Raw genomic sequence first — 57,324 nt, 5'->3', positions numbered from 1 at the left:
GTCGCGTCCATCCGGGCGAGAAAATCGCCGAGTTCCCGGTCGAGAGCAAGCAGTTGCAGACACATCTCTTGTCCACCGGTGCCATAGCTGTGGCCGACATAATCGGTGGCGGACAGGCCGATCGAGAGAACATCCGTGGCGGCTCCGCGTCCCAGCGCGAACTCCTGTGCGAGGGCGGCGGATGCGGCCAGCACGGCTCCGTCAAATTGCGGATGAGCGCGCGCGAAGCGGGCATCACCGGCCGCCCGGGACAGGGTGCCGGCGCCCACCGTCAAGGTCGGCGAGACCTGATAGGCGCGCGACTTTGCGGCGCAAAGCGGCGGCGGGGTCAGCGGGGGCTGGGCCGTCGCAAGCGTTTGGGCGAACACGGTGTTGAGTGCGGCAATCGATCGGGATGCCGCCTGCACGGGCAGGTCCGACGTCCACGCCTTGCCGTTCCAGTACCAGCGTCCGTCGACTGCACGGCCGCTCATCATCACGGCTGCCCGGTCCTTGCCGGCGATCGCGTAATTGCGGCTTGCGCGATTGGCTTGCTTCAACCGGTCGCCGAGGGTGGAAACGCGCAGGTGTTCCGGGCTGACGGTGTAGTTGGTGAAGGTCGAACCCGGAACGCGCTCGTCCTCGGCGCAGTAGATATTCTTGTCGGCGCGAGCGGCCCCCTGGTCGATCCAGCTATTGGCCACGATGCCGGTCGCAGCCGGGTGGCGGCCGGTCAGCAGGGTCGAATGGCCGGGGCAAGTCTCCGTCGCGGCGTGGCTTTGGTAGCCGTTGACGAACACGGTGCCTTCGCGAGCCAGCCGGGCGAAGCCGCCGCGAAAATGCGGCCGGTAAGCTTCGAACAGCTCGGACGACAGCTGGTCGACGGAAATGGCGACGATCAGCCTGGGCGAATTGGGCGATTGGGCTGCAGCGGGGCTCGCGATGAGCGCGGCGGCGAGAATCACGGGAGTACGCATTGCAGGAGCCTCATTGTGCCCCCACGACGGCGGGGGCCCAGACCGCTGCGATAGCAGCGCTTGCGCGCTGGTCTAGGCTCCCGCCCTTGTCGGGGCGCGATTACCCAAGCTTTGCGCGCAATCGTTCGTTGACCACGCCCGGGTTGGCCTTGCCGGCCATCGCCTTCATCGTCTGCCCGACGAAAAAACCAAAAAGCGCCTGCTTGCCGGCCTTGTACTGCTCGACCTTGTCGGCATTGGCGGCGAGGATCTTGTCGATCTCCGCATCGATCGCGCCGGTGTCGCTAGTCTGCTTGAGGCCACGGGATTCGACGATGTCGCCAGCGTTGCCGCCTTCCTCCAGCATGATCTCGAAGACCTGCTTGGCAATGGTCCCGCTGATCGTGCCGTCGGCAACCAGCTTCAGCAAGTCGGCCGCCTGGGCGGGGGTAACGGGCGAGTGTTCGATACTCTCACCGCGTCGATTCAGCGCTCCGAACAGCTCCGCCACGACCCAGTTGGCCGCGCGCACCGGTTCGGCTCCGGAGTCGAGAAGCTGATCGAACCAGCGGGCGGTTTCGACCTCGGCGGTCAGGACGCTGGCGTTGTAGGCAGTGATTCCCAGCGCTTCGAACCGTTTGCGCTTGGGGTCAGGCAATTCGGGCAGCGATGCGCGGCATTCCTCCAGGAACGCATCGTCCAGCTCCAACGGCAGCAGGTCCGGATCGGGGAAGTAGCGATAATCGTGCGCGTCTTCCTTGGACCGAAGCGTCCGCGTCTCGCCCTTGTCGGGGTCCCACAGCCGCGTTTCCTGGACGACCGTGCCGCCCTCCTCCAGCACCTCGATCTGCCGGCGGGCCTCATGCTCGATCACCGCCTGGACGAAGCGAACCGAGTTGACGTTCTTGGTTTCCGTGCGGGTGCCGAACGGGTCGCCCGGTTTGCGGACGGAAACGTTGACGTCGGCCCGCATCGAGCCTTCCTCCATGTTGCCGTCGCAGCTGCCGACATAACGGAGAATGGAGCGCAACTTCTTGACATAAGCTCCTGCTTCCGCGGGCGAACGCATGTCGGGCCGCGAGACGATTTCCATCAGCGCGACGCCAGAGCGGTTGAGGTCGACGTAGCTCATCGTCGGGTGCTGATCGTGCATCAGCTTGCCCGCGTCCTGCTCGACATGGATGCGCTCGATGCCGATCTGCTTGGCGCTGTCCTCGTCCTTTTCGTCGGTGAGGACGGTGATCACGCCCTCGCCCACCAGCGGGTGGTAGAGCTGGCTGATCTGATAGCCCTGCGGCAGGTCGGCGTAGAAATAATTCTTGCGGTCGAATCGCGACCATTTGTTGATCTGCGCCTCCAGCGCCATGCCGGTGCGCACCGCCTGACGGATGCACTCGCGGTTGGGCACCGGAAGCATGCCCGGCATGGCCGCGTCGACCAGGCTGACCTGCGTATTCGGCTCCGCCCCGAACGCGGTCGCCGCGCCTGAGAAAAGCTTGGCGTTTGAGGTGACCTGAGCGTGGACCTCGAGGCCGATCACGACCTCCCACTCGCCGGTTTCGCCTTTGATGCGATAGGGTGCCTTCGCGTCAGCCATTACCACCACTTCTCCGGCCGCGCGGTGAATCCGGCGCGTTCCTCGATTGCCAGCCCGGCGTTAAGCACGCCCTGCTCGTCCAGCTCGTTCCCAATGAGGTGCAGCCCCAAGGGCAGCCCCTGCGAGTCCAGCCCGCCCGGCACGCTCATCGCTGGCAAGCCCGCCAGGCTCGCCGGCACTGCGAACACGTCGTTCAGGTACATCGCCAGCGGGTCGCTCATCTTCTCGCCGATGCCGAAGGCGGCGCTGGGCGCGGTGGGGGTCAGGATGAGGTCGCACTGCTCGAAAGCGCGGGCGAAATCCTGCTTGATGAGCGCGCGCACCCGCTGCGCCTTGTTGAAATAAGCATCGTAGAAGCCGGCGGAGAGCACATAGGTGCCGATCATGATCCGGCGCTTGACCTCCGCGCCGAAGCCCGCGGCGCGGGTCGCCGCGTACATGCCCTCGAGCCCGCCGTCGCCAGCCTCGCGCATGCCGTAGCGGACGCCATCATAGCGGGCGAGGTTGGAGGAGGCCTCCGCCGGGGCGATGATGTAGTAGGTCGGCAGCGCATACTTCGTGTGCGGCAGGCTGATCCGGACCGGCTCGGCGCCCGCGTCGCGCAGCCATTCGATGCCCTTATCCCACAGCGCATTAATCTCTTCCGGCACGCCGTCGATCCGATATTCGGTCGGAATTCCGACGCGCTTGCCCTTGAGATCGCTCGACAATCCCGCTTCCCACTGCGGTACGGGCAGGTCGAGCGAGGTCGAGTCCTTCGGGTCGAAGCCGCACATCGCTTCCAGCATGATCGTGCAATCGCGGACCGTGCGCGCCATCGGCCCGGCCTGATCGAGCGATGAGGCGAACGCCACGATCCCCCAACGCGAACAGCGGCCGTAGGTCGGCTTGATCCCAGAGATGCCGGTGAAGGCGGCGGGCTGGCGGATCGAACCACCGGTGTCGGTGCCCGTGACGCCCGGCGCGATCCCGGCCGCGACCGCCGCCGCCGAACCGCCCGAGCTTCCGCCGGGAGTCAGCGCCGCATTGCCGCCGTCGTTGCGCTTCCACGGCGAGAGCACCGGCCCATAGGCGCTGGTCTCGTTGGACGAGCCCATCGCGAATTCGTCCATGTTAAGCTTGCCGAGCATGCCCGCGCCCGCTTCGCGCAGCTTGGCGCTGACCGTGCTTTCGTAAGGCGGCTTGAATCCGCCAAGGATCTTGCTCCCCGAGGTCGTATCGACGCCCACGGTCGCGAACAAATCCTTGATCCCGAGCGGGATTCCGGAAAGCGGCTTCAAGTCACCGGACTGACGCGCCTGGTCAGCTGCCTCCGCGCAGGCAATCGCATCGTTGGGCGTTTCCGCCGTGTAAGCGTTCAGCGCCCGCGCGCCGGCAACGGCGGCGTTGAACTGTTCGGCAATCTCACGGGCGGAGAAGTCACCGGCGCGGAATCCGTCGCGCAGCTCGGCGATGGTCTTGGAAGTCAGGTCCGCCACTATTCGATCACCTTCGGCACCGCGAAGAAGCCATGCTGCGCGTCAGGGGCGTTGGCGAGCACCTCGTCGCGCACGTCGCCATCGTTGACGACGTCGTCGCGCAGGCGGAGCTTCTGATCGATCACCGCAGTCAACGGCTCGACGCCGTCGGTGTCGACCTCGCCGAGCTGTTCGACCCAGCCAAGGATATTGTTCAATTCGGGCACCATCGCCGCGACCTCGGCATCGCTCATCTTGAGGCGGGCGAGCTTGGCGATGTGCCGCACGGTGGCGGTATCAACGGACATAAGCTTGTTGTGTTCTCCGGGTCGAGGCCGATCCGGAGCGGCACTAGCGGCGGGTCCGCGAAGCGGCAAGCACCGCCAGGCGAATGGAATGGAAGGGCCGCTCCTCGTTTAACGGAGCGACCCTTCAATCACTCACCGGTCGTCGCGGTCACGGCGATCGCGGCGGTTTTCCCGGCGCAGTTCCCGGCGATCCTGCCGGCGCTCGACCCGATACTCGCGGCGATCCTGTCGACGGTCGGCGCGGTATTGTTCGCGCGTGACGGTGCCGTCGCGGACGGCCCGGCGGTCATCGCGCCGCTCGACCCGATAGGCGCGGCGGTCCTGCCGCCGATCGCGCCGGAAATCCTGCCAATTCTCGCGGATTTCACGATTGCCGATCTGTGCGCGGCGGGTCTGCCAGTAACGGCGCTGCGCGTCGGTCCAACGATGGGGCCGGCGATACTGATCGTACACATAATAGCCGGTGCCGGGGTAATAGTAGCCGTTGTTCCAGCCGTAATAGGAAGGCTGATAGCCGTACCCATAATATTGCGACCCGTAGCCGTAATAGGGCGAGCCATAGCCGTAGCCGCTACCGTAATAAGGGCTTCCGTAGCCGACCGAAACGCCGCCATAACCATAAGGGCTGTACGTGGCGCAGCCGGCAAGGCCGATCGATCCGATGATCGCCACTGCGGCGAGCCTCAAGCGGGGTGTGAACATGGCGGTTACTCCGAACAAAAACCAGCCGCCCCCGCAGCTTACGTCTCACTCACCGGTTGAACGCGCCGTGAACGCTTGCGTTGCGTCGATCGATCGGGCCTACGCTTGCTGATGACCCCAGACGCCCCCGCGCCGATGGACAGGCTGAAGCAGTTGGAGCCCGCTGCCGACGCAGTCGAGGTTCTGGCCTTTTACGACTCCCTCCCGCCAGTCCAAGTCGAGGAATTGATCGGTGCATGGCGCGGGGCGGAGATCGCGACGGGACATTCCTTCGATGGATTGCTGGGACCGTCCGGCTGGCACGGGAAGAGCTTCCGCTCGCCCGACGACGTTGACCCGCTGCTGTTCCGGTCAGCAAGTGGGAAGCTGTTCGCGGGCGATCCGGCCCGAATGCCGCTGGAGCTGCTCCGGCGCTTTCCGCGACTTGCAAGGCTTCCTTTGGGCGGGCGGCTATTCCGCTTTGCGGCCCCGGTCCTCCTGCGGACGCGCCGACCGAAGGCGCGGCTGCGGATGACGCACTATCGGGGGGTGAGCAGCGCGACGATGATCTACGATGCGTTGCCGATCAACGACGTGTTCCGCAAGGTCGACTCGGACACTATGTTGGGTGCGATGGACATTCGCGGGGAGGCCAAGCCCTTCTTCTTCGTCCTCCGCCGGGAGCATTGCCGCCCCTGACGCGGCCGGGTTGCGGATGCCAGCCCCCTACCCTACCTCGCGCCGCCTATGTGCGCCCGTCGCTTCCTCCTCGTAATCTTCGCGCTGACCCTGCTGACGGTGGGCGGCGCGTTCGCCATTTATCAATTCGGGAGCGACGTGCTGAAAAGCCAGACCATTCCGCAAGGCGAGTTCGAAGCGCCGCCTCCGCAAAGCGGACCGGATTACGCACTTGATGCGACGTGGCTCGCTAAACCGGGCGTCGCCAATCCAAGCGATTGGACTCCGGAAGAGGAACCGAGATCGCTCGAGACCCTCGCCGCGCATGTCTTCTACATCCATCCAACCACCTATTTGAAACGGGATCGCTGGAATGCCCTGCTGGACGATCCGGAAAGCCAGGATCGCGCTGCCCTGTTCGTCCGCAGCCAGGCGAGTGCGTTCAATCACCTGGCAGAAATTTGGGCTCCAAAGTACAGGCAGGCGGCGTTCGGCGCCTTTCTCGACGACAGCGCCAATGCCCGAGGCGCTCTTGACCTCGCTTATTCGGATGTCGTGCGCGCATTCGACCGTTTTCTCGCTTCAATCCCACAAGGAGAGCCAATCATCCTCGCGGGGCACAGCCAGGGTGCCCTCCACCTGACCCGATTGCTGCGCGAAAAGGTAGCGGGCACGCCGGTCGCGCGCCGCGTTGCCGCGGCCTATGTCGTCGGTTGGCCGGTATCCGTCGCCAGCGACGTGCCGCTGATGGGGCTGCCCGCCTGCGAGCGACAAGACCAGGCGAACTGCATCCTGTCTTGGCAAAGCTTTGGCGAGCCGGCCAATACCGACCTCATCACCGACGTCTATGACGGGTCGGAAGGCTTCAACGGCCAGCCCCGCCGCCGTGAAGACATGTTGTGCGTCAACCCGGTCACCGGCACACGCAACGGTGCTTCCCCAGCGGGCGCAAGCCGCGGCACGTTGGTGCCCGAGACCGCCGAACTCGTCAGCGCGACGCTTCAACCGGGGCTGATTGCCGCCAGCTGCACCAACGGATTCCTGCTGATCGACGGCGACGTGCCCAACATGGGTCCCTACGTGCTGCCGGGTAACAACTACCACGTGTACGACTATGCGCTCTTCTGGGGCGACATTCGGGCGGATGCGGACCGCAGGGTGGCGGCGTGGCGGCGCTGATCACCGCTTCCGCCGCCGAGTTCGTTCAAGCGCTGGAGGGCGCTGGGAAGCTGGTCGGGCTCGACGTCGGCACCAGGACCATCGGTCTTGCCACCTGTGACGCCGGCTGGAGCTTCGCCGGCCCCGCGGAAACGATCAGGCGGACCAAATTCACGCAGGACCTGGCGGCCCTTCGCAGCTTCATCGGGGCGCAGGGGATTGTCGGGCTGGTGATCGGGCTGCCCCTCAACATGGATGGCAGCGATTCCCCGCGCACCCAGTCGGTCCGCGCCTTCGCCCGCAACTGCGCGCCGCTCGATCTGCCGATCCTGTTGTGGGACGAGCGCTGGTCGACCCAAGCGGTGGAGCGGGCGATGATCTCTGCCGATGTTAGTCGCGCCAAACGGGCCGATGCCGTGGACAAGCTGGCGGCCGCGCACATCCTGCAAGGCGCCATCGACGCTCTGGTCAACCTGCCGGCCGACCGCTAGCAGCCGAAGGCGTGGACCTTCTTTCCGTCGACTCCCTCACCGACGAGCAGATCAGGCTGCTGCTCGACCATGCCGACAAACATGTTCGCGACCCGCGGGCCGATGCCCGGCGCCATGCCGGCCGGGTGGTGTTCAACGTGTTCTACGAGAACAGCACGCGCACCGCGATGAGCTTCGCGACCGCCGCAGCCCGGCTTGGGGCGCAGGCACTGTCGCTGTCGGTCGAGCACAGCAGCGTGAGAAAGGGGGAAACGCTGGAGGACACGGCGCGCACGCTCAATGCCATGCGGCCCGATGCCCTGGTGCTGCGCCATCGCGAAGAGGGCGCGGTCGCCCGGGTCGCGGAATTATTCGATGCGCCGGTGGTGAACGCGGGCGACGGCACCAATGAACATCCGACCCAGGCCCTGCTCGATGCACTGACATTGCGGCAGCACTTCGGTTCGCTGGAGGGCCTCACCATCGCGATCTGCGGTGACGTGCGGCACAGCCGCGTGGCGCGCTCCAACGCCCGGTTGCTGCCAAGGCTCGGAGCAACCGTGCGCCTCTGCGGCCCGCCTTCCCTGCTGCCCGAGGACGAGAGCATCGGCACGATCGAGGACGCGCTAACGGGCGCCGACGCGGTGATGACGCTGAGGGTTCAGCGGGAACGGCTGGACGAGGACCTGGGTGACGCGCCGGGCGAGTATCTGGCTCGCTACGGCCTGACGCCCGACCGCCTCGCCCTGGCGGCGCCCAACGCCGTGGTGCTTCACCCGGGGCCGATGAACCGCGGCGTCGAGATCGCCGACGAAATTGCCGACGGTCCCCGATCGCTGATTCTTCACCAGGTGGCGAACGGGGTTGCCGTTCGCGTCGCAGTCCTCGACCTGCTGATGAGTGGTTAGCGGGACGCCAGCTTGATGGCCGTGTCGCCCGCCATGTTGCGGACGAAACAGGCCGCGCCCGACGCCTTCAGCTGTCCGCACATCCGCCGCGCTTCGCCATCGGACGCAAAGCCCTTCAACGAAAGGCGGTAGACGTTGCCGATGGGTGCGTGGAAGCGAGCGGTGGCCGGCGTGTAGCGGCCGACCGCCGAGTGACGCTTGGCGATCTTGGCCCAGCCGGCTTGAAGCGCTTGGGGCGAATTGTAGGCACCAAGCTGGACGACGACCTTGCTCTTCCCGAAGCGCGCGGCGGCGGACCGGCGCAGTTCCGAAACCTTCGGCAACTTGCCGGAGGCCCGCACCGGCTCGGCACGGAGCGCTTCGAGCGTTTGGGTGACGTCGGCGAGTGGCGCCTGCGGTGCCGGCAGCGTCACGGTCGCGCTGACGGAGGGCTCCGCGACGGGCGCCGCGAACGCCGGATCGTTCATGACGGTCTGCGCCACCGGCTGCTCGACGGGAGCCACGTACGCGACCTCCTGTCGGGGAGCGGCCTCGGCTGGCGGCATGGCCGCCATCTGCGGGGCGCCGGAAGCGTTCAGCGCCAGACGCACCGGCTTGCCCGGATCGCTTGCCGCTGGGGTCACCCCGATAAGCGAGGCGATCTGTGTGGCGGGCTGGCCGACCTTGGCCATCTCCATCCAGCCGGCGATGCGGGCGTCGAGTTGGTCCGCCGGCACATCCTGGCCGGCGACCACCCGCGCCATGTCCCAATCGCCGGCAAGGGCATGGGCAAGCGCAAGGTTCTGGCGGGTGCGGCTGTCCGCACCGGGGCGCCGGGCAGCTTCGTCGAGCAACGCTACGGCGTTCCCCGGCTGGCCGGCAAGCGCCATGGCGAGACCAACGTCAGCGCTTTCGGCCGAGCCGCGCAGCTGATCGAGCAGCGCCAGCGCCGCGTCATTCTTGCCCTGAGCGATCTGGGCCAGCACCAGCTTGAGGGCGATGCCGGTATCGGCGGGTTGCAGCGTCAGCACGTCGCCGTAGGCAGCCTCGGCCGACGCAAAGCGACCGGCGGCAAGATAGGCGTTCGCAAGAATGGTCCGGACGGTAACGTCGCCGGGAGTCTTCTCCACCGCTCGCTCGGCCAGCGGGATCGCCCCGAGCGCGTCGCCTGAAGCGAGGGTGAGGTGGGCGCGGGTGGCAAGGCCGATCTCCGAAGCGTTGATCGAAGATGCCTGGCTCATCCGGACGCCGGGAGTTGCGCAGCCGGCAATCATGCCTGCGATCGCCAGGGCGGAGACGCTTGAAGTCGCTCGCAGCATGGTCATGACATTATCCTTTTCGACTGACGCGCTCGGCGGGGGCTCGCTCGGCCATGGCCTCCAGCTCGGGCATGGAGGCGAGTAGGTCGTCCAGCGCTTGCGTGACCAGCTGCTGGGCAGACTTTCCGGTCACCGCGCACGCCAGGCGCAGTTTGAGATGCCGCGACGGATCCAGGCGCAGCGTGAAAGCCGCCTTGCCCTTTGTCATCGGCTCGGAACGGACGCTCGGCTTGCGGGCCGTACGGACGACAGGCTCCGCCACCGATACCGGTGCAGGCGCAGCGTCGGCGACCGGCGCGAACTTCGGCTCCACCTCGTGGGGCGCCGCGGCAAACGGCACCAGCGGTGCATAGGCGTCGACAGACAAGGCCGGAGGCACGGCCTCGCCCACGTCGTCCTCGTCGCGCTCGTCCTCGTCCCGCTCGTCTTCGAACGCGGGGATCACGGACGATAGCTCGAGGGCCTCGTCCTCCTCGCTCGCGGCGATGGGCGATGCGGCGGTGGTCAGCGACGCGAAGGTCACGGACGAAGCTTCCTCGGCCTCCTCCTCCTCGTAGCCCTCGCTGTCTGCGTCCCCGTCATAGGAGGTGAAGCGCTGTTCGATCTCCGCCTGCTGGTCGTGCACGGGCGAGATCGGGGTCAGGCCGGCGAGCGGGCTGCGCGAAACGTGCGGCTGGTCGCCTTCGATCGGGACCAGCGCCGGACGGGGCGAATCATACCCCATGTCGTTCCAGCCGAGGTCATCGAGACCACTACCGGCCCCGCCCCCGTTGAAACCTTGCGGCCGCATCGCCGGACGCGCAGTTCCCTTGCGGGCGAGCAGACCGGAGGAAAGGGACGCAAATGCCTTGGGTTCGCTCTTCACTGGGGAAATACCTCCCGATTCCTCAGCCGGCCACACGGCGACCGAAGCCACCGACCGGGCGCGGCGCCGCGGCGGCCGAACCCATGCCCGGCGCGGTGGCCGGGGCAGCGAACACGGTCCGGCGGAAGTTCTTTTCCAGCCGGTCGTTGATATAGTCCCACAGCTCGACGACTTCGCGGGCCGAGCGGCCGTTGGGATCGACCTCCATCACGGTTCGGCCGTCGATCATCGATGCTGCGAAATCGGTGCGGTGATGCACGGTGACCGGCGCCACCGTTCCATGCTGCGACAGCGCGACGGCGGCTTCGGACGTGATCTTGGCCTTGGGCGTTGCGGCATTGACCACGAAGATCAGCGGTTTGCCGGCACGGTCGCACAAATCCACGGTCGCGCCGACGGCGCGCAGATCGTGCGGGCTCGGCCGGGTCGGGATGACGATCAGTTCGGCCACCGCAATGACGCTCTGGATCGCCATGGTAATCGCGGGCGGGGTGTCGATCACCGCCAGGCGGAAACCCTGCTGCCGCAGCACCTCCAGATCCGAGGCGAGCCGAGCGACGGTGGTCTGCGCAAAGGCCGGCATGTCGGCTTCCCGTTCGTTCCACCAGTCGGCAAGCGACCCCTGCGGATCGATGTCGATAAGGCAGACCGGCCCCTGTCCCGCCAGTTGCGCTTGCACCGCCAGATGGCCCGAGAGCGTGGTCTTGCCCGAGCCCCCCTTCTGCGATGCCATAGCCAGAACCCGCATGCGTATCCCCTCGCCCAATTGGCTGTGTTGCAGTGGGGATGCGGCCTGCTCACCTAAAATCTGGTTAACATCGAAGGAGGCTTGTCGAAGGCGGCAAGAAGGAAGAAGAATAAGCAACGGGGTTGTGGGTGAGCATGATGATTGTTGCAGCACTGATGCTAGCGATCGCGCCGGTCCAGGCAGCGGGCGAGCAGCAGTTTCGCGAAGCCCAGTCGATTCGAACCTGGCAACCTGCCCGGGCCCGTGACCTTTACGAAAAGGCAGCCCGGCAAGGGCATGCCGGAGCGCAGACCCGCCTTGGCCTGATGCTGTTCCAGGACGGCAAGCGGGCGGAAGGCCTGCGCTGGCTCAAGGCTGCGGCCGAACAGGGTGAGCCACGCGGAATGTTGTCGTGGGGCACCGCGATGTTCAACGGCGATGGCGCACCAACCAACCGGGTCTCTGGTTATGCGCTGGTCGCCTATGCGGCGAAGTATCTGCCGGAAGCGGAAAGCACGCGGTCGGAGATGGAATTGGTGATGACGGCTGCCGAGCTGGCTGCCGCCGCCCGGGTCCTCGAGCCAGGCAAGGACAAGGCGGAACCCACGCTTGCGGACGCGTCACCGGCGGCCGGAAAAGGTTCGATCGGAAAGAAGCCGGGACGGCGGAAGGCTGCAGCGGCCAGGGCTCGAGCGACTCCCCCGGCGCCGACACCTCGTTCCGTCGTGGCGGTGGCTCAGCGGCCGGCCATCCCGCCGCCTTTTGCCGCTTCCCCCTCATCAGGCGGCGGCTGGCGCCTTCAGCTCGGCGCTTTTCGAGTGACCGGAGCGGCGCAAAAATTGTTTGCGAGAGTGTCCCCTCGCCTGCCTGGCAAGCAGGCCTCCTACCCCCGGCTGGGAACAATGACCGGCCTGATGGTCGGGCCCTATGCCAGTCGGGCGGAGGCGCAGGCTGCCTGCCGATCCCTCGGCCGCGCCCAGCCCTGCATCCCGGTCAAAGGCTAGGCTGCCCACTCCCGCTTCGGGATGCCCTGCGCCCACAGCAGGGCAGTGAGGTCATTATGATCGATCTGTGCGTCGGCCACGTCGCGCAGTTTCGGCTTCCCCCTGAACGCGACGCCCAGCCCGGCGGCCTCGATCATCGGGGCGTCATTGGCTCCGTCGCCGACCGCCACCACTGCGGCTTCTGGCAGCCCAAGCTCCGCCCGCAGTTCGAGCAGGGCCTGGCACTTGGCCGCGGCGTCGACGATCGCGCCGGTCACCCGCCCTGTCAGGTGACCGTGCATGCTATCGAGATAATTCGCCCGCACCTCCGCAAACCCCAACTCCGCCGCCATCGGATCGGCGAAGTCGTGAAAACCGCCGGTGACCAGCAGCGTCCCGGCCCCACGCGCGCGCATGGTCTGAACCAGCGTCCGGGCGCCGGGGTTCGGGCGAATGCGGTCTTCGCGGCAGCGGTCGATGCAACCGACGCCAAGGCCATTCAGCGTGGCGACGCGCTGATGGAGCGCTTCGGCAAAATCGATTTCGCCCCGCATCGCGGCCTCCGTCACGGCGGCGATCTCTTCCTTCATGCCGGCATAATCGGCGAGTTCGTCGATGCACTCCTGCCCGATCATGGTCGAATCCATGTCGGCGACCAGCAACCGCTTTTCCCGGTCGGCCGCGGGTTGCACAACGACATCGACGGCACCGATCTTTCCTTCCAGCAGGCGGCGAACCGTCGGACCTTGGCCGGCGTCGGCCTGGATCTCGATATCGGCGGCGTCGCCCTCGTCGATCCAGCTCCATTCATGCGCCTTGAACCGCGCATCCTCCAATAGCGATGCCGCCTGGTGAATGGTGTCCCGGTCGAGCTTTCCGGCTGCTATCAACGTCGCAATGAGCAAGTCGCGTCCTCCTGTTGCCGTCATTGCCGGTCCTACCGCGTCGGGCAAGTCGGCGCTCGCCATTCGCCTGGCGGAAAGGGCGAACGGCACAATCATCAACGCGGATAGTGCCCAAGTGTATTCCGACCTGTGCATCGTCAGCGCGCGGCCCTCGGAAGAGGAGATGACCAAGGTGCCGCACCGGCTGTTCGGCGGCTGGGACGCGGGGGTCGCCTGTTCCGCGGCCGATTGGGCCGCAGCCGCGCGGCAAGAGGTTGCCCGGGTCCATGACGAGGGACGCCTGCCGATGCTCGTCGGCGGCACCGGACTTTATCTTCGCACCCTGTTGGACGGCATTGCTCCGGTCCCGCCGATCGACCCGGACGTGCGGGGCCGCGTCAGGGACAATGGGGTCGATCAAAATCATCGGCAGCTGCATGAGGTCGATCCTGAAGCCGCGGCCCGGCTTCACCCTTCGGACACGACCCGGGTCGCTCGCGCCCTTGAGGTTGCATTGTCCACGGGTCGAACTCTTCGCGAGTGGCAGCAGGAGCGGGCTGGCGGGATCGGCGCCACGGTCGAGCTTCGAGCCCTGATTCTTCTGCCGCCGCGCGCGTGGCTTTACGAGCGATGCGACCGGCGCTTCGCCGCCATGCTGGCCGACGGCGCGATCCCGGAAGTGCGGGCATTGCTCGGTCGTGGCCTCGACCCCGACCTGCCGGCGATGCGGGCGATTGGGGTACGAGAGATTGCCAGCTTCATCCGCGGCGAGACCGACCGGGAGGGCGCCCGGATCGCGGGCGCGCAGTCCACGCGGAACTATGCCAAGCGGCAATATACCTGGTTCTCGCACCAGCCTCCTGCTGACTGGCATCGTTTCACCGAACCTCTCGAAAACGAAGCGACGATGGACCGGGCGCTGGCACTGCTCGGCCTCGCGGGGTAGCGGGGCAGGATGATTAGGGACGAGGTCATCGATCCTCAGCCGCTGCACGGCAAGACCGTCGCGATTCTCGGCTTTGGCAATCAGGGGCGGGCGCAGGCGCTTAACCTGCGCGACAGCGGCGTCGAAGTGCGGGTCGGGCTTCGATCCGGCTCGCCGCGTGCCGAGGAAGCGCGGGCGGAAGGGCTCAAGGTTGCGACCCCCGATGTTGCCGCGGCCGGTGCGGACCTCATCATGCTGCTCGCCCCCGACGAGCATCTCGCCGCGCTGTACGATGCCGTTGCCCAGTCACTCCGAAAGGGAGCAACGATCGGATTCAGTCATGGCCTTGCCATTCATTTCGGGCTGATTGCTCCCCGGCCCGACCTGGACGTCATCATGGTCGCGCCGAAGGGTCCAGGGACGGCGCTTCGCTCGCTCTATACGGAAGGCCAGGGCATGGTCGCGCTTGCCGCCGTCGCACAGGACGCCTCGGGGCGGGGTTGGCCGCTTGCGCTCGCCTATGCGCAGGCGCTGGGTTGCGGGCGCGCCGGAGTGATCCGCTCGACCTTCGAGGAGGAGTGCGTCGCGGACCTCTTCAACGAGCACGCGGTGGTATGGGGCGCGGTCCCGGCCACCCTGGAGGCGGGATTCGATACGCTGGTCGCGGCGGGAATTCAGCCGGAAGTGGCCTATCTGGAATGCGTATCCGAGTTGAAGCTGCTCGCGCAGCTGGTTGAGCAGCGCGGTCTCGCGGGCACGGCCGAAGCGATCAGCAATACCGCGGAGCTTGGTGCACTGCTTGGCGGACCCCGCATCGTCGACGAGCGTTCGCGGGCCGAAATGAAGACGGTGCTTGCAGAGATCAGCGCGGGCCGGTTCGCCGAGGCACTCGCCGAGGAAGCGGATGGCGATTATCCGCAGCTGCGTGCCGCGCGGCAGCGGGCGCGAAAGTCGGCGGTCGAACTCGCCCGCCTGCGATTGCAGCCAGACAGCTAGCCGACGACTTCTTTCTGCGGATAACGGTCGCCCACACTGGCGCGCTCAATGAATGCTCGCTGCAGCTTGCGGTGCGCCTCGGCAGCCTGAGGGTCGGCGGCGCTTTCGGCGCGCTCCTGCTCCTCGGCCGCTCGGCGAGCGAAATAGATGCGGCTTTCCTCTTGCATGGCCGCCTCCCTTTGGCGTTGCGTCGGACCGAGCCTTACCACGCTCGAAGCCAAAAATAAAAAAAGGCGCCCCGGCCAAGGCCGGAGCGCCCTTCATTAAATCGATCTCGAACGCGGCTGCTTAGAAGCGAGTGCCTAGGGTCGCGACCAGCTGGTGGCGGCTGACATCGTTCTCATAGTCCGAATAGCGATACTCGCCGCCAAGGTAGGCGTTGCCCGTTAGCCCGAACTGAGCGCCGGCGCCAAGCCGGTAGCCGTCAAGATTGGTCGAATCGTTGACGCCGGCCACTTCGCCCTTGAGGCGCAGGTTGGTGTAACCTGCCTTGGCGTAGAGGTTCGCGTTGGGGGACACTGCAAAGCTTACGCGGCCACCGGCGTAAAGATCACGGCCTGCCTTCAGCTCGGTACCGAACCCAAGATCTTCCTTCGCGGTCGACTTGGTGGCTTCGACATCCGCACCCAGGGACACCGTGTTGTTCAGGGGTACATCGTAGCCGGCCCCGATGCCGTACACCACGCCGCTGTCCTTGATGCTGTCGTTCACGCCGAGATCGTTCAGGTCCACCTTGACCTTATCGTAACCGGCAACGACTTCGACGCGGCCGCCCGCGGGGGCGCCGGCAACGGCCTGCGCAGCGGCAGGCGTCGCGGCCAGGGCGGCGGCAGACACGGCAGTAAAAGCAATAATCTTCTTCACAACAACACTCCTGATAACTCACTAATAACGAGAACCCCCGTTCTCGTGTCCGGCATCAATTAGATACCGGAAGCATGAGTTAAAGTGTCGTTGGACTGAAAGGTTGCGGTTCGACGCCCTAAATGCGGCGAACTGTTTGAAGGACTGCCTTTTCTGTCGATCTGTTCATCAACAGGTCGGAATTATGGCGCACATTAGGCAGCTCTGCTGTGAATTTGGGCGAAGCTGATCAATTGCGCCTTCAGCGACGGGTCGTCGATTGCGGAGGTTAGACGCTCGACTTGCGGCAGAAGCGCCTGCGGCTCTTCCTCATAGCCCATGGCCCACGCCGGGAAGCTCGGCCGATCGATGTGCCGCCGCGCCAGTTCGACCAGCGCGAAATGGCGGTCGTCGGCGCGGATGCGTTCGTAGGTGGTTTGCAGCGCAGCCTGCGGCCCTTCCAGGACCTGCAGGAAGCGGCGACCGCCGACCAGCAACAGTCCGCTCAACCGGTCGCGCGCATTATTCCGGCGCGACACTTCCAGGATCTGGCGAACCATGCCGGGATCGGGGAACTCCGCCCGCGACGTACTAATGTAGATGATCTGTTCCACAAGCAACTCCAACCTCGCGATTGCCGGCGGACTGTTATCGTAGGGGAGTTAACGGATAGTTGCCGCCCTATCGCCGGCCGAACAGCTTCTCGATGTCGCCGTGGGCCAGCTTCACCCAGGTGGGGCGGCCATGATTGCATTGGCCGGAATGCGCCGTGACCTCCATCTCGCGCAGGAGGGCGTTCATCTCTGCAACCGATAAGATTCGGCCGGCGCGGACGCTGTGGTGGCAGGCGAAGGTTGCAGCAACATGGTCAAGACGCTCCTTCAGCGCATGCGCGCCGCCCAGTTCCGCAATCTCGGCCGCAAGGTCGCGCAACAGGGCCGCGACGTCGAACCGGCCGAGCACCGCCGGCGTTGCGCGAACGATCATTGCCGAGGGTCCGAACCGTTCCAGTTCGAGTCCAAAGGATCCAAGCTCCGCGGCCGCTTCGTCCAGCCGGTCGCAATCCGGTTCATCGAGTTCAACGACCTCAGGCAGCAAAAGCACCTGCCTCCCCACCCCCCCGGTGGCGGCGCCGGCTTTAATGCGCTCCAGCACCAGCCGCTCGTGCGCAGCATGCTGATCGACGAGGACGAGCCCATCGTGCGCTTCGGCAACGATGTAGGTGGCGGCGACCTGACCCCGGGCAACGCCGAGCGGATGGGAAGGTGGAGACCCGGTCGCGACCTCGGCGCGGGCCGCCGGCGCATGATCGAACAGCGCGCGATTTTCCTGAAGGAGTCCACCCTCAGCGGGAGATTGCGCTGGCCAAGCCGGCAGAGGAAACACAGGACCATCGAGTCTGCCACCGATCGGCTCGGCCTGCCACTGCGCTGGAGCCGCGGCCTGCATCCTCGCGGCGCTGCGATGACCCGCTTCGTCGAGCGCCTGCCGCAGCCCCCCGACGATCAATCCACGCACCGCCTGCGGATCTCGGAAGCGGACTTCGGTTTTGGCGGGGTGCACGTTCACGTCGATGTCGTCGGACGCGACGTGGAGAAAGAGCGCCACGATCGGGTGGCGGTCGCGGGCCAACAGGTCATGATAGGCTGCGCGCAACGAGCCGACCAGGAGCCGGTCCTTTACCGGGCGCCCGTTCACGAACAGATACTGGTGATCCGCCGCCCCCCGGTTGAAGGTCGGCAGGCTGATGACGCCGCCGAGCTGCAGCCCGTGCCGCTGCAGGTCGACCGGCAGTCCGCTTCGTTCCAGTTCCGGGTCAAGCAGCGCCGCCACCCGCGCCGGCAATGGAGACGGCTGCACGGACAGGACCCGGCGCCCATCGTGCTCCAGGCTGAATTGCACCTGAGGGGACGCCATGGCCAGCCGCCGAACAGCGTCCAGGCATGCGGCATATTCCGCCCTTGGGGATCGAAGGAACTTGCGGCGGGCGGGCACCTTGTCGAATAGTCCCTCGACGCGGACCCGGGTACCGGGGGGCAAAGCGGCTGGCCCGTCCCCCATGCGGACGCCATGATCGACCTCGATCCGCCAGCCGTCGGCACCCGCAGGACGGCTTTCCAGGACGAAGCGGGCGACACTCGCGATAGAGGGCAAAGCCTCGCCACGGAAGCCGAAACTCGTGACGTCCTCGATCCGTTCGTCCGGCAGTTTCGACGTGGCGTGCCGTTCCAGCGCCAGCGCCATCTGGTCCGGCGCCATGCCGTGGCCGTCGTCGGTCACCTCGACGAGGTCAAGCCCGCCCGCCATCAGCCGCACACCAACCGTGCGCGCACCGGCATCCAGCGCGTTTTCAACAAGCTCCTTGAGCGCGCTGGCCGGACGCTCGACCACCTCGCCGGCGGCGATTCGATCAACGAGGTGAGATGGAAGCCTTCTTATTGACACGCGGGGTGGTCTAGCCCAATCGAAGCGCAGCAGCGAAGCGCTGATTTTCCCTCTGATTCAACAGCGATTTGCCGCTTGGCGGTAACCATTATCTGAAAGCAAGGGCGGGCATGTTCTGGACGCGGTGGTTCAAGTGGATGTCGCACGACATGGCGATCGATCTCGGGACGGCGAATACGCTCGTCTATGTGCGGGGCCGGGGCATTGTGCTGAATGAGCCGTCGGTGGTCGCGATCGAGACGATCAACGGCGTGAAGAAGGTCAAGGCCGTCGGCGACGACGCCAAGCTGATGATGGGCAAGACGCCCGACCAGATCGAGGCCATCCGCCCCCTGCGGGACGGTGTGATCGCCGACATCGACGTCGCCGAGCAGATGATCAAGCACTTCATTCATAAGGTGCACGGCGGGAAGATGCGCGCATGGCGCTTCCCGGAAATCGTGATCTGCGTTCCGTCGGGCTCGACCTCGGTCGAACGCCGCGCGATTCGCGACGCGGCGTCCAACGCCGGCGCGAGCCAGGTGTATCTAATCGAGGAGCCGATGGCCGCGGCGATCGGGGCCGACATGCCGGTGACCGAGCCGATCGGATCAATGGTTGTCGATATCGGCGGCGGCACGACGGAAGTCGCGGTGCTGTCGCTTCGCGGCCTGGCCTATACGACCTCCGTGCGGGTCGGCGGCGACAAGATGGACGAGGCGATCTCGTCCTACGTCCGCCGTAACCACAATTTGCTGATCGGCGAGGCTACGGCCGAGCGGATCAAGCAGGAAGTCGGCATCGCCAAGCCGCCGGTCGACGGCATCGGCAAGACGGTCCACATCAAGGGCCGCGACCTGGTCAACGGCGTTCCCAAGGAAATCTCGATCAACCAGGGCCAGATCGCCGAAGCGCTGTCCGAGCCGGTCGGCACCATCGTCGAGGGGGTCCGCATCGCACTAGAGAACACCGCTCCGGAACTGGCCGCCGATATCTGCGACCAGGGGATCGTCCTGACCGGCGGAGGCGCGCTGCTGCAGGGGCTGGACGAGGTGCTGCGCGATGAAACCGGTCTCCCGGTGACCGTGGCCGAGGATCCGCTGACCTGCGTGGCGCTTGGCACCGGCCGTGCGCTGGAGGAAGAGCAGTTCCGCGGCGTCCTCCAGACCGCGTAAGAGAGGGCTGAGGTGGCGCCGCCAACCGGTGCGCGCCCGGGCTGGTCGCGACGGGCGCAATATGGCCTGTTCTTCGGTTTCCTGGCGACGATCGCCGGGCTGCTGATTGGTCTGTTCCTGCTTGGCCTGTCACTGCTCGCTCCGCAGGCCTATGCGGGAGTGCGCGGGGCCGCGCTCGACACCACCGCGCCGATCACCGGCGCGCTCAGGGAGGCCACGACCACCGTCGGGGGATTGTTCAGCGGGGCCGGCAATTACTGGGATGCGGCCCGCCAGAACTCCCAACTGAAGGAAGAACGGGCGCGCTTGCAGCGCCAGATCGTCCAGGCCCGGGCCATCCTGAACGAAAACCGCCAGTTGAAGGCGGCCCTGCAGCTGCGGGAACGAACGCCGACCGCCGTCGCCACCGGACGGATCGTCGGCTCTTCGTTCGAGAGCCAGCGGCGCTTTGCAGTCATCTCCGCGGGTCGCGGGGACGGCGTCCAGGTCGGCATGCCGGTCCGGGCGGCCGATGGCCTGGTCGGACGGGTGGTGGACGCGGGCGCGACCGCCAGCAGGGTGTTGTTGATCTCGGACCGGGCCAACATCGTTCCCGCCCGCATCTTGCGCGGCGGGCAGGCCGTGATTTCCACCGGCCGCGGCGATGGAACGATCGATCTTCGCCCGCTGGAGGTTGGCCGCAACCCGTTCCGCCGGGGCGACATCGTGGTTACGTCCGGCACCGGCGGGTTGTATTCCCCCGGAGTGCCGGTGGCGCGGGTCGTGCGGCTGGACGACGACGGCGCCATTGCGCTTCCCCTGGCCGATCCTGCCAACGTCAGCTTCGCACTGGTGGAGCATCCCTATGAGGAAACGGCGCTCGCCGCCCCGGATGAGGCGGACGAACGCTGATGGTGCGTTCCGCGCTCGGCCGAGGTCCGGCCTTGACCAAGGGCCCGAAGCGGCTGGCCCGCTTTACCCCCGCGGCTTCGGTCGTGGCCGCCTCCGCGCTTTCGCTGCTGCCGATCGTTGCCAGCGTCGGATGGGGCCCGGATTTCGGGCTTCTGCTGCTTCTTGCGTGGCGGCTGCTGCGGGGCGATGCCATTCCGAGCTGGTGGGCCGCCCCTCTCGGCCTGGTCAACGACCTCATCACCGGATCGCCGATCGGCCTGTCCGTGGTGATCTGGAGCGGCGCGGTGCTGGCGCTGGACCTGCTCGACCGACGCACGATGTGGCGGGACTATTGGGTCGAATGGGCGCTGGCCGCGACGCTCCTGTTCCTGAATGACGTGATCCGCTGGCGGGTCGACGCCTTGATGGGTGCGCCGTTGCCCTTTGCCGTGATCTGGCCGCCGCTGGTCATTGCGATCTTCACCTTCCCGCTGGCCGCATGGGCCGCCTCCACGATTGATCGCTGGAGGCTGGGCCGATGAACAAGCCGCAGCGTTTCACCAGCGTCCACCAGTCGTTGACCTTTTCCCGCCGAATGCTGGTCGTAGGCGGGGCGCAGGTGGCGGTCGGCGCGGCGCTGATCGGGCGTCTTGGCTGGCTGGCGGTCAAGGAGAACGAAAAATATAATCTGCTGTCCGAGGACAATCGCGTTCAGCTGATCATCGTACCGCCGCGCCGCGGGTGGATCGTGGATCGCTTCGGCAAGCCGATCGCCATCAATCGGTCGGACTTCCGGGTCGACCTGATTCCGGAGCGAATGGAGAACATGGAGGAGGAGCTGGCGACGCTGACCCAGCTGCTCCAGCTCGGTCCCGACCAGGTCGACCGTATCCGCCGCGACATCAAGGATTCGCGAGGCTTCAAGCCGGTGCAGGTGGCCGAGAATGTCCCGTACGAGCGCTATGCCGCAGTCACGGTTCGACTGCCCGAATTGCCGGGTGTCGAGCCGGCGCGTGGTTTCACCCGCTTCTACCCGGCCGGCGCGGCCGTTGGGCAATTGATCGGTTATGTCGGCGCGGCGAGCGCAGCCGAATATGAGAAGGAAAAAAATCCCCTGCTCGTCACGCCGGGGTTCAAGATCGGCAAGGAAGGGCTCGAGGAAGTGCTCGAGCAGCGGCTGCGGGGCGAACCAGGCGGTCAACGCGTGGAGGTTACTGCTCGCGGCAAGCTGGTCCAGGAACTGACGCCGAAGCCCGACCGGTCTGGCGGAACGGTCCAGTTGTCGATCGATGCCGGCCTGCAGGAATATGCCGCGCGCCGGTTAGGCGAGGAATCGGGCAGCTGCACGATCCTTGACTGCCAGACCGGCGATATTCTCTGCATGGCGTCCATGCCGTCATATGATCCGAACAGCTTCTCCGATGGGATCGGCCGGACGGAATGGAAGGTACTGTCCGAAGACCCGCGCAAGCCGCTGCTCAACAAAACCGTCAATGCTCTCTATCCGCCGGGGTCGACCCTGAAGCCGATGGCGAGCCTGGCGCTGCAAGCGCACGGCGTGGATCCCAAGGAGCGGGTGTTCTGTGGTGGGGGCTATCAGCTCGGCAATCGCTTCTTCCGGTGCCTGGGCCGCCACGGTTCGGTCGACATGCACCGGGCGATCGCCAAAAGCTGCAACACCTACTTCTATGCGATGGCCAATCGCATCGGCTACGACAAGATCGCGCCGATGGCTCGCCTGCTGGGATTGGGTGAGAAATACGATCTGCCGCTGGTCAGCCAGAATTACGGCACCATTCCAGACAGTGAATGGAAGCGGCGCCGATTTGAAAGGAACCGCCGGCTGGTCGAGCGACCCGACTGGACCCGATCCGATACGCTCAACGCCGTGATCGGCCAGGGGTTCGTGATCGTGAACCCGCTGCAACTCGCAGTGTCGACCGCGCGTATCGCCAGCGGCCGGATGGACCGCCCCGCCCTCCTCGGAGTTCACAAGGAGCCCGCGCCGATGCTGAACATACCGGCGAAACATCTGGAAACTACGCGCGGCGGCATGTGGGAGGTGGTCAACGGCGACGGGACGGCCGGCGCGTCCAAGCTCAACATTCCGGGCATCGAAATGGCCGGCAAGACCGGGACCGCGCAGGTTCGCCGGTTATCGGCCAGCGCCAGCCGCGGTCAGGGCGGCGACTGGCAATATCGCGACCACGGGCTGTTCGTGTTCTTCGCGCCGTTCGACAAGCCTCGCTATGCGGGATCGGTGGTGATCGAGCATGGCCTGGGCGGGGCCAGGGCTGCAGCTCCCGTCGCCAAGGACGTCCTGACCTACCTGTTCGATCGGCAGGCGGCGATGAAGCGCCTAGCGGAGCTGGAGGCGGGCTGGGGCGGAACACTGGCCGAGCGCATGGCGCGCCGGGCCAACGCCATCGAAAATGCGGCCGCAGCCGCGCAAGGCACGACATGATCTCTTCAGCCATCATACCCCAGCCCCTCGCCCGACTGCCTTGGCGGCTGATTTTCCTGATCGGCGGGATCGGGCTGTTCGGATTGGTGAACCTTTATTCGGCCGCAGGTGGGTCGCTGCAGCCATGGGCCATGCGGCAAGGAATGGCGTTCGTCGTCTTTCTGGCGCTGGCGGTGGCAATTTCGGGCGTCCGCGAGGCTACGATCAAGCAACTGACGGTGCCGGCCTATATCGCCATCGTCGTCATGCTGGTGCTGGTCGACCTGCTGGGCTTCGTCGGCAAGGGGGCGCAGCGCTGGCTGGATCTCGGCTTCATCCGCCTCCAGCCATCCGAGTTCATGAAGCCGGCGATCGGGCTGATGCTGGCGCGCTTTTACGAACTGCTCCCCGCAGGCGATATTCGCAGGTTCCGCGCCGTGTGGCCGGCCGCGCTGCTGATCGCGATCCCGGCTGGATTGGTTATTCTGCAACCGGACCTCGGCACCGGGCTGATGGTGACATTCGCCGGGGTGACCGTGATGTTCCTGGCCGGCGTCCAGCTGCGCTGGTTTCTGGTCCCCGGCGGGTTGCTGGCCGCTGCCATCCCCGTCATCTATCACTTCCTGCACGGCTATCAGCGCAAGCGGATCGACACGTTCCTCGATCCGGCCAACGACCCGCTCGGCTCAGGCTATCATATTACTCAGAGCAAGATCGCGATCGGATCGGGCGGGCTGTCGGGCAAGGGCTTTCTGCAGGGCAGCCAAAGCCATCTTCAGTATCTGCCCGAGGGCCACACCGACTTCGCTTTTGCGACCTTGGCCGAAGAATGGGGAATGCTCGGCGGCACTCTGGTCATCCTCGCCTATCTGCTGGTGCTGCGGTGGGGAATGCGGGTTGCAGCGAATGCGCCCACCCGCTTCGGGCAATTGTCCTGCGCGGGCCTGACCGCGGTGCTCTTCTCCTATTTTGCGATCAATCTGCTGATGGTCATGGGGCTGGCGCCGGTGGTGGGCATCCCGCTGCCGCTGATCAGCTATGGTGGCTCGGCGGTGCTCACGACCATGATTTGTCTGGGCCTGTTGATGAGTTTCGAGCGGCAGCAGCGGACGCGTTCGACCCTGTCCTAAGGGCGGTTGCAAAGGTTGCCCGGCCCCGCTAGATGCTCGCCCGCGCCACCCGCTCCCCGAGCGGCTCGCGCACTTGCCTCCCCGGCATGGACGCATAGCTCAGTTGGTAGAGCAGCTGACTCTTAATCAGCGGGTCCTAGGTTCGAGCCCTAGTGCGTCCACCATTCTTTTCACGCATTCGTCAGTTTCATTGAACCGTGCCGCGGAGGGCCGCGACGCCGGCAGCGAGGTCCGCGTGGCGGAACGGCTTCGACAGGTGCGGAAAGCCGGGCGTCAGGCTGCCCGCTTCTGCGTAGCCCGAGACGACGAGCACCGGCAGCAACGGCAGGCTGCGGCGAAGCTTAACGGCGAGGTCCGTGCCGGAAAGGCCGGGCATCAATTGGTCGGTGACGAGTAGATCGGGGCGCAATCCGTCGCCTACGAGACGCAAAGCTTCCTCCGCATCTTCTGCTTCGACGACCCGATAGCCCATGTCCGCCAGCATCGATGCCGTCGACGAGCGGACGAGCGCTTCGTCATCGACCAAGAGCGCCGTGCCATTGCCCTGACCTCCGTGGGAACGCGTCGCCGTTGTGCGGTCCGTGGCCTTGCCTTCACTGACAGGAAGCAGGAGGTCGATCCGGGTGCCCTTACCGGGAGCGCTGTCGATGTGCAGCGCGCCACCAAGTTGGGCGGCAAGACCGTGCACCATCGAAAGGCCCAGACCAGTGCCCTTGCCGACCCCTTTGGTCGAGAAGAACGGCTCGATCGCCCGGGCGCGAGTTTCTTCATCCATGCCTGTGCCCGTGTCGCTGACGGACAATGCGATGTGGCGCTGCGACAAAGCTTTGCCGCCCGGCAGATTGCCTTCTCGGCTTTCGACCCGGATCGTCAGCGTGCCGCCATCGGGCATTGCGTCGCGGGCATTCACGCTGAGATTTAACAGTGCCATTTCGAGCTGGTTGCTGTCGGCGTGTGCCGGCGGCAGGCCAGGGTCGACGTCGATCTCGACCCGGATACGCGGACCAGAGGTGCTGGCCACCAGCTCGCTCATCTCCGTGACCACGCTGCCCACGTCGACCGCCGTCGCCTGAAGCGGCTGCCTTCTCGCAAAGGCCAGGAGCCGCTGGACCAGCGTTTTGGCTCGTTCGGCAGACTGCAATGCGCCGTCCACCAGCCGTCTGGTGCGGTCGTCGCCGATTTCCTTGCGCTGGAGCAAGTCCAGGCTTCCGATGATCGGCGTCAGAAGATTGTTGAAGTCGTGCGCCACCCCACCGGTCAGCTGACCCATGGCTTCCAGTTTCTGGCTCTGGCGCAAGGCTTCCTGCGCGGCCTCGCGCTCCGCAACCACGCGCTCGACTTCCCGCTCAAGCGATCCGGCGAGACGCTTTTCGCGATCGATGTCGAGACTGGCGACGACGCCGCCGATCAGCGCTCCATCGGCATCGCGGATGGACGATGCGACATAACGGACCCACCGCCTCGTGCCGTCCCCGCGCACCACCTCAGCCTCAAGCTCCGGCCGCTGCTCAGAGTCGAACAACGCCCGGGCGAGCGGATATTCATGTCCTTGGACCTGCCGACCGTCGGCGTGGAATGCGACGTAATCGTTGGCATAATCCGTGACCCCGTCGCTGTGGATGACGTCGTGACCAAGGATTTCGCGCACGACCTCGTTGCCACCAGTGACCTGGCCGGTCGCATCGGCAAACACCAGCCCGACCGGCATCGCTTCGATCAAGGCGCGCAGTCGGGCTTCGCTCGCCCGCAGCGCGGATTCGGCGTTCATTCGATCGTCTATGTCCGTGCAGGTACCCATCCAGCGGACGACTTCGCCGGCAGCACTGCGAACCGGCAGGGCTCGCCCAAGCACCCAGCGATACTGCCCGCTGCGATGTCGCAGCCGATATTCGATCTCATACGGTGTACCGGTGGAGAGGCTTTCCTGCCAACGTGTCCGCGCGCGCGCCTGGTCGTCCGGATGGAATACGCCGTTCCATCCATCGCCGTCCGTCGAGCCTTCGGGCACGCCAGTGAATTCGTACCAGCGGTCGTTGTAGAAATCGTGCTGGCCATCGGGGAGGGTGGACCAGACCATTTGCGGAATGGCGTTGAGCCGGGTCCGGAAGTCCCTTTCGCTTTGCCGAAGGGTCTCCTCCTTGCCGACCTGATCGGTGATGTCGGTGAATAGAATCGCAACATTGCGATCGGCAGGGTCGCCGATACGAAAGGCGTGGACTTCGAACCATCGCCCCAACGGTACTGCCTGTTGCGTGAAGCGAACCGCTTCGCCCGTTCTCGCGACATGAGCGTAGCGGTCGAACCAAGCGTCCTCGAGCCCCGGAACGGCTTCACGCACGGAGCGGTGCAGGACATCTGGAGCGAGGCCGGACTGCTCGGTAAAAGCAGGGTTAAGTTCGACGAAGCGGTAATCCGTGGGTTTGCCGTTCTCCAGCGTGACCTGGATTACGCAAAACCCCTGCTCCATCGACTCGAACAGTGCTCGATACCGCTCCTCGCTACGGCGGATCAGGTCCTCGCTGTCGCGAACGGCGCGCTCGGCGATCAGTTGGTCGGTGACATCCGTGTTCGTACCTAGCCAGTGCGTGACCTGGCCGTCGGCATTGCGGATCGGATTGGCCCGACTGAGGAATTGCCGGTACTCGCCGCTGGCGCTCCGCAGTGGGAAGGTGTCTTCCCATGGTTCGCCCGACTCGATCGCTGCGGCGAAGCGTGCCGCGACCCGATCGACATGATCGGGATGATGCACGGCCTTCCAGCCCCAGCCCTTCATCTGGTCAAGATCGGTCCCGGTGTAATCGTACCACCGCCGATTGTACCAGAATATGGCCCCGTCGCCGTCCGCGAGCCAAGCCAGCTGGGGAATGTCGTCGGCGAGCGTTCGCCAGACATCAGACCGTCCCTCGTCGAGCAATGAACCGCCAACCACATTCATCGCCAACAAACTCGCTCATGGCCAAAACGGTTGAAAGCTATGGCGGAGGGCTCTGTGCCCGCCAAGAGGGCAACTTTGCGGGCTATTGCTTTGCCACCCGTGGATGGTAGCGATCGGCAACTGTTCCGGCACGGGAGCCCGCATGAGCCTGCCAGCTATATTCGATCGATTGCGCCTGCCGGTGATTGGTGCGCCCCTGTTCATCGTGTCCCATCCGGCACTGGTCATCGCCCAGTGCAAGGCGGGGGTGGTCGGCAGCTTCCCGGCGCTCAATGCTCGCCCACAGGCGCAACTGGACGAGTGGCTGCATGAGATCACGGAGGCCCTTGCCGCGCATGACCGCGCCCATCCGGATGCGCCGGCAGCGCCCTTTGCCGTCAACCAGATCGTGCATCGGTCGAACACCCGCTTTGATGAAGACATGGCCACCTGCGCGAAATGGAAGGTGCCGATCGTCATCACTTCGCTGGGCGCGCGCGAAGAGCTCAACCATGCGGTGCACGGATGGGGCGGGATCACGCTGCACGACATCATCGACGACCGCTATGCCCGCAAGGCAATCGAGAAAGGCGCGGACGGATTGATTGCGGTGGCGGCCGGCGCGGGCGGCCATGCCGGACGATGGTCACCCTTCGCGCTGATCCAGGAAATCCGGAAATGGTTCCAGGGCCCGCTCGCGCTGTCCGGATCGATCGCGACCGGTGGAGCGGTGCTTGCGGCACAGGCGATGGGTGCCGACTTCGCCTACATCGGGTCTCCGTTCATCGCCACCGATGAAGCGCGAGCCGAGGAGAGCTATAAGCAAGGCATTGTCGAGGCTGGAGCAGCGGACATCGTCTATTCCAACCTCTTCACGGGGATTCACGGGAACTACCTTCGCTCATCCATCGTCAACGCCGGCCTCGACCCTGAAAACCTGCCAGAGGCGGGTCCCGAGGCAATGAATTTCTCCAGTGCAACGGGGGCCAAGGCCTGGCGCGATATCTGGGGCTCCGGTCAGGGTGTTGGCGCGGTTGATCGCATTCAGCCGGCCGGCGATCTGATCGCGCGACTGTCCGACGAGTACCGCGCGGCCAAAGCGCGGATCTGCATTTAGGCAATCGAGGCGAACGACTTCCGCCAATTGTCCGGCCAGGGCACCGGGCGGCGGGCATTTCTCGATACGGCGACATGAACGAACTCGCCTGCCGCCGCCGGTTCGTCCGCGTCGAGCGCGAAGACCCCAATATGATATCGAACGCTGGACGTGCCGACGTGTTGCACCTTTAGGCCGACTTCCACGGCTCCGGGAAAGCTCAAGGGGGAGAAATAAGCACACCGCGTCTCGACAACGAGCGCAATGGGATCGCCTGTGCCGATGTCGAGCAGTCCCTGATCCACCAGCCAAGAGTTCACTGCACTGTCAAACCATTGATAGTAGAAGGTATTATTGACATGCCCGTAGGCGTCGTTGTCTGCCCACCGGAGGCTGATCCGCTGCCATACGGGAAAGTCCGTTCGTGACGGTCGTGCTTCCCGGCTCACCAGGCGGCCTCGTACAGGCGTTGGGCATCGGCTTCGCGGATTTCCACCGGATTGTTTACCAGCAGCCGCTGTTGCTTCATCGCTTCCCGCGCCAGCAGCGGCGCCTCTTCAAAGGCGATACCATGATCCCGGAGACGCGGGCTGACGCCGCTGGCGACAACGAGCCGGTCCAACTCCTCAATCAGCATCGCCGCCTTCGCCTGGCTGCCAAGTGATTGGAACTGCGGAGCGACAATTTCCGCCAACTCGGCGTAGTCGCCTCGCGCTGCCTCGGCATTGAAGGCGAGTACGTGGCGCAGCATCAAGGCGTTGCTCAGCCCATGCGGCAGATGGTGGATCCCCCCCAGAGGATAGGCGAGCGCATGAACGCCCGCGACCGGGGCATTGGCGAAGGCGAGCCCGGCGAGATGAGCCCCCAGCAGCATTGCCGCGCGCGCCTCCAGGTTGGACGGCTCCTCACAAGCGACGAGGAGATTAGCGGCGAGCAATCGCAGCGCTTCTCGCGCATAACAATCGGAGATCGGGTTCTTCGCCTTGGCCGACGTATAGGCCTCAATGGCGTGAACCATGGCGTCGATACCCGTGGCGGCCGTCAGGCCCCGCGGCATGCCGAGCGTGAGGCCGGGGTCCAGAAGCGCGACATCGGCGATCAGCGGGGGCGAATTGACGCCACGCTTTTCCGACCCCTCCACCGTGATTACCGCGACGGGGGTCGCTTCCGACCCGGTGCCCGCGGTCGTCGGGACGAGTGCCAAGGGCAGCCGGCTTCCCCTTGCAAGCGCCACGCCCCAGATCGCGTCGAGATCGTCGTTCGAGCCGAGAAGGTATGCGGCAAGCTTGGCGACGTCCATCGGGCTGCCGCCGCCAAAGCCGATCACCGACGCTACGCCAGCGGACCGCCCCGCTTCCACCGCGTCCAGCAGCGTGGCGCGGGACGGGTCCGCCTCGACCCGATCGAACAATGTCACGGAGCGGCCGGAACTCTCAAGTGCGTCGATGCAGGCGGAAGCAAGACCGAGCGACAACACGCCTTCGTCGGTGACGAACAGCACGCCACCAGGCGGGAGATACTCACAAAATTCGCCGTAGCGGCCTTCGCCACACAGCAACGTCGGGCCGGGTCTAAAGATGAAGTCGCGCATGGTCCCCCATGCTAGGCGCTCACTCGTTCCTCGGCCAGAGCAGGTCCCGCTCCAGGCGACCCATCAGGGCGCGGGCTGGACTGGGGACCGGCGTTTCTTCAAGTCCCTCGTCGTCGAGCCGTTGCACGCGAGCATAAAGGTCGCTGCTGGCATTGACGAGGCGCTGGGCGGCAGCCGGCAATTGCTCGACCACCGCCGGATCGCTGTCCGTTGCATGCCCGAGCCGCCGCTCCGGCCGGCGGTGGCTATTGGGCTGAATTTCTCCGGACTCAACGGCGCGCTGGGTCAGCAGCCAAGCCACGATATGCATGATCCGCGTGGTCACTTTCAGCGACTCGCAAGCGAAGCCGACGCGGACGAACGGATCCAGGGTGCCGCGTTCTTCGCGGCCAACATCATCGAAATAGGTGCGTGCCTCGTCGGCCAGCAGCATGGCCTCCGTATAAAGGCTTTCGATCAGGTGCGGAGTAATCCTCGCCCTTGCCACCTGATTGTCGTCGAGGTCTTCGTGCATTGAGGCCAACCTGCCACGAAACGGTTGAATAGAAAACGACTGACCCAGCAGTTGGTCGCGAAATCCCGATTTGAAACGATCAGGCGATGATGTCGGGCACGCAGCGATCCGCCAGGACCGCGATCTCGTCGCGAAGCCGCAGCTTGCGCTTTTTCAGTCGGGCAAGCTCCAGCTGGTCGGCCTCCGGATCTGCAGCGAGCAAGATAATCTGCTCGTCCAGCACCCGGTGTTGACCCTTCAGCTGTTCAAGCCGCTCACGAGGTTCGTCGTCGTTCATATCCCCCAATCCGCCCTTAACGCGATCGTGCAGTCCGGTCACGGCGGAAAGGAACCCTGAATCGACGAGCCGAGTGAACGGCCCGGGACAATCCGTCGACTTTGTGGTTCTATCCTCTGGTTGTCACCGACCAGCAAAGGGACTGACACGATGGAAAAAGCACACGTTGACGCTCTGGCATCCAAGCATGCTGCTCTTCAGGCCCGAATCGACGCCGAAGAGCAGCGACCTCACCCAGACGACGTGGTGCTTCACGATCTCAAGAAACAGAAGCTGCGGTTGAAAGACGAAATGCTGGGTCTCGTCCACTAGGACCGTTCGGAAGCCACCCCCGCCGGTCCGGCCGGCGGGGGCCTCCCGTTTCTAATCGTCACGCGAAACGCGTTCGATTCGCTCATGCTTTTCCTGCGCCTCGAGCGTCATCGTCGCGATCGGGCGAGCCTCCAGACGACCGAGGCTGATCGGATCCCCGGTCACTTCGCAATAGCCATATTCACCGGCATAGAGACGGCGGATAGCAGCATCGATCTTTGCGATCAGCTTGCGCTGGCGGTCGCGGGTACGAAGCTCGATCCCCCAGTCCGTTTCGCTGGAAGCGCGATCCGCAATGTCGGGTTCGCGCAGCGAGTCGACCTGAAGCTGGGCCATTGTCGCCCTGCTCTCTTCGACAATCGCTTCCTTCCAGCTGCGCAGCTTGTGAAGGAAGTAGGCCCTATGGCGGGCACACATGAATTCGTCGGACTCGCTCGGCTTGTAACCGGCCGGCAAGATTAGCCGATCGAATTGTTCAGGTTCTTCGCCAAAGATATCGACCAGAGCCGTAGCCATCGTCCCCTCCCTCTCGCCCGCAGCGGGAACACAGGCCGCTGCAGGCCCAAAGCACGGCGCTACCAACTACCCCGGGCAACCGGTGCAGCCGGAAGCGAACACAAGACTTTTCCGGGACTTAAGGCCCGATAAAGTCGGTCTACCCCCGCCGCGCCTATAATCTTCGTCAAGGTTCATAACAAGCAGCGAAAGTTACTTCTTCGGTGTTAAAGCCGCACTTGTTGCGAAAATGGCGCAACGACCGTGACTTGCGCGTTTGCGCGGGCTTCGCCATGCCCGACGCCATGCGCATTCTTGTGACGAACGACGATGGCGTGAACGCTGCCGGAATTGCCCTGCTCGAACGGGTCGCACGTCGCTTTTCGGACGATATCTGGGTCGTTGCGCCAGCCGAGGAGCAATCAGGGACCGGCCATTCCCTGACGCTGACCCGCCCGATCCGGCTGCGCAAACTGGATGAGCGGCGCTTCGCGGTCGGTGGAACTCCGACCGACGCCGTCCTCATGGCGCTGTTCCACCTGATGAAGGATCAGCGTCCCGACGTGATTCTGTCCGGCATCAACCGGGGCGCCAATCTTGGCGAGGACGTAACCTATTCCGGCACGGTATCCGCCGCGATGGAGGGCGCCCTTGCAGGGGTGAAATCAATCGCCCTCAGCCAAAGCTATGCACGCGAAGGAATGGGCGACAGCGTGCCCTTTGCGGCGGCGGAAGCCTGGGCGGAGCGGGTGCTTGCGCCCTTGATGGAAAAGCAGATGCCGGCGGGCACGCTGGTCAACGTCAACTTCCCGGCGCTTCCGCCAATAGATGTGCGCGGAGTGCGGATCGTGCGACAGGGTATTCGCGACTACGGCCGGACGGAGGTGATCCAGCGCAAGGATCCTCGAGGATACAGCTATTACTGGCTGGGGCTGGGCCCGATGGTGCAAACGCCCGGGCACTTAACCGACCTGGAGGCAGTCGCCGACGGGTTTGTCGCGGTTACACCCCTGCACCTGGATCTCACGCACGATCCATCACTTAGCGAGCTGGAACAGCGGTTCGCCCGCCAAGAAGAGTTACCAACTGATCCTCGCTAAGCGGCTTTGCGCCGAGAAAACCTTGATAAAGGTCGCATCCCCATTCGACCAGGAGCGCCAGCTGCGCAGGATCCTCCACGCCTTCCACGACAATCTGCAGGTCGAGTTCCCGGGCCAGCGCGACGAGAGCGCGGACCACGATGCGGCTGCGTGCGCCGCCGACCAGATCGGCGATTAGCTCGCGGTCAATTTTGAGCGTGTCGAGCGGCAGCGACGTCAGATATGCCAGACTGGAGTAACCGGTCCCGAAGTCGTCGATCGCGATCCGCACTCCGGCTGAGCGTAGCCTGGCAAGCCGTCCTGCCGCCGCAACGGGATCCAATACCAGGCTGCCCTCGGTGATTTCCACCGTCACCCGGTCGGGCCGCAGCCCGGCAGTTACAATTTCGTCCAGCAGCCATTGCTCGTAACCGTGTCGGGCAAGGTCCTCGGGCAGGAGATTCAGGGATAGCCGCAAATTGCCAAGCGGGCCCGTCCACTGGCTGGCGCAGCGCAGGGCCTTGCGCTGCACCGACCTCGACAAGCGCTCAGAGATTCGTGCCGCGGACGCTCGCTCGAACAGCTCGGCCGGGCCGGTGGCTCCATCCCAGCGCGCGAGTGCCTCGACACCAATCACCTCACCGGTCCGGATGCAGAACTGCGGCTGAAACCAGACATCGACATCACCTGCCGAGATGGCTGCTTCCAGAAAATAATCCCGGGCCGGCTGCGGCACCGGCAAGAAGGGCCGATCGGACGCACGCTGGCTAGGGATCGGACGTGGAATGGCTGACATCATCGGGCACCTTAGGCAGCTTCGACCCAAAACGCAGCGGAGCACATCGCCCCTGCCCCTCGTTGGGACAGTGGAATCGAGCGGTCCCCTCGCCTATGTTGTGGCCAATTCGCAGGGGAGAGTGGTGTTGAGCGCTGAACGGCCGTCCAAGCCAGGCTCCCAGGTGCGCGATCTGGCCTCACTCGGTATCGGCCTGCTCGCCAGCCGGACCGAGGCCGCGCAAGCGGCAGCCGCCATGCTCAAGCGCCGCTACAAATGGGCGGACGAGCAGACCGCCACCAAGCTCGTTGCCCTCGGCGGTGACGGCTTCATGCTACACACGCTGCACCAGATGCTGGACGGTGCTGATATCAAGCCGGTCTTTGGGATGAACCGGGGCACGGTCGGCTTCCTGATGAACGAATGGCGGCTGGACCGGCTGGCGGAGCGGATCGCGGGCGCCAAGGCGGTGACTGTGGCGCCACTGAAGATGACTGCCCACACCATTCACGGCGATGAGTGGACTCACGCTGCGATCAATGAGGTGTCGTTGCTGCGCGAAACCCGCCAGGCCGCGAAGATCGAGGTTCTGGTGAACGGCCGCGTCGCCCTGCCGGAACTGGTCTGCGACGGCGTTCTGGTGGCGACGCCTGCAGGTTCGACCGCCTACAATCTTTCCGCGCGCGGTCCGATCCTGCCGCTCAGCGCGCGGATGCTGGCGCTGACGCCGCTGGCCGCGTTCCGGCCGAGACGCTGGTCCGGCGCGATCCTGCCGGACGATACGCGCATCTGTTTCCGCATTCACGACCCCCGGGAGCGACTGGTGGCGGCGGTCGCCGACCAATTCGAAGTGCGTGACGTAACACAGGTGGAGGTCAGCCTTGATCGGTCGCGCACGATGACTTTGCTGTTCGATCCCGAGCACGCCTTGGACGAGCGGATCGCGATGGAGCAATTTGCGACGTAAGAGGCTTGCCAAGCGAGGGAGCGTGCGTCATAGGCCCGCCCGCAACGTCCCGCACGGGACTGCTCCCCGGTAGCTCAGCGGTAGAGCATCCGACTGTTAATCGGACGGCCGTAAGTTCGAATCTTACCCGGGGAGCCATTTGCCCTTGTCGCAAAGCGGCCTTCAGCAAGATGCTCGGTTAGCTCTGCGTTCGGCATGAACGGACAATCGGAATTAGCTGGTGCCTGGGCGATATGATGGGCCTGACCAGACTATTTCTCCGGTCGGGCAATGATGGTTACCATCATGTTAGGGGGTCACACCCGACCTCAAGCTGTTCCAATCCGAGGCGCACGAGATTCGATTGATGCGCCTGTCTCCGGATCAGCAGCTGGCATTGCAGGACTGGATCGACGGGACCGTCCGCTAGAGGGTCAGCCCTCGATCGAAGCCATCAGGGTTGCGTTACCGCCTGCCGCAGTGGTGTCGATGCAGATTACGCGCTCAGTCCCGAACCGCGCGACATAGTGCGGTCCGCCGGCTTTGGGACCGGTGCCGGACAAGCCCTCGCCGCCAAACGGCTGGCTTTCCACCACGGCGCCAATCTGATTCCGATTGACGTAGAGATTGCCGACCCGCGCATGGGCCTGGACATGGTCCCTGACCGTATCGATCCGGCTCTGCAGCCCCAAAGTCAGACCGAAGCCGGTGCTGTTGATCTGATCGAGGACCCCCTGCAATCCGCCGGCGGGATAGCGGATCACGTGCAGGACGGGGCCGAAATGCTCGCTGTCCAATTCGGACAGGCTCGCTAGCTCAATCAGTACCGGCGCGACAAAACTGCCCCGGTCGGTATTCGCCGGCAAAGCAAGTTCGGCGATGACCTTCCCACGGCTTCTGAAGCTCGCCACGTGGGCGTCGAGTGCGGCCTTGGCCTCGTCGTCGATGACTGGACCGACGTCGACCTGCAGTTCGCCCGGATCGCCGATCTTAAGCGTCCGCATCGCACCGGCAATCATGGCCAGCATGGTGTCGGCGACGTCCTCCTGCACGAACAGGACCCGCAACGCCGAGCAACGCTGTCCGGCCGACTGAAATGCGGAGGCGATCACATCGCGAGTAACCTGCTCCGGCAAGGCGGAGGAATCGACGATCATCGCGTTCTGGCCACCCGTCTCGGCGATCAGCGGCACAATCGGCCCGTCGCGCTCGGCCAGCGAACGATTGATCGCTTTGGCGACGGATGTCGAACCCGTGAACGCTACGCCGCCTGTGAGCGGATGGGCTACCAACGCGGCGCCGAGCTTGCCGTCCCCGACCGCCAGATGAACCAGGTCACGGGGCACACCGGCACGGTGGAAAAGATCGATTGCCAAGGCGCCAATCAGCGGCGTCTGTTCGGCCGGTTTCGCAATGGCCCCGTTACCTGCGGCGAGCGCGGCAGCCACTGGGCCGGTGAAAATGGCCAGCGGGAAGTTCCACGGGGAAATGCAGATCCAAACCCCGCGCCCATGCAGGCGCAGTTGGTTGAGCTCCCCCGTTGGGCCGGGCAAAGCTTCGGCGTGAGTGAACGAGCGGCGCGCCTCCGCCGCGTAATAGCGCAGAAAATCTACCGCCTCGCGCACCTCCAGGATCGCATCCGGCAGAGTTTTCCCAGCCTCGCGAATGCAAAGTGAGTAGAACTCCTCGCGGTGCTGCTCAAACAGATCGGCGACCCGGTCGAGAAGCCGGCCGCGTTCGTAACCGCCAAGCGCATCCCAGTCCGGCTGCGCCGCCGCGGCCGATTTGAGCATCGCGTCGAGGTCCGCCCGTGTTGCCTCGATGGCTTCGCCGACCTGCAGGCGTCGGTCGAACGGCGATCGGATGGCGACACGTGTTCCGGCCCCCTGCCCCGCGCTCCAGCGCTTGGCCTGCAGTTGCGTCAAACGTTCCAGCAACGGCTCTCGCACACCAGGGTCGGACAAGTCGCAACCCGAGGAATTACGTCGGTTCGTGCCGAACATCTCTCCGGGCAGCAAAATCCGCGGGTTGCGCCGAGGCATCAGCGCCGCGAGTTGTTCAACCGGATCGCGCGTCAATTCGTCCAGGCCGACCTCTTCATCGGCGATACGGTTGACGAAGCTGGAATTGGCCCCGTTTTCCAGCAATCGCCGAACGAGATAGGCGAGCAGCTCCTTATGGCTGCCGACCGGAGCATAGATGCGCACCGGCGTTTGCGGCTCGCCAAGATCGCCTTCGAGCTTGGCTAGGCCTTCGTACAGGCCCTCGCCCATGCCGTGCAACCGCTGGAACTCGAACCGCGCCTGCCCGGCCAACGCCTTCACGGCTCCGATCGTCGTGGCGTTGTGGGTGGCAAACGCCGGGTAGATGCAGTCTCCTGCTTCCAGCAGAACCTTCGCACAGGCCAGATACGACACATCGGTCGCTACCTTGCGGGTGAACACCGGATAATCGTCGAAGCCGCCCACCTGCGCGACCTTGATCTCGCTGTCCCAGTAAGCGCCTTTGACCAGCCGGATCATCAGTGTCCGGCCATGCGAGCGGGCAAGTTGAACTGCCCATTCGCAAACCGGCAGCGCGCGCTTTGCATAGGCCTGCAACGCCATGCCGAGGCCAGTCCAGCCGTTTTCGAACAGGCTTTCGTCAGCAACCAACGCTTCCAGCAGGTCCATCTGCAGCTCAAGGCGATCGGCCTCTTCGGCGTCGATGGTCAGATGGATGTCCGCTGCGGAGGCCGTCGCCGCCAGTTCGTGCAGGATGGGCAATATGTGCGCTTTGGCTTCGTCAGCCCGAAGGTAATCGTAGCGCGGGTGCAAGGCCGACAGCTTGACCGAAATCCCGGGTGAGCGGACCACGCCGCCGTCGGCCTCCTGCGCCAACCTGGCGAGCGCGGCACGGTAGCTGTCGGCGTAGCGCGCCGCGTCTTCATGCGTGCGCGCAGCCTCGCCAAGCATGTCGAAGCTGTGGCTCAGCCCCTGTTTACGCTCGGGAGCGGCGCGCTCGAGCGCTTCGTCGATGTCGCGACCGAAGACGAACTGGCCGCCCAGGATCTTCATCGCCTGACCGACGGCAGTGCGGATGACAGGTTCCCCAAGACGTCCCACCGCCCGGCCGAGCGCGGCCTTCCAAGTGGCCGAACGGTCGTTCGCACCGTCCAGCACCTTTCCGGTCAGGAGAAGCGAAAACGTCGCCGCGTTCACGAAGGGCGAGTGGCTGTCACCAAGCTTCTCCGACCAGTCCGGCCCCGACAACTTGTCGTGGATCAGCTCGTCGGCCGTATGGGCGTCGGGTATCCGAAGTAACGCTTCGGCGAGACACATGAGCGCCACGCCTTCGTCGGAACCAAGGTCATAGGCATGCAGGAACGCGTCCAGCCCGGCCGGCTTGTGGGCACGGACGTGGGCAACCAGCGAGCGGGCAATGGTCTGCGCTTCGGACTTCGCGCCGGCGGGCAAGCGGGCCTGCGACAGCCGTTCGGCCACCACCTCCTCTTCATCGCGCCGGTAATCGCGGCGCACCGCGGCCCGGCTGATCGGCGGCGGCACCGATTGCGTCAGGCGAGCTGGCCGTGGCAATGCTTGAACTTCCGTCCGGAACCACAGGGACAAGGGGCGTTGCGGCTGACCGGCTCGGCCAACGCGCCTTCAGGCAACGGCGGCAGATCGGGCAGCGGGATGTTCATTGCGTCGTCGGTGTGCGCCGGCCGTGTAAGCCCGCGGGCGGCCGCGTCGAGATCGAATGTGTTGTCCTCACCCGAGAATGGATCAAGGTGCTGGGTCAGGAAGGCCGGCAGTTCGGGCAGCGGTGGCGGCGTCAATTGCACCTGCGCGCGGCTCAGCATCCGCGTCACGTCCTCGCGGATGGCGACAAGCAACCGCTCGAACAGCAGAAAGGCCTCCTGCTTATATTCGTCGATCGGCTTCTTCTGCGCATAGGAGCGCAGGTGAATGACGGCCCGGAGCGCATCCAGCGTCGCGAGATGCTCCTTCCAATGATGATCGAGAGTCTGGATAAGAAAATTCTTCTCGATCTCCTGCCAGCGCTCCGGCTCCAGCTCTGCGGTCTTCTCCGCCATCGCCTCATCCGATAGCGCCTGCACCCGCTCGATGATGATATCCTGCTCGACCGCTTCCTCGGTCAGCCAGTCCTCCACCGGCGGCTGCAGACCCAGCACTTCGTCGAGGCTTTCCTTGAGCCCCGGAACGTCCCATTGCTCCGGGTAGGTGCCGGGCGGGCAATGGGCCGCGACGAGGGTCGCGATGGTCTCGGAACGCATTTCGGCGACCACGTCCGAAACATGGTCGGAATCCATGATCTCCGCGCGCTGTTCGTAGATGACCTTGCGCTGGTCGTTCATCACGTCGTCGAATTCGACGACCTGCTTGCGGATGTCGTAGTTGCGGGCCTCGACCTTCTTCTGCGCAGTCTCGATTGCCTTGCTGATCCATGGGCTGACGATTGCCTCGCCATCCTCCAGATTCTTGTTCATCAGGCGCGCGAACGCGGTTTGCGGACCAAAGATGCGCAACAGGTCGTCGTCGAGCGACAGGTAGAAGCGCGACAGGCCCGGGTCGCCCTGACGTCCCGAACGTCCACGAAGCTGGTTGTCGATGCGCCGGCTCTCGTGCCGCTCGGTGCCGAGGACGAACAGGCCACCGACCTCGCGCACCTTCTCACGCTCCGTCAGCACTTCATCGCGGATGCGCTGTTCGGCGGCGTCGCGCTCCGGCCCTTCGGCCATGTCCTTGAGTTCGTCCTGCACGCGAAAGTCGATATTACCACCCAACTGAATGTCGGTGCCCCGCCCGGCCATGTTGGTGGCGATGGTCACAGCACCAAGCCGGCCCGCCTGCGCCACGATATGCGCTTCGCTTTCGTGGAAGCGGGCATTCAGGACCGAATGCGTGATGTTCTCGGCCTTGAGGTATTCGGACAGCAGTTCCGACTTTTCGATCGAGACCGTACCCACCAGAACCGGTTGGCCCAGCTCCTGCTTGACCTTGATGGATTTGGCGATGGCGGCGAACTTGTCGTTGATGTTCTTGTAGAATTCGTCGTCCTCGTCGATCCGCTGCACCGGCACGTGGGTGGGGATCGAGACGACGTTCATGCGATAGATATCGAAGAATTCCGGCGCCTCGGTCAGCGCGGTGCCGGTCATGCCCGACAGCTTCGGGTACATGCGGAAATAGTTCTGGAAGGTAATGGACGCGAGAGTCTGGTTCTCGGGCTCGATATTCACGCCTTCCTTGGCCTCGACCGCCTGGTGCAGGCCGTCGGACCAGCGGCGACCGTCCATCATGCGCCCGGTAAACTCGTCGATGATGACGACCTTGCCGTCCTTGACGATGTAGTCGATGTCCTTGCGGAACATGACGTTCGCCTTGAGCGCCTGGTTGAGGTGGTGGACCACCTGGGTGTTGGCGATGTCGTAGAGGTTCTGGCCCTCGATCAGGCCAGCCTCCTCCAGCATCCGCTCGGCCTTCTCCGTGCCTTCTTCGGTCAGCACGACGGACCGCTGCTTTTCGTCCTTTTCGTAGTCGCTCTCGACGAACTGCTTCACCAGTGCATCGACGCCGATGTAGAGTTCGGACTTGTCGTCGGTGGGTCCCGAGATGATCAGGGGGGTCCGGGCTTCGTCGATGAGGATGGAATCGACCTCGTCGACAATCGCGTAGTTGAAGGGCCGGTGGACCATCTGGTCGCGCGAGTATTTCATGTTGTCGCGCAGATAGTCGAACCCGAGCTCGTTATTCGTCGCGTAGGTGATGTCGCAATTATACGCCTCGCGCCGCTCATGCTCGACGAGGTTCGGGACGATCACGCCGACGGTCAGACCCAGAAAATTGTGGACCTGCCCCATCCAGTCCGCGTCGCGCCGTGCGAGGTAGTCATTAACAGTGACCACGTGCACGCCCTTGCCGGGCAGCGCGTTGAGATAGGTCGCGAGGGTTGCGACCAGCGTCTTGCCTTCGCCCGTCCGCATTTCCGCGATCTCGCCCCGATGCAGGGCGATACCGCCGATCATCTGGACATCGTAATGGCGCTGGCCGAGCGTCCGCTTGGCCGCTTCACGAACCGTGGCGAATGCTTCGGGCAAAAGGTCGTCCAGCGCCGCGCCGTTTTCCAGTCGTTGGCGGAAGATCACGGTCTGGCCGCGCAGTTCGTCATCGGTCATGGCCGAAATCGTCGGCTCAAACCCGTTGATGGTTTCGACCGTACGACGGAGCTTGGCGACATAGCGGTCGTTGCTTGATCCGAAGACCGACTTTGCCAACGAAGAGAACATGCGAATTCCTTGAAGCCCGAAAGTGCGCGAGGCATGACGACGGGACACCCGCGCACGGGCGTTTATCGTTGAGCGGCGATGTAGGATTGTGCCCCCAGACAGTCAATCAGACGGGCGGCGCATCGCTAGCGACTAAAGCTGTCCTTCCAGCCACTGCTGGATCTGACTGCGCGGGGCGGCGCCAACCTTCTGGGCGACGGGCTGGCCGTTCTTGAACAACAACATCGCCGGAATGCCACGGACCCCGTACTTGCCGGGCGTATCGGGGTTTTCATCGATGTTGAGCTTTGCCACCGTGACCTTTTCGCCGAGGGCTTCGCTGATCTCCTCCAGCGCTGGAGCGATCATCCGGCAAGGTCCGCACCATTCCGCCCAAAAATCCACGAGCACCGGCTTGTCGGCGCCTAGCACGTCCGTGGCGAAGTTCTGATCGGTGACGGTCTTGGTCGGCATGAAAATAGCTCCTGAGTGAGTCGTTGGCTGGACATATGGGACCGGGCCCCGCCGTCCTCAACCGGTGAGCGGGATCAGTCGCGGTCCGGCGGTATAGAGCAGTGCCGTTTCGATCCGCCGACCCGGGAAGATCACGGACAGCGCCGCTCCGTAGGCCTGCATTTGAGCGCGGTGCTGGCGAGGCACATCCGCCTCCTCCAGCGGAACCGAGCGGCCGGTCTTGAAGTCGATGACCGCGACACGATCGTCCTCGACGAGCAAGCGGTCGACGGTTCCGGCTACGACCCGGCCGTCGGACAGGGTCGCGGCGATTGGGGCTTCCGCCAAGGAGTTCTCGCTGAATAGCGAGGCAAACCGATCGTCTCCAATGATCGAACAGGCTGCCCGGGCAATCTCTTCGCGGACGGCAAGGTCGACTACGGCAGCGCTTTGATCCAGCCAGCGAAGGGCGGCCTCATGGCGTTGCTCGGGCCGGACGCCGGGCAGGCGTTCGAACAAACTGTGAAGCAGCACACCCCGCCGGGCCGCGGCGCGAAGTTCCGGACTGGGCGGAGGCATAGGCTCCACGTCTTCGACCAGCTGCGACGGAGCGAGCGGACGCGGCGGCCGAGCTTCCGGCGGAGCGGCTCGATTAAGCCATTCCGGAATGACTGGCGGCGGCAGCGCGGCGGACCGTCGCCGCGCGCGGACAGGCCGTACGGACGCTGATCCGACGTAGCGAAGGACCTCCCCGTCCCACTCTGCGCCGATGGCCTCCATTGCGGCGATGACTCGTGTATGCCAAGAATCCGCGGGCACCTCGCCTCGACGCGGAGCAAGGCCCGCAACGACCAGCCGCTCGGCCGGGCGAGTCAGCGCCACATAAAGCAGGCGCCAATGTTCCTGCAGGTCGCGCGCCTTCGCGTCAGCGATGAGAGAGGTGTAGGGTTCCCCGAGTTCGGTCTTGCGCGGACGCAGCACGGGCGCGTTTCCCGCTTCGCCCAACGGCACGGCCACCGGCCCATTGCGCTCTCCGAGCTTTGCCGGATCGGCAGTGGCGTCGGCTAAAATGACGACCGGCGCCTCCAGTCCCTTTGCCCCGTGCACGGTCATCACCCGGACCGCGTCCGACGGTGCCGCCGGGTCGCGTTTGATCTCCACTTCTCCGCTTCCGAACCAGTGGAGGAAGCGATCAAGCGACACGATTTCCGACCGTTCGAACTCGAAAGCCGCGGCGACAAGCTCGTCGATCGGGTCGCGAGCCGCGGCGCCCAGCCGTTCCAGCAGCCGTCTCCGCCCCTGCATCGGCCCGGAAAGAACCGTTTCCAGGAAACGGGCGGGCGTCGTGAAATCGGCCATCGCCAGCAGATCGGTGAGCAAATCCCGAGCGTGGGCCAGGTGACCACCGCCCGCCGCCCGGTCCCGCAGCTCATTCCACAGCGATCTGCTGCGGTCATGGGCCAGATCGTAAAGCTGATCCTGCGTCCATCCGATAAGCGGCGAGACCAGCAGGCAGGCCAGATTGAGGTCGTCCAGGGGCTGCACGGCAAAGGCGACCGCGGACATCAGGTCTTTCACCGCAAGCGGCGAGGAAAGATGCAACCGATCGATGCCGGCGACCGGCACTCCTTCCGCGTACAATCGGGCCACGATCAGCGAGGCAAGCTCGCCGCGACTGCGGACGAGAACGAGGATATCGCCCGCGCTGATCGGTTGGCCGGTCGTTGCAAGCGGCGCGCCGTCGTCGAGCCAGTGCCTGACCGTCCTTGCCAGCTGCGTCGCATATTTGCGGGCGGGCTCGGCGATCCAGCCCTCCTCCCCTTCGTCGCCGCCCTCCTCATCGGCCATGATCTGGAATGCGGGCCAGATTTCGACGGCGCCAGGCCTATCCGACCAGTGCGCCCGATGCGGCGGCGGGGGTTCGGGCAGACCCATCTCCGCCGACCCGACCTCGGCGATCACCGCGTCCACCACATCCAGCACCGCCTGCGAGGAACGGAAGCTGCGGCTGATCGAAAGATCATGGAACGGCCGGACGCTGATCTGATCGTCGTCCCGCGCAGCTTCCTCCAGCGCTATGACCCGGTCGCGGATCGCCTGCCGCGCTTCTTCGAACGCCCGGGGATCGGTTCCCTGAAAGCCGTAGATCGCCTGCTTGAAGTCGCCGACCATGAACAAGGTCCGGTGGTCGCCTCCCGAATCGGTGCCGCCGAAAAATTCCTCCAGCAGCGCAAAGATGATCATCCATTGATCGGCGTTGGTGTCCTGCGCTTCGTCGACCAGGATGTGATCGGTTCGGCGGTCCAGCTTGTAACGCACCCACTCCCCGATGCCGGGCGTCGCCAGCAAGATGCGGGTCCAGCGGATCAGGTCGTCGAAGTCGGCGACGCCGGCGGCGCGCTTGGCGCGGGTGTAGGCCTCTGCAAAGCGAGCCCCAGCGCGCAGGCCCGCGGCCTGAACCGCGACCAGTTCCGCCTGGCGCAGCAGCGCGAGCAGTTCCGCCACTTCCTCGGCCAGCGCATCGCAATGCTCCTGTGCCAGCGGCTCGGCCTTAAGCACCCCGGCCTGGATCTTGCGTCGTTCCCCGGCCTGGGTGAAGACGATGCTGGCCAGCCTGCCCAGCTCGCGGCAGCGACCCTCCGGAGGTAGCGTCAGCCAAGCCTCAATCTCGTCAGCCGCGGCATGGCCGGTCTTGGCTCCCCAGCCCCGATTGGCGGCAACGATGGCGTGAAGCAGCTCGCAGTCGAAGCTGCCGTCGCTGCAGCGCGCTGCGACGAGTTCCTCGATCGCGCCTTCAGGCAAGCCGAGGCGACTGCGCAGGGCAGGCTCGACCGCTTCGGGTAATGCGAAATAGCCCATCGCTTCCGGTTCGCGCGCACAAGCGAGCAGGTAGCGCTCGGCCTCGCGCTCTCCGACCCGGCGGCTAAGCGTCTGGAGGTCGGGGACGAGCGTATCGCCAGCCACTTCCGAGTCCGCCACCAGCACCGCCAGCGTGCGACGGACGAGCAACTGTTCCTCCCGCCCCTCGATCGCTCGGAACCCGGGCGTGATTCCTGCTTCGGCCGGAAAGGAAGCGAGAAGCGTTTGAGCGAAGCTGTGGATGGTCTGGATCCGCAGGCCGCCGGGCGCATCGAGCACCTGCGCGAACAGCCGACGCGCCCGCTCGCGCATGCCTGGACCGATCGGCGCGCCGATTGCCTGCAACTCAGCGCCCAAAGTGGCTTCATCAAGCCTGACCCAACTCGCCAGCCGTTCGGATATGCGATTCGCCATTTCCGCGGCGCCGGCCTTGGTGAACGTCAGGCACAGGATGGTTTCAGGCGACGCACCGCCCAGCAGCAGGCGCAGCACGCGTGCCGTCAACACCTGCGTCTTGCCGGTTCCGGCGCTCGCGGACAGGGCGGCATGGATTGCGGGATCGGCCGCACGGGCCTGATCGGAGCCGAGCGGTTTGAGCGGCTTGAAGCGACGCGACATGGCCCAGCCATAGCGCTTCCCTTGCGCTTCGCCAGCAGGCTAAGGGCGCGATCAGTTCAATCGAGGGAACGCGTGATGAGCAACGAGCAGAACAAGAAGTCGGAAACTCCCAAGGGCGACAATAAGCATTTCAAGGCCGGAGTGGCGGTCGGCATCGGTTCGGCTGCGATCGTTGCCGCCCTGCTTTACGCGCGATCGGGCAAGCCGAAGGGAAAGAAATAACTATTCGCGGCCATACCACTCCTCCAGCCGCATCAATTGGTCGTAGTCGCCATAAGGCGCGAAAGCGGGGTGGAGCTTGGCGGTGAACGGCTTGTTGCCCAGGAGATAGTCGGCGGCGACTTCCGCGAACGAAGCTTGAGCATGGGCGAGAAACTCCGCCGGCCCGGCCTTGGCATCCATCACCGTACGCTTGCCGAACGTGTCACGATCCTTTGCAAGCGACCAATATTCATGGGCGCCGGGCAACCCCGCAATGTCTTGGAACCCCCCCGCCCGAGCAATCAGCCCCAAGAGGCCGAGTTGCAGTGCAAAGCCCGCCTCGACCGCTTTGGCCGAGGGCGCCTTGCCCGTCTTGTAGTCGACGATCCCGAGCCCACCGCCGGGCAGGCGATCCAGCCGGTCCACGGTACCATAGAGGGTGACGCCCGACACCTCGGCCTCGCCCTTCCGCTCCGCCGCAAGGGGCCTGCGACCCGAAGCCGCGTCGCGCCTCACTTCTTCGGCAACCCATTCGATGGCTTCCAGAAGGCGCGGTTGCCACAGGGCGCGCAGCATCGGGTGGATCGCCTCGCCGTCGAGCAAGGCGCGGGCCCGGGGAAGCAGCTTGTCCGGCTCGCAATCGTCATGCTGCAGCCATTCCTCCAGCACCTTGTGGACCGCGCTGCCCTTCCACGCAGCGGTATGGTCGGCATCGACCGGATCCAGCGCGCGCAGGTCGAGCATGGCCTGGGCATAAAAAGCGAACGGATCGGCCTTCAGGCGATCGACCGCGGTGACGGCGATCCGGCGGGGGCGCTCGGTGGCTGGAGGAGCAGGCGCCGGTCTTGAAACGGGCTTCTCCGCCACGGGCGTGTCGATGGCCTGGCAGATCCGCTCCAGCCGATGGTCGCGAGCGAGACCGCCGGTCATAGCCTGAAGCCGCAGCAACAGGCGCGACGCTACGGTCGGCGAGCGGCCGTCCCGCCTGGCGCGGGTAATGAGAACGCGGGGCGCACCGAGGAAAGTTGCGAAATCATGGGCCGCCAGCCCGACGCGGTACTCGAGACCGGGCAGACCCAGGTTTGCGCGAATTTTGGGGGCCAGCCACGGGTCGGGCGAGGCGAGCGCGGGCCAGACGCCCTCGTTGAGGCCGCCAAGGATCATGAGGTCGGCATGCGCCAACCTGGCCTCGAGCAAACCAAGGATCTGGATCCGCGGATGGCCGCCGTAAGGCGGGCGCACGGCTTCGGCATCCAGCAGCTGGCGCAGCAGCGGCACGGCGTCCTCCGCCTGAAGCAGCTGGTCGGCCCCGCCTTCGGCTTCCTCCAGCCGAGCGAGCAAGTCGGCGGCGGCGCGGCCGTCAGGCCCGCTCCACGCCGCGTCGCCGGCGACGGCTTGGGCAAACTCGCGCAGGGATGCTGCAAAGCGTTGCAGTGTGACAGCGCCGGAAAAGAGCCGGTCGAGCGGCGCGAGGCAGGGACGGAGTCGGCGCCAGGCGTCGGAACAGCCGCGGGTTCTTCTTTCTCGCTCCTTCTCGGCACAGTGGGCGTCGATGCCGGCTAGCCCTTCCGGCGGACGCGGACCCCGCAGGGCGAGATCGAGCATTCGGGCCGAGTCGAGCCACGCCTGTCGGTCAGCCCCGGCGCCAGCAAGTGGATGCTTCAACAAGGCCAGCGTCGCGACCGGTGCAAGGCGCTCGGCAGTGGCCGCAGCTATTCCGAGCAGAAGCGTGCCGGCAGGTGTCTGGCCGAGCGGTCGTCCGGCGCTGTCGTCGGCCTGGATGCTCCAGCGGCCGAGTAGCGCCGAGACCCGCACGGCCAGCAAGCGGTCCGGAGTGATGAGCGCCGCGGTCAGTCCCGGTGTCTCGACCGCTTCGCGCAACGCAACCGCGATCGCCTGCGCCTCGCTGGCGGGGTCTGGCAGTTCGGCGAGCCGGACACCGGTGAGACGCCGCTCAGGTGGCGGCAGGCTTGCCCAGCGGTCGGTGAAGCGGGCGGTCTTGAGCGCGTTCGCGACCGCTCGCTCTCGAACTGCTCGTGCGGAGGCCCGTCCAGCCGCTCGCCATTGTTCGACCTCTTCGCGATTTACCGCCAGGCGATACAGCAGCCGCTTGAGGTGGAATTGCGGATGGGTTTCGTCGGCGCGGCCAGCATCCGGGTCGGGTCCAAGTGCTTCCCATTCCTCGTCGCTCATCAGCGAGGGGCCGCTGAGTGCCGGAAGCACGACGCTCCCTTCCGGCATGCGCGCGACCTGGGCGAGCAAGGCAACGACCGCCGGGGCAGCCGTGGTGATTCCGGCGGCAACGGTGAACCCCTCTGGCGGGTGATGAGCCCAGCGGCGCGCCATGGCCCGGAGCAGCCGGTTGCGACGCTCGGCAAGGTCGATGCGACCGCTCTGCTGAAGCACGAGCGGCCATGCTTCGAGAAGTGCTTGCAACCGCTCGAGCGACAACTGCCAGTGCCGCGCCAGTTGCGGAGCGTCGGCGACCGCGTCCCTGAGACGCGTCGCAGGGATCTCCTCTACCAACAGTGCGTCAAGCGTCCGTGCAAGATCCGCGGCGAGGCGAAAGCTTTCCGCCCCCGACGTCCCTAGCTGCCGACCGACCATTTGAGCGAGCGTCACGAGCCGGGTCATCGGGTCGATTGCCGGAGGTATCGGCGTGTCCCCGAGCGGGTCGAGCGCACCGCCGACACGGTCGTCGAGTTCCGGGTCGCCGATCGCAATCAGGCGAGGGAGAATAAGCCCTCCCCCGCTCGCCCGAACGAACGCCTCTGTTACGGTCCGGATGGCGCGATTGTTAGGCAGCAGGATTCGGCCGCGCGCAAGCTGGAGTGGGTCTGCGCGATGCTTGGCCATCAGACCGGCGACGAGCGCGTCGGCAAAGCTGCGGTGCGCACCGATTGTGTAGACGCGCGGCCGCGCAGTTTCAGGCAAGGCTAAGCGCCTGCTCGGTCTTGGAAATGGCGCCCGGAGTGCCGACGTCGAACCACAGTCCCTGGTGTACGACTCCGAAGCAGCGGCCCTCCGCAATGGCCCGGTCCCACAACAGGTTCGTGGAAAAGACCCCTTCCGGCGTGTCGTCCAGCATGCGCTTGGCCAGCATCTGGATGCCTGTGAAGACAAAGGGCGCAACCTTGGCCTTGGTCCGGCGCCGAAGTCGGCCGTGCGGGTCCATGTGGAAATCGCCCTGTCCCGTATGGTTTCCCGCCCTCGCCTGCGGCACGAGCAGCAGCAACGCGTCCATTCGCTCCCCGTCCCACTGGCTGGCGAGCAACTTCAGCGCGTCCGACGGCCCGTCCACCCAGAAGTTGTCGCTGTTGACCGCCAGGAACGGGTCGCAATCGATCAGGGGAAGCGCCTTTTTCAGGCCGCCACCGGTTTCGAGCAGCAGCGTCCGTTCATCGGACACGGCGACTTCCAGATCGCCGGCATGGCGTTTCAAATGTGCCTCGAGCGCGTCCGCAAGATAGTGGACGTTGACCACCACCCGCTCCACCCCGGCCACGCGCAACCGGTCGAGCACATGATCGAGCAGCGCCTTGCCGGCCACTTCCACCAGCGGCTTGGGCCTCGTGGCGGTGAGCGGGCGCATGCGCTTCCCCAACCCCGCCGCCATGACCATCGCGGTCCGGGGAACGCTTGCTTCGATCCGGGGGCGCAGCTTCAAGGCGCGCTTTACGGTAGCAGCGGTCATGGGGTCTCCAGCCAAGGCGCAACGCGAGCGTTTTCCGGCACGTTCGCTGCGAACCAGTCTCTGACAGGTTCCAGACCAGGTTGTGCGAGATCCCGGTCCAACAATCCCCACATTCGCGGCTGGAAGCGTCGATATCCTGGCTTGCCGTCCCGCTTCCATAGCCGGGTGAAGACACCAAGGATGCGAGTGTTGCGCTGAGCGGCCAGCGCCCAATAGGCACGCTCGAACTCTGCCCCTGCCCCAGTCGCGGCCATGTAGCGATCCAACATCGCGCGCTCGGTTTCCGGTGCGACATCGCGTCGCGCGTCCTCCAGGACCGAACAGAGATCATAGGCCGGGTGGCCAGCCAGCGCGTCCTGAAAATCCAGGAGTCCAAGGTGGCTTACGCCGGTGCGGTCGCCGATCAGCATGATATTTTCGGCATGATAGTCGCGCAATACGGTGACGGGGCCGAGCCCATCGCCGGCGACCGGTCCAAGCACCTGTTCCCAAGCGTCGCGATAGCCGTCTTGATCGACACTGATCCCGACCGCCGGACAATACCAGTCGGTGAACAGCTCGACTTCGGTCAGCCACTCCGGGAGGCCATGGACGGGCAAGCTGTCCAACGGCCTGTGCCGGTGAAGTTCCACCAGAAGATCGGTGGCGGCCTCGTACAATTCCCGTTCCCGCTGGGGTGCGCCATCAAGGTGTTCGCGAAACCGGTCGTCGCCGAAATCGGCCAGCAGAAGCAATCCGTGGTCAAGATCGCGAGCGACGATTTCCGGCGCGCTCAAGCCGACGCCGCTAAGCCATTCTGCGACTGCGATGAACGGCCGCGGATCTTCATGTGGCGGAGGTGCGTCCATCAGCACAGCCGCCCGCTCGCCATGACGAACCCGGAAATAGCGGCGGAAGCTGGCGTCGCCCGCCAAGGGCAAGATTTCCGCTCCGCCCCAACCGTGAGTCCTCAAAAATTCCTCGGCGTAGGTCGGCGGGATCATATTGTTGGCGGCCATCGTTTCTCCCATGCCGGGGGGGCGACCCAAGTCAAGGACCGGCTGTCTCCGCCGGCAAAGTCGAGCGAAAGTCGTAGCGCCTGTGGCCAAGCCGCCGCGCCAGCCCGTTCCGGCCATTCGACGAGCAGCGCGCCGTCTTCCAGCGCCGCATCGAGCCCCAGCTCCTCCAATTCGGAAGGGTCCTCCAAACGATACAGGTCGCAATGCCAGATCGGCGGGGACAATTCGTCGTAGGGCTGCACAATCGCGAAGGTCGGGCTGGGCACCTCGCCCTCGTTGCCGGCGGCGCGCAGGATCGAACGAGCCAATGCAGTCTTGCCAACTCCGAGCGGCCCCGAAAGAGCGACTACGTCACCAACCCGCAACGCCGCCGCCAGCATGGTGCCCAAGCGTTCGGTTTCCTCCGGGCTTTGCAACATCATGGCTGTTTGCGGGGAACGGTGATCGTCACAACTGTGCCTTCGCCCACCTGCGACTGGAGTTCGACACGCCCGCCATGCGCTTCGACGAACTGGCGGGTGAGCGGCAAGCCGAGTCCCAGCGCAGCTTCGGCGTGAGCGCCTCCGATCCTGGTGAAGCGTTCGAACACATGGGCCTGATCGTCCGGACTGATGCCCGCGCCGGTATCGCTGATCCGTATTTCGGCCTGATCGTCGTCACCTTGGCAGGACAGGCAAACCTGCCCTTTCTCGGTATAGGCGATCGCGTTGCGCAAGACGTGCTCGATGCTTTCCCGCATGCGGCGGGCGTCACCAACGATAACTCCCGTAGAGGGATCGATCGAGGTGTCCAGCCGTAGCCCCTTGTCGCGCGCGCCGGGCTCCATCCGCTCGGCGACACTCCGCGCAAGGCCGGCCAGGTCGATGCGCTCATGCTCGATCACGACCGCGCGTTGCTCGCCCTGGGTCAGATCAAGGACGTCATCGATCAGCTTCGACAGGCGCGCTACCGATTCCAGGATTGCACTGACGTAGTCGGACGCCGCCGGTGCCAGTTTCCCGGCATAGCCCGCCGCAAGCATCTGGGCGAACCCGCCGATAGAAGTCAGCGGGGTACGCAATTCGTAGCTCATGTTGGCGACGAAGTCGGTGCGCACCTTGTCGGCATCTTCCAGGGCCGTGGCGCGCTCGCGCAGCGCGTGCTCGATCCGCGTCGAGTCCGTGACGTCGATCATGGTGAACAATGCGTTGCCGTCGGGAAGCGGAACGGCCGCGAACTCGAAGTGGCTGCCGTCCACCATCGTCAGGCGGCCAGAGCCCATGCGCCGCTCGTTGGTCGCTGCGCGGATCAGCTCACGCAGTTGCGCGGCGGCTGTCGGGTTCACCAGGCGGCGCGCCATGGCCGGAACCAGCTCATCGACCCGGGGGTGCTCGCCCAGCCAACTTTCGTCCAGGTCCCAGAAATTGCAGAACCGTCGATTCCACAGGTAAAGTCGGCCGTCCGCGGCGAAGACACTCAGGCCTTCGAACAGATTGTCGAACGTGGCCGTTCGCACCCGCAGCAGGGTATCGCGTGCCGACGCCAGGCGAACCTGCTCGGTCCGATCTTCGAAAATCAGGCGCAGGCCCCCGTCGGGCAAGGGCTGACCAACGACCCGAAGGTGATCACCGTTGGCAAGGATCCACTCCTCTTCCACCGCTTCCTCGGGAGAGGTGAACCAGGCGCGCCGTTCGGCCTTCCACTGGGGAAAATCGCGAGTCTCGGGGAGGCGTCCGTTCTCCCTCATCCGTTCCAGCACGCGGTCGAATTCGGGTTTCTCGTTGAGCCATTCGGCGTCGATCTGTGCCATGATCGCGAACGGTTGATTATAGAATGACAGGCTTCGGTCGGGATCGAACTGCACCGCTCCGGCGGTCATTCGATCGGCCAGCTCACGCTGGCTCTCGATGTAGCGTGCAAGTTCGATGCGGGCGTCCTCAAGGTCCTGGATATCGACCGCGAATCCAGCGACGGCGCCGCTCGGCAGCGGTACGTCGACGACCTTCAGCATTCGACGTTCCCCCCCAATCGTCGCGGGCTGGGTTCGGGAATAGGGCCGGCCGCTGTCGAGTGCGGTCTGCGCCCCGGCCTGCGCGCTCTGCGTCGCGACCCCGTCGATCAATTCGGTCCCGTCCGCCACCACGTCGGCGGCCGAGCGCGCCTCCACGGCGGCCACGTAAGCCGAATTGACGAGACCAAGCGACAGGTCGGGGCCTCGGTACCACATCGGGAACGGGGCGGCCTCGATCAGGTGGGTCAACGAATCAAGCGCCGCCTCCGTATCGGCAAGGCGCAGCGCCACGTCGGACTTTTCCGCCTCGGCAGCGCTCGTGTCGAACACCCACAGAAGAACGCTTCCCGGTTCGGACGGGGGCGGCGCAGAGGCTCCGCGAACCTCCAGCACGCGGCGGGAGCCGACGATCCTTACAGAGCGCTCGATCCGTTCGCCCGAGAGGGCGGTCGCGCGAATGGTATCAATGAGTGCGGCCAGGTCCTCGGCAACGAGCCCCTGTCCGTCGCCGGCCAATTGTTCGATCCGATCAGGCTCACCATCAAGACCGATTTCGCGCAACAGCTGACGGTCCACGTCGATCCGTCCATCCGCCTGGACGATCATTGGCCGAGCGGGTGCTGCGGCGAGCATGGCCTGAAGCGACCGCGCCGTTGCGAGCACCGCATCCGCCCGCCGCATGCGCCGGGCCGCAATGATGGCAAGTGCGGCTGCGATGGGAATCCACAGCGCCGCAAGAGCGAACGCAAACAGGCTTCCGGTTGTGAAGTCGCCGATCATCACACCATGCCCCGCCCCATTCATCGACCATAAGACGGAAGCTGGCTTTATCCAGAGCGAAAAGGCTCCGTTTGCACCGGGAGGACCTTACAAAAAAGGGCCGCCTCCGGATGGAAGCGGCCCCCACTTTTGCGGAAGTACGTTTGATTAGAATTCGACCGAAGCACCCGCGTAGAGGTAGCGGCCAATCGAGTCGTATGGATCACCACCCGCGGTGCCAAGCAGACCCAAAGGCGGCTTCTTGTCGAAGATGTTGTCCATACCAACGTAGAAGTCGAACTTCTTGTCGACGTTAAAGTTCACGCGCGCAGCGTGGTAGAGCCGATCCGGATACCAACGCTCTTCGGTAAGATCCGCGTTCTGCGGCGGACGACCCTGCACCGAATAGTAGTTCTCGTAGGCGCCGATGGTCTGCTTCCCAATGTAGTTCAGCGAGTAGCGGATATCGACGGGGCCGATGCCGTAGGTGATGCTGGCGTTGGCCGCCCACTTCGGATCGCCCAGTTCGGACAGCTGCCGATCGGCGAAGTCCGGCTGCGACGGGTCGATGAAGTTGTTACGCTTCAGCGCCCGGGTCGCGATACCGCGGAAGTTCAGACGGTGACCGTTGCCGAACGTCTTGCGATAACCGACTTCGAAGTCGATGCCATCGGCTTCCAGCTTGGCGAAGTTGATGCCCGACGACGTCAGAGCGGGGTCTTCGAAGAAGAAGTCTTCGTCGCGGCTGATCAGCGGGCAGAACTGGTTCTCGATCGACGGCAGGTCAACACAGGCGTTGATGATCTGCTGAGCGGACAGCACGGAGATCAGGTTGTTCACCCGGATGCGGTAGTAGTCCACGGTGAAGCTGAAGCCAGGCATGAACCGCGGCGTGATAACCGCACCCAGCGTCAGCGACTTGCCGACCTCTTCCTCAAGCAGCGGGTTGCCGGACGACAGGAACCCAGTCGAGAACGAACGCGCGGGGACGTTATCGAAACCTTCCGGAATACCCAGAGCGGCGCAGTTCGCAGGACGGAATTCGGTGCCGCTGTTGATGTTACGGAAGTCGCAAGGATCTGCGATGAACGCAAAGTTCTGCGACGGAGACGAGAACAGATCACCCAGAGTCGGGACACGGACCGAACGGGAGTAGTTCGCGCGGAAGCGGATGTCCCGGATCGGAGCCCAAGTACCATTCAGGTTCCATGCGAAGGTCTTGTCAGCCCGCGTGTTATAGTCGGACCAACGACCTGCTGCAGTGAACGTCAGCTCGTGGAAGAGCGGGATGTTCTTCGCAACCGGAAGCTCGATTTCACCGAAGAACTCCTTCACCTTCAGCGGCTTCGGATCGAATTCCGAGAAGGCGTTGAAGAAGGTCGACCCGCTTGCCGACAGAGGATCGGCTTCCTGGAAAGCCTTTTCCTTACGATACTCGCCGCCCACCACGAAGCGCACCGGACCACCCGGCAGTTCGAACAGCTGCGAGGAGTCGCCACCGACATAGCCGACGATATTCAGCTGGCTGGCGCGGGACTTCACGAACGAGGTCGTGTTGACATAATCGAGCGCCGCCTGGCTGGGCGCGCCGTTGCCCAGAACGTTGATAGGCACACAGGCCGCATCGTCGTCCGCAGTCCCGGCAGGGTTCTGCGTCGGATCGGTGCTGTTGATGCGGCAAACGATCTGACCCGTATTAGGATCGCGAACTGCGTCCGTTGCGAGCAAGAAACCGGCATTATTAAAATCAGGCGAACCGTCGAACAACACCAAGTCGTTCAGCTGGTCTTGGCGCGACTTCAGCTTGCCGTAGTTGATCGAAACTTCATAGTTCCAGTCATCGTTGAAGTCGCCGCGGATACCGCCAACCAACCGATAGGTATCACGGCGGATGACCTCCGAACGAGCGCCAAAGTCCACGTTAAAACGAGACAGCGGAATGGTATCCGTCGACGTCGCACCACCCAAACAGCGACCGATAGTTTGAAGGGTTTCGATGTTCTGCGTCGTCAGGAACGGGTTATCGCAGCGGATGCCGCGCCCGGCACCAAAGAACTGCGGGAACGTGCCCTGGAAGAAACTGGGCTGACCCTCCTGAACTGCATCGACGCGAGCGAACTTCGCTTCGAAGAACGGCTGCAACGCCGGCGTGATTTCCATGCTGGCAAGCAGGTTGGCGGTGTAGCGGTCCAAGCCGGGAGCAAGCTGTCCAGTGTTCCGGAGCGTCGACCCGCGTGCGCAGGTGTCGGCGGGATTGGCGATGTAGTTGTTGGATCCGAACGGACGGAAATCGAGCGCCGGAATGACTTCGCAAGCGGTTCCGTCCGGACGGAAGTTGACAACCCGTGGCTGGCCCTGCGGAGTGCCCGGGAACAAGCAACGCGCTGCGAGCGTCGGGTTGGCAAGGATTGCCGGGTTCGTACAGGAAACCGGATAGTTGGGGCTAGTCGGTCCAAACACTCCAACACCGCCCGCCGTGACCGTACCGCCATCCGAGGTGGTGAAGTTGCGCACGCCGCAGAAAAACTGCTGATCGGGAACGCCGTCACCCGCCTGCGGCTCACCCGCGGTCGGCTCAGCCGTGTTGAACTGGCAGCGGCCACTGAAAGCGCCCGTCAGGCTGTCACGGTCCGTGAAGCGAAGCTCTTCCGCATTCACATACTCAAGGTTGATCGCGACGTTGGCGCGATCGTCGAAGAAATTCCTGCCAGCGGTCAGCGAGATCGACTGGATCCCGCGATCGCCACGGCTGGAGATGCCGCCTTGGCCGCGAAGCTTGATACCCTCGAAATCGTTCTTGAGAACGAAGTTGATGACGCCAGCAACGGCGTCGGAGCCGTACACGGCCGAGCTGCCGCCCGTGATCACGTCGACGCGCTCGATGAGGTCGGTCGGGATGGTGTTGACGTCGACCAAGAACTCGCCGGGAGTATAGGTGACGTGACGACGGCCGTTCACCAACGTGAGCGTGCGCTCGACGCCGAGGCCACGAAGGTCGAGGAGGTTGACGCCGGCGGTACCGATGAAACGGGTCGAGTTCGCCTGGCTGAAGGTCGAGCGGATCGCCGGAAGATCGTTCAACGCGTCGCCGATGTTGACGTCGCCCTGGCTGGTAAGTTCTTCGACGCTGATCGACGTCACTGGAACGTTCGACTCAAGGTTCGGACGACGGATACGCGAGCCGGTAACGACGATTTCGTCACGCGTGGTCGCTGCCTGGCCCGACTCGATCTCAACTTCACCGCTGATGCAGTTGTCGCGAGCCGCGCCCTCGGGCAGATTCGCGCAAGCTTCGGGATTGTCGGTGGTCGACGTGGTGGACGTGTTCTGGTCCGTGCCCGGGGCCGGATTTTCCTGGGCGGCGGCGGGAGCCGCAAGGCCTACGGCCAACGCAAATGCAGAGGACGTCAAAAAAGCAGTCGAACTAAGGCGCATAGCAGGGTTCCTCGCCAAATATGGTGTGCGGGCTTTGGCCAAAGGCTTGGCTGTTGCAAATAGGCTATCGCACCAAGGACGCACTTCCGCCGTTAATGTGACATCCATGTCACAATAGAGATTCGCCCGATCATCCGCGAAAACGCGACCTTCCGCACAGCCAGGAAATGTCATGCCAAGGACCGAGTCCGATCTTGATCGCCATCTGCAGCAGCATCCGACGGATATCGCCGCCTTGGTCGAGAAGGCCGACCATCGACAAGCGGCCGGGCAGGAGCGTCAGGCAGCCTCCTTCTACCGTGCAGCGCTTCAAGCGGCTGCTGCCGCAGCCGCGCGAGGTCCGCTGGCCCTGTCCCTCAAAGCGCCGATCGAGCAGGCGCAACGATCTCTCGCAAATCTTGAACGCGGATTTGAAGCTTCGCTGATGCAAAAACTTGCGGATGCTGGTTTCGATCGAAACGTCCGCCCCCCGCGCTTTCAGCGCTCCCTGGACCTGCTGACCGGGCGCGCGCACGCGCAGATGTCGCTGCAGCGCCCAACCAGCTATTTTTACCCCGACCTGCCACAAAGGACCTACTACGAGCGTCAAGAGCTTGGCTGGGCCCGAGAGCTTGAGCAGAAGACGGCGGCCATCAGGGGTGAGCTTCAGGCATGGCTGGAACGAGACGAAGAAGGATTCGCCCCCTATCTCGTCAGTGATCCTTCCCGACCGACGAGCGGCTATCATGGATTGTTGGACAATCCGGCTTGGAGCACCTTTTATCTAACGGAGAACGGCGACATCCGGCCCGATCTGGCCCAACATTTCGCCGAAACTCTCGAAGCTCTCAAGCAGGTGCCGCTTGCCCGAATTGGCAAGCGGGCGCCGTCCATCCTCTTTTCCCGCCTTGCGCCCGGAGCGTCGATCCCACCGCACCACGGAATGCTGAATGCGCGTCTGATCTGTCACTTGCCGTTGATCGTGCCGCCCGACTGTGGATTCCGGGTTGGGCCGGAAACGCGCGAATGGCACGAAGGCGAACTGCTGGTTTTCGATGACTCGGTCGAGCATGAGGCGTGGAACAACAGCAGCGAAGATCGCTTCTTGTTGATCTTCGACATCTGGCGGCCGGAACTCGATGCCCGCGAGCGTGACGCAGTTGCGACGTTGTTCAGCATTCTCGACGCGCACGCGTAAGCCCCGGCGGGCTCACGCGAGCGCGCTCCGAAGTTCGTTAGTAGCGGTAGTGTTCCGGCTTGAACGGACCCTGCGGCTTCACGCCGATGTACGCCGCCTGCTTATCCGACAGGGTGGTGAGCTTCACGCCCAACTTGTCGAGGTGCAGCGCCGCGACCTTCTCGTCGAGATGTTTGGGGAGCACGTAAACGTCCTTCCCGTACTTGTCGCCGCCGGTCCAAATCTCGATCTGCGCCAGCACCTGGTTGGTGAAGCTTGAGCTCATCACGAAGCTCGGGTGACCGGTCGCGTTGCCGAGGTTGACCAGCCGGCCCTTGGACAGGACGATCAGCTTCTTGCCATCCGGGAACTCGACCTCGTCGACCTGCGGCTTGATCTCGGTCCACTTCATGTTGCTCAGCGCGCCGATCTGGATCTCGCTGTCGAAGTGACCGATGTTGCAGACAATCGCCATGTTCTTCATGGCGCGCATGTGATCTAGCGTGATCACATCCATGTTGCCGGTCGCGGTGACGAAGATGTCGGCGCGGGTGGCGGCTTCCTCCATCGTGACGACTTCATAACCTTCCATCGCGGCCTGAAGCGCGCAGATGGGATCGACCTCCGTCACCAGCACGCGGGCGCCGCCGTTACGCAGCGAAGCGGCCGAGCCCTTGCCGACATCGCCAAAGCCGGCGACGCAGGCGATCTTGCCCGCAAGCATCACGTCGGTGCCGCGACGGATCGCATCGACCAGCGATTCCTTGCAGCCGTAGAGGTTGTCGAACTTCGACTTGGTGACGCTGTCGTTGACGTTGATCGCCGGAAAGGGAAGCTTCCCCTGCTTGGACAGCTCATACAGGCGATGCACGCCGGTGGTGGTTTCCTCCGACACGCCCTTGATGTTCTGGACGGTCTTGGTGAGGTACCCCGGACGCTCCTGGAGGAAGCGCTTCAGGGTGGCGACGAACACCTCTTCTTCCTCATTGGTCGGATCAAAGAGCGTTTCGCCCGCTTCGACCCGCGCGCCCCACAGGGCGAACATGGTTGCGTCGCCGCCGTCGTCCAGGATCATGTTGCACGTCTGGTCCTGCCCCCAGTCGAAGATGCGGACGACGTAGTCCCAATATTCCTCGAGC

49 protein-coding genes and 2 tRNA genes (2 of these 51 running past the window's edge) are annotated in these 57,324 nt (G+C 64.8%); 20 read left to right on the top strand and 31 right to left on the bottom strand.

Going from position 1 to position 57,324, the window contains the following annotated elements; all coding sequences use genetic code 11:
- The 5 genes from AC4GYS_RS08905 to AC4GYS_RS08885 all read right to left on the bottom strand — a co-directional run.
- On the bottom strand, positions 1-956 hold the 5' portion of the coding sequence (locus tag AC4GYS_RS08905) for an alkaline phosphatase family protein (protein WP_491108728.1). 661 nt of this gene lie to the left of the window's left edge; only the first 956 of its 1,617 coding nucleotides appear in the window; the start codon lies at positions 954-956; its stop codon lies off the left edge, out of view.
- A 100-nt stretch (positions 957-1,056) separates the two neighbouring features.
- Positions 1,057-2,532 carry an Asp-tRNA(Asn)/Glu-tRNA(Gln) amidotransferase subunit GatB gene (gene gatB / locus AC4GYS_RS08900; protein ID WP_491108727.1) on the bottom strand — a complete coding sequence of 492 codons (1,476 nt, stop codon included), beginning with the start codon at positions 2,530-2,532 and terminating at the stop codon, positions 1,057-1,059.
- The gene (gene gatA / locus AC4GYS_RS08895; RefSeq protein WP_491108726.1) at positions 2,532-4,010 is read right to left on the bottom strand and encodes an Asp-tRNA(Asn)/Glu-tRNA(Gln) amidotransferase subunit GatA; all 1,479 of its coding nucleotides are present in this window, start codon (positions 4,008-4,010) and stop codon (positions 2,532-2,534) included. The genes gatB and gatA overlap by 1 nt, the downstream gene beginning before the upstream one ends.
- Positions 4,010-4,297, bottom strand: coding sequence for an Asp-tRNA(Asn)/Glu-tRNA(Gln) amidotransferase subunit GatC (gene gatC, locus AC4GYS_RS08890; RefSeq protein WP_491108725.1), 288 nt, complete (start codon positions 4,295-4,297; stop codon positions 4,010-4,012). Before gatC ends, gatA begins: the two co-directional genes overlap by 1 nt.
- A gap of 132 nt (positions 4,298-4,429) precedes the next feature.
- Positions 4,430-4,999, bottom strand: coding sequence for a hypothetical protein (locus AC4GYS_RS08885; protein ID WP_491108724.1), 570 nt, complete (start codon positions 4,997-4,999; stop codon positions 4,430-4,432).
- Positions 5,000-5,110: 111 nt separating this feature from the next.
- Between AC4GYS_RS08885 and AC4GYS_RS08880 the strand changes: the two genes are divergently transcribed.
- From AC4GYS_RS08880 to AC4GYS_RS08865, 4 genes are read left to right on the top strand one after another with little or no spacing between them, the layout of a single operon-like run.
- Positions 5,111-5,677: a DUF4334 domain-containing protein gene (locus AC4GYS_RS08880; protein ID WP_491108723.1), complete on the top strand. Its 567-nt coding sequence runs from the start codon at positions 5,111-5,113 to the stop codon at positions 5,675-5,677.
- A 48-nt stretch (positions 5,678-5,725) separates the two neighbouring features.
- Positions 5,726-6,835 carry a DUF3089 domain-containing protein gene (locus AC4GYS_RS08875; RefSeq protein ID WP_491108722.1) on the top strand — a complete coding sequence of 370 codons (1,110 nt, stop codon included), beginning with the start codon at positions 5,726-5,728 and terminating at the stop codon, positions 6,833-6,835.
- Positions 6,832-7,305, top strand: coding sequence for a Holliday junction resolvase RuvX (gene ruvX / locus AC4GYS_RS08870; protein ID WP_491109391.1), 474 nt, complete (start codon positions 6,832-6,834; stop codon positions 7,303-7,305). Before AC4GYS_RS08875 ends, ruvX begins: the two co-directional genes overlap by 4 nt.
- Before the next feature lie 11 nt (positions 7,306-7,316).
- On the top strand, positions 7,317-8,192 hold the full coding sequence (locus tag AC4GYS_RS08865) for an aspartate carbamoyltransferase catalytic subunit (RefSeq protein WP_491108721.1): 876 nt from the start codon (positions 7,317-7,319) through the stop codon (positions 8,190-8,192).
- Here the strand turns inward: AC4GYS_RS08865 and AC4GYS_RS08860 are convergent.
- From AC4GYS_RS08860 to AC4GYS_RS08850, 3 genes are read right to left on the bottom strand one after another with little or no spacing between them, the layout of a single operon-like run.
- The gene (locus AC4GYS_RS08860; protein WP_491108720.1) at positions 8,189-9,496 is read right to left on the bottom strand and encodes an SPOR domain-containing protein; all 1,308 of its coding nucleotides are present in this window, start codon (positions 9,494-9,496) and stop codon (positions 8,189-8,191) included. The two genes, AC4GYS_RS08865 and AC4GYS_RS08860, sit on opposite strands and share 4 nt — an antisense overlap.
- Positions 9,497-9,500: 4 nt before the next feature.
- Positions 9,501-10,355: a hypothetical protein gene (locus AC4GYS_RS08855; protein ID WP_491108719.1), complete on the bottom strand. Its 855-nt coding sequence runs from the start codon at positions 10,353-10,355 to the stop codon at positions 9,501-9,503.
- A gap of 22 nt (positions 10,356-10,377) precedes the next feature.
- The gene (locus AC4GYS_RS08850; protein ID WP_491108718.1) at positions 10,378-11,103 is read right to left on the bottom strand and encodes an AAA family ATPase; all 726 of its coding nucleotides are present in this window, start codon (positions 11,101-11,103) and stop codon (positions 10,378-10,380) included.
- 134 nt (positions 11,104-11,237) lie between these two features.
- Here AC4GYS_RS08850 and AC4GYS_RS08845 point away from each other — a divergent pair, with 134 nt between their 5' ends.
- The gene (locus tag AC4GYS_RS08845) at positions 11,238-12,086 is read left to right on the top strand and encodes an SPOR domain-containing protein (protein ID WP_491109390.1); all 849 of its coding nucleotides are present in this window, start codon (positions 11,238-11,240) and stop codon (positions 12,084-12,086) included.
- Here AC4GYS_RS08845 and serB read toward each other — a convergent pair.
- On the bottom strand, positions 12,083-12,970 hold the full coding sequence (serB, locus tag AC4GYS_RS08840; RefSeq protein ID WP_491108717.1) for a phosphoserine phosphatase SerB: 888 nt from the start codon (positions 12,968-12,970) through the stop codon (positions 12,083-12,085). The genes AC4GYS_RS08845 and serB overlap by 4 nt on opposite strands.
- On the opposite strand from serB, the gene miaA reads away from it, so the two are divergent.
- The gene (gene miaA, locus AC4GYS_RS08835; protein WP_491108716.1) at positions 12,963-13,895 is read left to right on the top strand and encodes a tRNA (adenosine(37)-N6)-dimethylallyltransferase MiaA; all 933 of its coding nucleotides are present in this window, start codon (positions 12,963-12,965) and stop codon (positions 13,893-13,895) included. The genes serB and miaA overlap by 8 nt on opposite strands.
- 9 nt (positions 13,896-13,904) lie before the next feature.
- Positions 13,905-14,870: a ketol-acid reductoisomerase gene (gene ilvC, locus AC4GYS_RS08830; RefSeq protein ID WP_491108715.1), complete on the top strand. Its 966-nt coding sequence runs from the start codon at positions 13,905-13,907 to the stop codon at positions 14,868-14,870.
- Here ilvC and AC4GYS_RS08825 read toward each other — a convergent pair.
- The 4 genes from AC4GYS_RS08825 to mutL all read right to left on the bottom strand — a co-directional run bounded on the left by AC4GYS_RS08825 (position 14,867) and on the right by mutL (position 18,158).
- A complete protein-coding gene (locus AC4GYS_RS08825; RefSeq protein ID WP_491108714.1) occupies positions 14,867-15,037 on the bottom strand; it encodes a hypothetical protein in 171 nt (56 codons plus the stop codon). The two genes, ilvC and AC4GYS_RS08825, sit on opposite strands and share 4 nt — an antisense overlap.
- A gap of 121 nt (positions 15,038-15,158) precedes the next feature.
- Positions 15,159-15,734 carry a porin family protein gene (locus tag AC4GYS_RS08820; protein WP_491108713.1) on the bottom strand — a complete coding sequence of 192 codons (576 nt, stop codon included), beginning with the start codon at positions 15,732-15,734 and terminating at the stop codon, positions 15,159-15,161.
- A 194-nt stretch (positions 15,735-15,928) separates the two neighbouring features.
- Positions 15,929-16,327, bottom strand: coding sequence for a BLUF domain-containing protein (locus AC4GYS_RS08815; protein ID WP_491108712.1), 399 nt, complete (start codon positions 16,325-16,327; stop codon positions 15,929-15,931).
- A gap of 67 nt (positions 16,328-16,394) precedes the next feature.
- The gene (gene mutL / locus AC4GYS_RS08810; RefSeq protein ID WP_491108711.1) at positions 16,395-18,158 is read right to left on the bottom strand and encodes a DNA mismatch repair endonuclease MutL; all 1,764 of its coding nucleotides are present in this window, start codon (positions 18,156-18,158) and stop codon (positions 16,395-16,397) included.
- A 110-nt stretch (positions 18,159-18,268) separates the two neighbouring features.
- Here mutL and AC4GYS_RS08805 point away from each other — a divergent pair, with 110 nt between their 5' ends.
- The 6 genes from AC4GYS_RS08805 to AC4GYS_RS08780 all read left to right on the top strand — a co-directional run bounded on the left by AC4GYS_RS08805 (position 18,269) and on the right by AC4GYS_RS08780 (position 23,919).
- Positions 18,269-19,312 (top strand): rod shape-determining protein, encoded by a 1,044-nt coding sequence (locus AC4GYS_RS08805; protein WP_491108710.1) that lies wholly within the window; start codon positions 18,269-18,271, stop codon positions 19,310-19,312.
- A gap of 12 nt (positions 19,313-19,324) precedes the next feature.
- Positions 19,325-20,203, top strand: a complete 879-nt coding sequence (locus tag AC4GYS_RS08800; protein ID WP_491108709.1) for a rod shape-determining protein MreC — start codon at positions 19,325-19,327, stop codon at positions 20,201-20,203.
- Entirely contained in the window at positions 20,203-20,724 is a 522-nt protein-coding gene (gene mreD, locus AC4GYS_RS08795; RefSeq protein WP_491108707.1) for a rod shape-determining protein MreD, read from the top strand. Before AC4GYS_RS08800 ends, mreD begins: the two co-directional genes overlap by 1 nt.
- Positions 20,721-22,646: a penicillin-binding protein 2 gene (gene mrdA, locus AC4GYS_RS08790; protein ID WP_491108706.1), complete on the top strand. Its 1,926-nt coding sequence runs from the start codon at positions 20,721-20,723 to the stop codon at positions 22,644-22,646. Before mreD ends, mrdA begins: the two co-directional genes overlap by 4 nt.
- Positions 22,643-23,755, top strand: a complete 1,113-nt coding sequence (gene rodA, locus AC4GYS_RS08785) for a rod shape-determining protein RodA (RefSeq protein WP_491108705.1) — start codon at positions 22,643-22,645, stop codon at positions 23,753-23,755. Before mrdA ends, rodA begins: the two co-directional genes overlap by 4 nt.
- 88 nt (positions 23,756-23,843) lie before the next feature.
- Positions 23,844-23,919: transfer RNA gene (locus tag AC4GYS_RS08780), tRNA-Lys, on the top strand.
- Between the two features lie 23 nt (positions 23,920-23,942).
- Here the strand turns inward: AC4GYS_RS08780 and AC4GYS_RS08775 are convergent.
- Positions 23,943-26,690, bottom strand: coding sequence for a hybrid sensor histidine kinase/response regulator (locus AC4GYS_RS08775; protein ID WP_491108704.1), 2,748 nt, complete (start codon positions 26,688-26,690; stop codon positions 23,943-23,945).
- A 142-nt stretch (positions 26,691-26,832) separates the two neighbouring features.
- Here AC4GYS_RS08775 and AC4GYS_RS08770 point away from each other — a divergent pair, with 142 nt between their 5' ends.
- The gene (locus AC4GYS_RS08770) at positions 26,833-27,786 is read left to right on the top strand and encodes an NAD(P)H-dependent flavin oxidoreductase (RefSeq protein WP_491108703.1); all 954 of its coding nucleotides are present in this window, start codon (positions 26,833-26,835) and stop codon (positions 27,784-27,786) included.
- On the opposite strand, the gene AC4GYS_RS08765 is transcribed toward AC4GYS_RS08770, so the two are convergent.
- The 4 genes from AC4GYS_RS08765 to AC4GYS_RS08750 all read right to left on the bottom strand — a co-directional run bounded on the left by AC4GYS_RS08765 (position 27,783) and on the right by AC4GYS_RS08750 (position 30,147).
- Positions 27,783-28,214 (bottom strand): acyl-CoA thioesterase, encoded by a 432-nt coding sequence (locus AC4GYS_RS08765; RefSeq protein WP_491108702.1) that lies wholly within the window; start codon positions 28,212-28,214, stop codon positions 27,783-27,785. The genes AC4GYS_RS08770 and AC4GYS_RS08765 overlap by 4 nt on opposite strands.
- Positions 28,211-29,356 carry an iron-containing alcohol dehydrogenase gene (locus AC4GYS_RS08760; protein WP_491108701.1) on the bottom strand — a complete coding sequence of 382 codons (1,146 nt, stop codon included), beginning with the start codon at positions 29,354-29,356 and terminating at the stop codon, positions 28,211-28,213. The genes AC4GYS_RS08765 and AC4GYS_RS08760 overlap by 4 nt, the downstream gene beginning before the upstream one ends.
- A 19-nt stretch (positions 29,357-29,375) precedes the next feature.
- Complete coding sequence (locus AC4GYS_RS08755) at positions 29,376-29,870, bottom strand: DUF1465 family protein (RefSeq protein WP_491108700.1); 495 nt, start codon at positions 29,868-29,870, stop codon at positions 29,376-29,378.
- A 79-nt stretch (positions 29,871-29,949) separates the two neighbouring features.
- Complete coding sequence (locus AC4GYS_RS08750; protein WP_491108699.1) at positions 29,950-30,147, bottom strand: DUF465 domain-containing protein; 198 nt, start codon at positions 30,145-30,147, stop codon at positions 29,950-29,952.
- A 150-nt stretch (positions 30,148-30,297) separates the two neighbouring features.
- Between AC4GYS_RS08750 and AC4GYS_RS08745 the strand changes: the two genes are divergently transcribed.
- A complete protein-coding gene (locus tag AC4GYS_RS08745; RefSeq protein WP_491108698.1) occupies positions 30,298-30,459 on the top strand; it encodes a YdcH family protein in 162 nt (53 codons plus the stop codon).
- A gap of 51 nt (positions 30,460-30,510) precedes the next feature.
- Here the strand turns inward: AC4GYS_RS08745 and dksA are convergent, their stop codons facing one another.
- Positions 30,511-30,975: an RNA polymerase-binding protein DksA gene (gene dksA, locus AC4GYS_RS08740; RefSeq protein ID WP_491108697.1), complete on the bottom strand. Its 465-nt coding sequence runs from the start codon at positions 30,973-30,975 to the stop codon at positions 30,511-30,513.
- A gap of 284 nt (positions 30,976-31,259) precedes the next feature.
- Between dksA and surE the strand changes: the two genes are divergently transcribed.
- On the top strand, positions 31,260-32,054 hold the full coding sequence (surE, locus tag AC4GYS_RS08735; protein WP_491108696.1) for a 5'/3'-nucleotidase SurE: 795 nt from the start codon (positions 31,260-31,262) through the stop codon (positions 32,052-32,054).
- On the opposite strand, the gene AC4GYS_RS08730 is transcribed toward surE, so the two are convergent.
- Complete coding sequence (locus AC4GYS_RS08730) at positions 31,996-32,832, bottom strand: EAL domain-containing protein (RefSeq protein ID WP_491108695.1); 837 nt, start codon at positions 32,830-32,832, stop codon at positions 31,996-31,998. The genes surE and AC4GYS_RS08730 overlap by 59 nt on opposite strands.
- A gap of 169 nt (positions 32,833-33,001) precedes the next feature.
- On the opposite strand from AC4GYS_RS08730, the gene AC4GYS_RS08725 reads away from it, so the two are divergent.
- Positions 33,002-33,775: an NAD kinase gene (locus AC4GYS_RS08725; RefSeq protein WP_491109389.1), complete on the top strand. Its 774-nt coding sequence runs from the start codon at positions 33,002-33,004 to the stop codon at positions 33,773-33,775.
- Positions 33,776-33,838: 63 nt separating this feature from the next.
- A tRNA-Asn gene (locus AC4GYS_RS08720) sits at positions 33,839-33,913 on the top strand.
- A 275-nt stretch (positions 33,914-34,188) separates the two neighbouring features.
- Here AC4GYS_RS08720 and putA read toward each other — a convergent pair.
- The 4 genes from putA to addA form a co-directional block, all read right to left on the bottom strand.
- Positions 34,189-37,299 carry a bifunctional proline dehydrogenase/L-glutamate gamma-semialdehyde dehydrogenase PutA gene (putA, locus tag AC4GYS_RS08715; RefSeq protein ID WP_491108694.1) on the bottom strand — a complete coding sequence of 1,037 codons (3,111 nt, stop codon included), beginning with the start codon at positions 37,297-37,299 and terminating at the stop codon, positions 34,189-34,191.
- A gap of 8 nt (positions 37,300-37,307) precedes the next feature.
- Complete coding sequence (gene secA, locus AC4GYS_RS08710) at positions 37,308-40,043, bottom strand: preprotein translocase subunit SecA (protein WP_491108693.1); 2,736 nt, start codon at positions 40,041-40,043, stop codon at positions 37,308-37,310.
- A 132-nt stretch (positions 40,044-40,175) separates the two neighbouring features.
- Positions 40,176-40,496 carry a thioredoxin gene (gene trxA / locus AC4GYS_RS08705; RefSeq protein WP_491108692.1) on the bottom strand — a complete coding sequence of 107 codons (321 nt, stop codon included), beginning with the start codon at positions 40,494-40,496 and terminating at the stop codon, positions 40,176-40,178.
- 57 nt (positions 40,497-40,553) lie between these two features.
- Entirely contained in the window at positions 40,554-43,952 is a 3,399-nt protein-coding gene (addA, locus tag AC4GYS_RS08700) for a double-strand break repair helicase AddA (RefSeq protein ID WP_491108691.1), read from the bottom strand.
- A gap of 75 nt (positions 43,953-44,027) precedes the next feature.
- On the opposite strand from addA, the gene AC4GYS_RS08695 reads away from it, so the two are divergent.
- Complete coding sequence (locus AC4GYS_RS08695) at positions 44,028-44,174, top strand: hypothetical protein (RefSeq protein WP_491108690.1); 147 nt, start codon at positions 44,028-44,030, stop codon at positions 44,172-44,174.
- Here the strand turns inward: AC4GYS_RS08695 and addB are convergent, their stop codons facing one another.
- The 6 genes from addB to AC4GYS_RS08665 all read right to left on the bottom strand — a co-directional run bounded on the left by addB (position 44,175) and on the right by AC4GYS_RS08665 (position 55,203).
- Positions 44,175-47,087, bottom strand: a complete 2,913-nt coding sequence (addB, locus tag AC4GYS_RS08690; protein ID WP_491108689.1) for a double-strand break repair protein AddB — start codon at positions 47,085-47,087, stop codon at positions 44,175-44,177.
- Complete coding sequence (locus AC4GYS_RS08685; protein WP_491108688.1) at positions 47,080-47,847, bottom strand: nucleotidyltransferase family protein; 768 nt, start codon at positions 47,845-47,847, stop codon at positions 47,080-47,082. Before AC4GYS_RS08685 ends, addB begins: the two co-directional genes overlap by 8 nt.
- Complete coding sequence (locus AC4GYS_RS08680) at positions 47,844-48,830, bottom strand: aminoglycoside phosphotransferase family protein (protein ID WP_491109388.1); 987 nt, start codon at positions 48,828-48,830, stop codon at positions 47,844-47,846. The genes AC4GYS_RS08685 and AC4GYS_RS08680 overlap by 4 nt, the downstream gene beginning before the upstream one ends.
- Positions 48,827-49,267 carry a tRNA (adenosine(37)-N6)-threonylcarbamoyltransferase complex ATPase subunit type 1 TsaE gene (tsaE, locus tag AC4GYS_RS08675; protein ID WP_491108687.1) on the bottom strand — a complete coding sequence of 147 codons (441 nt, stop codon included), beginning with the start codon at positions 49,265-49,267 and terminating at the stop codon, positions 48,827-48,829. The genes AC4GYS_RS08680 and tsaE overlap by 4 nt, the downstream gene beginning before the upstream one ends.
- Positions 49,264-51,639: a sensor histidine kinase gene (locus tag AC4GYS_RS08670; protein WP_491108686.1), complete on the bottom strand. Its 2,376-nt coding sequence runs from the start codon at positions 51,637-51,639 to the stop codon at positions 49,264-49,266. The genes tsaE and AC4GYS_RS08670 overlap by 4 nt, the downstream gene beginning before the upstream one ends.
- Before the next feature lie 123 nt (positions 51,640-51,762).
- Positions 51,763-55,203, bottom strand: a complete 3,441-nt coding sequence (locus AC4GYS_RS08665) for a TonB-dependent receptor domain-containing protein (protein ID WP_491108685.1) — start codon at positions 55,201-55,203, stop codon at positions 51,763-51,765.
- Between AC4GYS_RS08665 and AC4GYS_RS08660 the strand changes: the two genes are divergently transcribed.
- Positions 55,202-56,206, top strand: a complete 1,005-nt coding sequence (locus AC4GYS_RS08660) for an aspartyl/asparaginyl beta-hydroxylase domain-containing protein (RefSeq protein ID WP_491108684.1) — start codon at positions 55,202-55,204, stop codon at positions 56,204-56,206. The two genes, AC4GYS_RS08665 and AC4GYS_RS08660, sit on opposite strands and share 2 nt — an antisense overlap.
- A 37-nt stretch (positions 56,207-56,243) precedes the next feature.
- On the opposite strand, the gene ahcY is transcribed toward AC4GYS_RS08660, so the two are convergent.
- Positions 56,244-57,324: the 3' portion of an adenosylhomocysteinase gene (gene ahcY / locus AC4GYS_RS08655; RefSeq protein ID WP_491108683.1), read on the bottom strand. The gene runs 326 nt beyond the window's last position; 1,081 of the gene's 1,407 nt are visible here — the last part of the coding sequence; the start codon falls outside the window, past its right edge; its stop codon occupies positions 56,244-56,246.

Source organism: Sphingomonas sp. SP1, assembly GCF_058313395.1.
The sequence above is the reverse complement of the archived record's forward strand: the minus strand, read 5'-3'. Positions and strand labels throughout refer to the sequence as shown.

Coding starts and splice junctions, on each gene's coding strand:
- gatB (WP_491108727.1), bottom strand. CDS start 2,532: ATGGCTGACGCGAAGGCACCCTATCGCATCAAAGGCGAAACCGGCGAG.
- gatC (WP_491108725.1), bottom strand. CDS start 4,297: ATGTCCGTTGATACCGCCACCGTGCGGCACATCGCCAAGCTCGCCCGC.
- AC4GYS_RS08885 (WP_491108724.1), bottom strand. CDS start 4,999: ATGTTCACACCCCGCTTGAGGCTCGCCGCAGTGGCGATCATCGGATCG.
- AC4GYS_RS08880 (WP_491108723.1), top strand. CDS start 5,111: ATGACCCCAGACGCCCCCGCGCCGATGGACAGGCTGAAGCAGTTGGAG.
- AC4GYS_RS08875 (WP_491108722.1), top strand. CDS start 5,726: ATGTGCGCCCGTCGCTTCCTCCTCGTAATCTTCGCGCTGACCCTGCTG.
- AC4GYS_RS08860 (WP_491108720.1), bottom strand. CDS start 9,496: ATGACCATGCTGCGAGCGACTTCAAGCGTCTCCGCCCTGGCGATCGCA.
- AC4GYS_RS08850 (WP_491108718.1), bottom strand. CDS start 11,103: ATGCGGGTTCTGGCTATGGCATCGCAGAAGGGGGGCTCGGGCAAGACC.
- AC4GYS_RS08845 (WP_491109390.1), top strand. CDS start 11,238: ATGATGATTGTTGCAGCACTGATGCTAGCGATCGCGCCGGTCCAGGCA.
- miaA (WP_491108716.1), top strand. CDS start 12,963: ATGAGCAAGTCGCGTCCTCCTGTTGCCGTCATTGCCGGTCCTACCGCG.
- ilvC (WP_491108715.1), top strand. CDS start 13,905: ATGATTAGGGACGAGGTCATCGATCCTCAGCCGCTGCACGGCAAGACC.
- AC4GYS_RS08825 (WP_491108714.1), bottom strand. CDS start 15,037: ATGCAAGAGGAAAGCCGCATCTATTTCGCTCGCCGAGCGGCCGAGGAG.
- AC4GYS_RS08805 (WP_491108710.1), top strand. CDS start 18,269: ATGTTCTGGACGCGGTGGTTCAAGTGGATGTCGCACGACATGGCGATC.
- mreD (WP_491108707.1), top strand. CDS start 20,203: ATGGTGCGTTCCGCGCTCGGCCGAGGTCCGGCCTTGACCAAGGGCCCG.
- mrdA (WP_491108706.1), top strand. CDS start 20,721: ATGAACAAGCCGCAGCGTTTCACCAGCGTCCACCAGTCGTTGACCTTT.
- rodA (WP_491108705.1), top strand. CDS start 22,643: ATGATCTCTTCAGCCATCATACCCCAGCCCCTCGCCCGACTGCCTTGG.
- AC4GYS_RS08775 (WP_491108704.1), bottom strand. CDS start 26,690: ATGAATGTGGTTGGCGGTTCATTGCTCGACGAGGGACGGTCTGATGTC.
- AC4GYS_RS08770 (WP_491108703.1), top strand. CDS start 26,833: ATGAGCCTGCCAGCTATATTCGATCGATTGCGCCTGCCGGTGATTGGT.
- AC4GYS_RS08760 (WP_491108701.1), bottom strand. CDS start 29,356: ATGCGCGACTTCATCTTTAGACCCGGCCCGACGTTGCTGTGTGGCGAA.
- AC4GYS_RS08755 (WP_491108700.1), bottom strand. CDS start 29,870: ATGCACGAAGACCTCGACGACAATCAGGTGGCAAGGGCGAGGATTACT.
- AC4GYS_RS08750 (WP_491108699.1), bottom strand. CDS start 30,147: ATGAACGACGACGAACCTCGTGAGCGGCTTGAACAGCTGAAGGGTCAA.
- AC4GYS_RS08745 (WP_491108698.1), top strand. CDS start 30,298: ATGGAAAAAGCACACGTTGACGCTCTGGCATCCAAGCATGCTGCTCTT.
- dksA (WP_491108697.1), bottom strand. CDS start 30,975: ATGGCTACGGCTCTGGTCGATATCTTTGGCGAAGAACCTGAACAATTC.
- surE (WP_491108696.1), top strand. CDS start 31,260: ATGCGCATTCTTGTGACGAACGACGATGGCGTGAACGCTGCCGGAATT.
- AC4GYS_RS08730 (WP_491108695.1), bottom strand. CDS start 32,832: ATGATGTCAGCCATTCCACGTCCGATCCCTAGCCAGCGTGCGTCCGAT.
- secA (WP_491108693.1), bottom strand. CDS start 40,043: ATGTTCTCTTCGTTGGCAAAGTCGGTCTTCGGATCAAGCAACGACCGC.
- trxA (WP_491108692.1), bottom strand. CDS start 40,496: ATGCCGACCAAGACCGTCACCGATCAGAACTTCGCCACGGACGTGCTA.
- addA (WP_491108691.1), bottom strand. CDS start 43,952: ATGTCGCGTCGCTTCAAGCCGCTCAAACCGCTCGGCTCCGATCAGGCC.
- AC4GYS_RS08695 (WP_491108690.1), top strand. CDS start 44,028: ATGAGCAACGAGCAGAACAAGAAGTCGGAAACTCCCAAGGGCGACAAT.
- AC4GYS_RS08685 (WP_491108688.1), bottom strand. CDS start 47,847: ATGACCGCTGCTACCGTAAAGCGCGCCTTGAAGCTGCGCCCCCGGATC.
- AC4GYS_RS08680 (WP_491109388.1), bottom strand. CDS start 48,830: ATGATCCCGCCGACCTACGCCGAGGAATTTTTGAGGACTCACGGTTGG.
- tsaE (WP_491108687.1), bottom strand. CDS start 49,267: ATGATGTTGCAAAGCCCGGAGGAAACCGAACGCTTGGGCACCATGCTG.
- AC4GYS_RS08670 (WP_491108686.1), bottom strand. CDS start 51,639: ATGAATGGGGCGGGGCATGGTGTGATGATCGGCGACTTCACAACCGGA.
- AC4GYS_RS08660 (WP_491108684.1), top strand. CDS start 55,202: ATGCCAAGGACCGAGTCCGATCTTGATCGCCATCTGCAGCAGCATCCG.
- AC4GYS_RS08665 (WP_491108685.1), bottom strand. CDS start 55,203: ATGACATTTCCTGGCTGTGCGGAAGGTCGCGTTTTCGCGGATGATCGG.